This window comes from Rhizobium sp. 11_C7_N12_5 (genome assembly GCF_051811145.1).
GTDB classification, from domain to species: domain Bacteria; phylum Pseudomonadota; class Alphaproteobacteria; order Rhizobiales; family Rhizobiaceae; genus Rhizobium; species Rhizobium lusitanum.
Map to the genome: position 1 here is coordinate 171,942 of NZ_JBPWPY010000004.1, position 56,579 is coordinate 228,520.

Consider the following 56,579-nt stretch of genomic DNA (forward strand, 5'->3'; position numbering starts at 1 on the left):
CCTCCATGGTCCGGGCAAGCGCTTCGGGATAGCGCGGAAACAGCCGCTCCATCTCCTCCGGTGGTTTTAGATAGCGATCGGCATGGCGCTCGCGCTCGAAACCGACATCGTCGATGGTGGTGCCGGTGCGGATACAGGTGACGACATCCTGGAGCTGGCGGCGTGACGGTTCGTGGAAGAGGACATCATTGGTGACGACGGTCTTCACCTTGAACCGCGTGGCCATGTTGGAGAGCTCATGCAGACGCAGCTGATCGTTGGGGCGCCGGCGCAGGCAAAGGGCAAGGTAAGCCCGGTCGCCGAAGATGTCTCCCATCTTCCTGAGCTGCACGGCACAGGTCTCATCGGGAAGATCCGGCACCAGGATGCCGATCAGCCCCTCGGCATAGAGGGCGACATCGTCGAGAGAGAGGATGCACTTGGCCTTGCCGCCCCTGCCCTTGCCAAGGGTGAGCAACCGCGTCAGACGGGAATAAGCGGCCCGATCCGTTGGATAGACCAGCATCGACATGCCATCCTCAAGGTCGAGCCGGCAACCGACCACCAGACGCAGGCCGGTGGCGCGAGATGCCTCCAGCGCCCGGACAATGCCGGCAAGCGAGTTGCGATCGGTAATCCCGAGCGCCGCGATCCCGAGCTCTTTTGCGGTCGCAAACAGGTCTGCGGCCGAGGAGGCGCCGCGCAGGAAGGAAAAGTGGGTGGTGACCTGCAGCTCGGCATAGCTCATGAGAAGATCCCATGCAGGAACCAGCGGTGCGAGCCGGTGGCGGTATCGACACCATCGCCCGAGCGGAAGATCCAGAGGCGCTTGCCGGCCTCGTCCTCGATGACGAAATAGTCGCGCACCGCCTCATATTCCGAGCTTCTCGTCCACCACTCGCCAAAGATCCGCTCGGGTCCGTCGGCTCGCTTCACCCGCAGGCGCTTGCCGCGCCAGGTGATCGACACAGGCGGATGGTCGGGCAAAAGTGCGATGACCTCGATCGGTTCGGGTTGGGCCAGTAACCGCACCGGCCTTGGCCAGTGCAAGGTCCAGCATGCCGAAACCTCTCCTGACAATGCACCCATCAGCCGGACGCTGCGTTCGGGCACATCGCTGGCAACGGGGCCAAGACGATAGACACGCTGACCGCGATTGCCGATGACGTCGATCAAGGGTGCGATATCGACAGTTTCCTCCTCGATCAGCGAGGATGCTTTCTGTGCTTCCGCCAGCGGCTCGGTCATCACGGCGACGAGTGACAGCTTCTCGATACCGAAACCCGGTTCGATCTTCTCGATCCGGTCCCTGAAGAGCTTTGTCAGCCAGGCGACGTCGCGGGCGGCCCTTGCCGTGCCGGCGCGGATCGCCTGGAGCGTGTTGTCGACCTTGTGGACGATCAGATCGATGCGGCGCGCGCCCAGTCCGCGCTTCTGCAGCTCGAGACAGAGCTGCGCGACCAGCCGGGTCATGTATTTCTCGATGGTTTCGGGCGCGCCGATCGGCTCGGCAAAGGTGCGGCTGACTTCGATGAGCTCCGCCGGTCGGATCGGATCGATCGGTTCCGGCATGCGGCCATAGAGTTGATCGAGACGGCGACCGATCTCCGGGCCGAAGCGAAGCGCAAGCGGGGCGCGGGGCGTGGCTGCAAGCTCCCCGATCCTCTGGAAACCGAGGGTTCGCAGGCTCGTGACGATCTCGGGCACTAGCCGAAGAAACGAGAGCGGCAGCCGCTCGACGAACCGCGCGATCTCACCGTGCGGCACGATGACGGTATCATGGCTTCCTGCTCGCGCCACGGCATGCGCGGCACCCCAACTGTCGGCGACAACAACGCGCGCCGTCAGTCCCCTTGCATGAAACCGGTTGACGATGCCGGACAGCATCAGCGCCTCTCCACCCTGGAGATGATCGGCGCCTTCGGTATCCATGACGATGCCATCGGGCGCATCCATGGCAACGATTGGAGAATAATGCGTGAGGGCCCAGAGCGTGATGCGCTCAAGGGCTGCCGTATCGGCAGCAGGATCCGCATCGATCATCTGCAGGCCGCGCACGATCGCCTGCGCCTTGGCGGCCGGCATTCCCACGCGGATACCGGCTTCCCGGGCTTTTATGTCGGCCGCAGAGATCCAGCGCTTGGAGCCACTCCTGGCGACCACGACAAGCGGATGATCAAGCGACAGTTCTTTTGCGCCATCCGTCCGCCTGATCCGCTCGATCGTCAGTTCCGGCAGATAGATGGATACGACCCGTGGCATCGCACGCTCCTACGACAAACTCAGCGCACTCACCCGCCTTTACTCTGAGCAGCTCCAGCAGCCATCGCGACCGCCCGATGCCTGGAACCGGAAGTTCTTCCGATGGCAGCACGCTCACCCGCCACCGCGTCGTCGATGCCGTCGGTTGCCCGAAATCCGACGCCTCCGTCTGGCGTCGCCAGCGCCTGACCACCAGGCACATCGTCCCGGTTTTTTCGGCGGTAAGCTGCAGGCGTCTCGATGCTGTCATCGGAAGGCGGACCAGTTCGCCGACGACGGCGCCAAGGCCGCCATAGCCAAGCCCCTCCTCCATGCTGGCGAGCACGTCCTGCTCCTTGTCGGCCTCGACGAACACCACCCGATCGGGATGAAGGCCGGATTGGGCGAGTGCCGGAAAGAACAGGTCCGGGCGCGTCAGGCACCAGAGGATCTGGCCCTTGGTCCTTGCCGCGATCCCGGCCACGCAAAGGGCGGCTGCCGCGCCATCGACGGTCCCCGCCCCACCACCGGCAAACTCATGCAAGGCGCCATAGGCCAGACCCCCACCCGGCAACACGGCATCGATCTCCGGCACGCCGAAGGCAAGACAGCCACGACTTCTCGCAGCACCACCCTCAAGCGCAGCGATGCGGTCGCGCAGATCCAAAATCACCCTTTCGCGGGCAGCAGTCGTCATTCACGGGTCCCTATGAGGTCGTGTTGGGCATCGATGTGATCCGGCTCAATGCATATGTTCACTATCTGTTCTGTTTCGACCCATGAGTCAAGCGGCCAAAAATGGGAGAGATATCCCCCTATTTTAGTGGGGTTCGGGATTTGCATGGGGAATCATGGAGATGGCCGCTAAGTGCCACTCGCCCGCAAATGCGAAAAATTCGAGAGCAATGAGCCGGCTAGCTGCAGTTGGCATCTTCCGAACGCATCGGTTACGATATCAGCACCCTTCACGGAGACGGCCTGCCGATGTGCAATCTGTACCGCATGGAAGACAAGGACTGGGTGAACAAGTGGGCCCAGGACGCCGAGAGCATGATCAATCTCATGCCGGCCTATCAGATGAACCCTGACCAGATGGGGCCGATCATCCGAAACACTGCCGAGGGCAAGAAGCAGCTGGTGCATGCCCGCTGGGGCCTTCCCTCGCCGAGGTTCGTCCTTGAAAAGGCAGCCCAAGCCAAGGCCGAAAAACTGCGGGCGAAGGGCGCGGAGGTAGACTTCGATGCTCTGTTACGCGATCAGGCAGATCGCGGCCTCACCAATGTCCGCAATTTCAAGCTTCCGCACTGGAAACGCTGGTTCGGGGTCGAGAACCGGTGCCTGGTGCCGGTCACCAGCTTTGCCGAACCGGATCCGGCAAGCCAGCAGGATGGCGGCAATGTTCCGAATGCATGGTTTGCCCGCGACGACAGCAAGCCCCTGATGTTTTTTGCCGGCATCCATGTTCCGCAATGGACATCGGTGCGCAAGGTCAAGGATGGGCTGACGACTGACGATCTCTATGGCTTCCTGACCACCGATCCCAACAATCTCGTGAAGCCAATCCACGACAAGGCAATGCCGGTGCTGCTGCTGACGAAGGAAGAGACCGACATTTGGATGACCGCACCGTGGGATGAGGCGAAGGATCTTGCTCGTCCGTTACCCGATGATGCGCTGATCGTTGCATCGCGCGAGAAATATGGGTCGAACATTGTGACGAAGGAAGGCGAATTAGTCAGCCCATCAGACTTGCTGTAGCGTGCGGTCTGTCGACAGCTCAATGCAGCGAATCCGATCTCATCGATCGACTGTTGGAGGATACTGGTTCATGAACTTGGCTTTGATTGTCAATTGACTTGCGGAATAGGCGACCAACAGAGAACAGGCGCGCAGGACCGTTCAGACGAGCCCAATGGTATTTTCCTTCGTGAGTGATGCTCTCGGCTCCCTTGCAGGAAGGCGAAACGGTGGCTAATTTGCGAATCCATGGTGATGCGAGGGAGGGGCAACGGTGGCCTACGATTGGAGTGGCGTCAGAACGCGACGGGTCAAAGCGCTTAAAATTGTGTTTTCTGCGACAATTACGTTGGCAGCTCTGGCCATGCCATCAATGATCCTACTTAGCCACCTTCACTAGCGGCAGCGTCGATTTCCACGCAACGGCACATTCCGCACTCCGCGTGCAAACAAAGCGCGTGTCGACTTGCTGGAGGTCGAAAAATCTCCGGTCCCGCCGTATTGGAGTTGCTATATCGTGGCATCTGGGCGAGACGGATGATATGAGGCAAGCCTTCACCATGCTGACGATGGCGCCGGTTCCGGACATTGTATCCTCTCACGATCGGCCAATCGCCATCCTCGAACGGGACGCCTGCGCCGACTGATGCGCTTTCTCTTCCCTTATAGCCATGCTTTCCCCAATGGGCGCGTTACGGTCGATGACGACGGCGCAACCCAGCCGGTATGTCTCGTCGAGTTCTCCGATGGAACGACGGTGCTCTCGACGTGGCACCGGGAGAAAGAGAACATTGATCTCGACATCCCGGACTATCGCACCGCGAAAGGCACGCGCGTGAGCGCCAGGCGGTGGCGATTGGTGCGTGACTTGGATGGGATCTGGCTAACGAAGCGCAGGACATGACCGCCCCGCAAGCCGATCGGGAACAAAATATGCGTTGGACACTTCTCACTTGCGAGGTCGCGTGTCGTGTCAACCGGACGTGACAGGGATGACGAACGTGAGGATTTTTCCGGTTTCTCCTTGCGGCTAACGAAACGGCAGTCGAGCGTCCCACCTGTCCGGCCCGTGCCTCAGCCCCGTCGTCATTCGACGCGGGAGGCGGACGTGTATCGGGGACTGCCATGGCCAGCGACAAGCTCTCGACCTACAAGCAAAAGCGCGATTTCAAGAAGACGAAGGAGCCGAGCGGCCGGGAGACCTTGAAAGCGTCGAACCGCCGCCGCTTCGTCATCCAGAAACATGACGCGACGCGATTGCATTACGATCTTCGTCTGGAGCTTGATGGGGTGTTCAAATCCTGGGCGGTTACCAAGGGACCATCGCTTGATCCGCATGACAAGCGGCTCGCAGTCGAAGTAGAGGATCACCCGCTCGACTACGGCGATTTCGAAGGGACAATCCCGAAAGGCCAATATGGCGGTGGCACGGTCATGCTCTGGGACCGCGGCTACTGGGAGCCGGAGGGCAACAAAAGCCCCGAGCAGGCTCTCGCCAAGGGCGACTTCAAGTTCACACTGGAGGGCGAACGGCTGCACGGATCGTTCGTTCTCGTGCGCATGCGCAGTGATCGGGACGGTGGCAAACGCACCAACTGGCTGCTGATCAAGCATCACGATGACTTCTCGGTCGAGGAAAACGGCGCATCCATTTTGGAAAAGAACGTGACCTCTGTCGCCTCCGGCCGAACGATGGAAGCGATCGCGGCCGGCAAGGGCAAAAAGCCGAAACCGTTTATGATTGAGAGTGGCGAAGTCCAAGCGGACGCGGTCTGGGATAGCACCCAAGGTCTTGCAGCAGAAGAACGCAAAGCCGAAATTAAAACCAAGAAGAAGCCGGCGCCGACCAAGGCAGCAAAGTCCGCCATGCCCGACTTTATCGCGCCGCAGCTGTGCGAAACGCGCGAGCGTCCGCCCACGGCCGATGGCTGGATCCACGAGATCAAGTTCGATGGCTACCGCGTCCAGATGCGTATCGAAAACGGCGAGGTGACGCTGAAGACGCGCAAGGGCCTCGACTGGACCGACAAATATCCGGCCATTGATGCTTCGGCCGCAAATCTGCCCGATGCCATTATCGATGGCGAGATCTGCGCTCTTGATGAACACGGTGCACCGGACTTCGCCGCGCTCCAGGCAGCGCTGTCAGAAGGAAAAACCAACGCCCTGGTCTACTTCGCGTTCGACCTGCTGTTCGACGGCGATGAGGATCTCCGTCAACTTCCGCTCACCGAGCGGAAGGAACGGCTGCAGAAGTTGCTTGATGACGCCGGCGACGATCCACGCCTGCGGTTCGTCGAGCATTTCGAGACCGGTGGCGATGCGGTTCTCAGGTCTGCCTGCAAGCTTTCCCTTGAAGGCATCGTCTCGAAGCAGGCTGATGCTCCCTATCAATCCGGCCGCACCGAAACCTGGGCCAAGTCCAAATGCCGGGCCGGCCACGAAGTGGTGATCGGTGCCTACGCCAGGACGAATGGCAAATTCCGCTCGCTGTTGGTCGGCGTCAACCGCGGCGACCACTTCGCCTATGTCGGCCGGGTCGGAACAGGCTATGGTGCAAAGGTCGTCGACACGATTTTGCCGAGGCTCCAGGAACTGGAAACCAGCAAATCACCGTTCACAGGCATCGGCGCGCCGAAGAAGGATCCTGACATCGTCTGGCTGAAGCCGGAGCTGGTCGCGGAGATCCAGTTCGCGGGTTGGACAGCCGATGGCCTGGTTCGGCAAGCGGCCTTCAAAGGCTTGCGCGAAGATAAGCCTGCCAACGAGGTCGTCGCCGAAAAACCTGCCTCGCCTGTTGAAGCGGACGTGCCAGATCCGGAGGCTGACGCCAAAGCGCTGACGAAGTCGTTCCGAAAGGGCGGCAAGGCAAATGTGATGGGCGTATTGATCTCTAATCCGGAGAAGCCGCTTTGGCCGGATGCCGGCGACGACAAGCCGGTGACCAAGGTCCATCTCGCGCAATATTACGAAGCCGTTGGCCCTTGGCTGATCGATCATCTCAAGGGACGGCCGTGTTCGATCATCCGAACCCCCGATGGTATCGGCGGCGAGCAGTTCTTCCAGCGCCACGCGATGCCAGGCACCTCGAACCTGCTCGAATTGGTGACCGTGTTCGGAGACAAGAAGCCCTACCTGCAGATTGATCGCGTCGAAGGTCTCGCGGCGATCGCCCAGATCGGCGGCGTAGAGCTTCATCCCTGGAATTGCGAACCGAAGCTGCCCGAAGTTCCGGGTCGCTTGGTCTTCGATCTCGATCCGGGTCCGGACGTCCCCTTCTCCGCCGTCGTCGAAGCCGCCCGCGAGATGCGTGATCGGCTGGAAGAACTTGGGCTCGTCAGCTTCTGCAAGACCACGGGCGGCAAAGGGCTGCATGTGGTGACGCCGCTAGCGGTAACGAAGGGCAAGAAACTCGCATGGCCGGAGGCAAAAGGTTTTGCGCATGACGTGTGCCTGCAGATGGCGCGTGAAAACCCCGAGCTCTATCTGATCAAGATGGCCAAGAAGCAGCGCAACGGCCGCATCTTTCTGGACTACCTGCGCAACGATCGGATGGCGACGGCGGTCGCGCCGCTGTCGCCGCGCGCCCGATCGGGCGCCACGGTGTCGATGCCGCTGACCTGGAGCCAGGTGAAGGCGGATCTCGATCCGAAGCGCTTTACCATTCGCACTGTGCCAGCGCTACTGGCGAAGACAAGCGCCTGGCAGGATTATTGCGATGGGCAGCGATCGCTCGAACAGGCGATCAAGCGGCTTGCCAAGGCGCGGAAGCAGGCTGCCTGAGTGATCGGCGCCGCAATACGACTGAACCTGAATTGGCAATTCGGCGTTACAGCATAATGGAACAAAAATCGGACAGCGATGCTCCCCCAACGCCGCGCGACGGCGCGACGACGGAGCTGCCCCACGATCGCATAACGGTGCAGCGCTTTCGCAAAGCGTTTCCGCGCGCGCGATGGAGCGATCGCCTTAATGCCTGGTTTGTGCCGGGGCGAACGGCCGGGAGGCGTATTGGTCGTTGGCTTGCAGAGATGGAGGCCGAGGCCGAGGCATTCGCCGACGAGAAGGGCAGAGATGCCTTCGTATTCGATCCGATCGAGAGCAGCTATCTGGAAGCAGGCCCATCTTCCTTTCAGATCCGGACATCCTATTCGCGCACCGTCATCAACGAAATCCGAGAAATTCCCTTTGCGCGCTGGGATGCGGACCGACGCCTCTGGACGGTTCCTTACCGTTCGTTCGCCGAACTCCGCCGGCGGTGGCCGGCAATAGAGATTGCCGCCAAACGCAATGAACCGGAGGTGCGGAAGGCGCAGCGTGAAGCGATCAGGGGTACCAAGGAAGACAAGGCGTCGAAGGCACGGACGAAGGAGCGCCGACGGAAACGGTACCCCGTCCCAGCCAATGATGGCCCGCCGGTGGAGCGTGCCATCAGCACACATATCGGCGTCGTTTTCTTCACTGGTACGGACGGTGAGTTGGCAGATACCGCGACTGTCGACTCGTTTTACTTTCCGGCAGCGCGAGGTGACGAGTATGTCTGGGCGTCGTGGCGACCGGGAACGCTGGAAGAATTGGTGATCACACGGCCGGCACGAACATCTCCGGGACCTCAAGATCTGCAACGCGGCTGGTGGTTAGCGACCTTGGACGAACTGCGAACCGCGCGACGCGACGCCAAATACAGGAGGCGGACCATATCGCCATCGAATGCGCGCGCAACGGCCGGATGACAATGGTCGTCGCACCGCAGGGTGCAGTTCCTTGCTAATTCTACCGGCGGCCGGACTGCCGGCTCACCTACGATCCATCAGATACCATAACGGCGATCGAGTTCTCTGAGGGCAGCCTGCACTTCATCGATCGGGACCGGCTCTGGTGTTCCTGGCACCTGGCGGAGGGCAGGTTTTGAATTGACAGCGTAAAAGTCCGACGCCCAGGCGGCGAGGATCGCCCGCTTGTCGTCCACGGAAAGAGCTGGTGCTCTCACCACGTCGATTGGCCTCCGAAACTGCCTGCCCTGAAGCAGGACCGCTGGTCCCACTGCCATCGCATTGTTGGCGACCTGCTGAAGTATATCGTGCATCATCCGACCACCTCACAGAACGTGCGGATCCTTGTCTCGCCGCAAGCGCGCCGCAGCGATCACATTGGTTTCCGGCGCCAGCAGATCGTGCTTCTCAGCGAAGGCGGCAAACAGGCCGCGCGCGGTCTCGGCTTCGATCTCACCGCGTAGCGCGGCACTGCATGCCTTGAGCGCGACGGAATGCGCGCCATCCCTCTGTGAGGCCGGCCAATCGACGAGGTGCCGGTAGGCGTCCATGACACTGCGGACCTCTGCCGGAAAGCCGAGGCCGACAAGAATAGAAACAGGCTGTCTGAACATATCGGGTTTCATCGCTCTCTCCTTTCCAACCCGGAATGTCGATGGGCGCCGTCGCAACGGCGCCCTCTTTGAGCGGACAATGTCGATTAAGCCGCCTTCTGCGCTTCGATCTGCGCCGGAGCAGCAGAGGTCAAAGTCGGGCCGCTCTCGATGGTGATTTTCCGCGGCTTCATTTCCTCTGGGATCTCACGAACCAAGTCGATCGACAGCAGACCATTGCTCAGATCCGCTCCGTTCACCCTGACATGATCGGCCAGCTCGAACCGGTGTTCGAACGGCCGGCCGGCAATGCCGCGATGCAGGTAGCCTTCGTTTGCAGCTTCCTGCTTCTTGCCGGTGACGGTCAGCAGATTCGACTGGAAGGTGAGGTCGAGATCGCCCTGGGCGAAGCCAGCCACCGCGATGGAAATCCGGTAGCCGTCATCGCCGGTCTTGACGATGTCATAGGGCGGCCAGTCGCTGATCGACCGAGCGCGCTGGGCATTTTCCAGAAGATTGAAGACCCGGTCAAAGCCGACGCTCGAGCGGAAGAGAGGTGCGTAGTCGTAAGATGTTGCCATAGCCATATCCTCCTTGAAGCAACATGGGGTACGGAAGCGCCGAAAGACGGCGCCTCCAGCAAGGCCAGCCCTTCATCAGCGGCTGGCCGCAATCGATTTGGTTTTTGAGAATTTAGGATTCAAGAGCGCCGTCCGAAAAAATTTAAGGCCGCGCCGACGGGCTGAAACCCATTGCTCAGTCGAGTTCATAAACAGCGGCATTGTCCTGGATATCGCGCAGCCCTTTGTAAGATGCGCGCCGCAGATTGCCGTCGTCGGTCCAGCCACGGAATTCGATCTCGGCGATCAGCGTCGGCTGCGCGAAGACGTAGTTCTTACCCTTCAGCGGCACGACCGGCGTCCTCGTCTTCAGTTTGTCGAGCGTCTTCTTCAGATACGCCGCATCTTTTTCCTTGAAGCCCGTGCCGACGGCGCCGACATAGACCCAATCGTGGTCGCGGCGAGCTGCCAGTAGCAGGCTGCCGATCCCGCCGCGGGCAACCGCCGACTGCTCGTAGCCGACGATCATGAAACTCTCGCTTTGCACGCATTTGATCTTCAGCCAATCTCCTGTCCGGCCCGAGCGATAGGGACTGTCGCGATGTTTGGCGATGATGCCTTCCAGTCCAAGCGAACGGGCATTGTCGAGGAGCTCGGCGCCATCACCTTGCACCTCCTCGGAAAGCTGGATCGCGCCGACCGCACCATCGAGCAGGTCAGTGAGCAGATGCCGGCGCACCGAGAGTTCGGTTTTTGTTAGATCATGCCCGTCGAAATACAAAAGATCGAAGGCAAATAGGACGGATTCGCTCGATGCTCGTTTGCCGCCGCGCCCGCCGAGCGAGCGCTGCAGGGCGCCGAAGTCCGAGCGGCCCTGGGCATTGAGAACCACAACTTCGCCATCCAGGATTGCCGTCCCGACTCCGAGCTCTTTGGCAGCCGCCGCAATCGCGGGAAACCGATGTGTCCAGTCGTGACCGCCGCGGGTGAGAATCAGCACGCCATTGGGCTCGATATGGATAGCGAGGCGATAGCCGTCCCATTTGATTTCGTAGGCCCAGTCGGGGCCGGACGGTGGCATGGTCTTCAGCAACGCCAGGCAAGGCTCGATGCGGTCTGGCATCGGTTCGAAGGGAAGGTTCGGCTGCGCCGGGTTTCTTTTGCGTCGCGGTTGGGATTTTGCGGTAAGGCTGCCGTCCTGCAACAGGGGCTTGGCGTGTCTACTCATTTGCCCGCCCGAGTTTCGGCGGCGACCGACTTCTTCAGGGCATCCATGATGTTGATAACGTTGCTCGGAGGAGGCGCTGACGCCGGCGCTTTGGCTTTGGCCTTCGATGGCTTCTTCAGCGCCTTTTTCTTCTCGGCGATGATATCGAGCAGACGGTCCTGAACCGGGTCGCTCACCATTTTCGGGTTCCAGTGCTGGGTCTGCTTTTTGATCAGTTGCTGCACCAAGGGCATCATGTCCGAATCCGCCGATTTGTCGCCGATGCCCGCAAAATAGGTGTCCTCGTCACGGACTTCATCCCCGTAGCGCAATGTCCAAAGCACGATACCCTTGCCGCGCGGCTCAAGCATGACGGCGCGCTCCCGGCGGGCGATGACCAGCCGGGAAATGCCGACCATGTCCTGGGCTTCCATCGCGTCCCGGATGACCGAGAACGCTTCCTGGCCAACAGGATCGTTCGGCGAGAGATAATAGGGCGTATCGAGCCAGATCCATTCGATACCGTCACGCGGCGTGAAGATAGAGATATCGATGGTCTTCGTGCTGTCGAGTGCAACGTTTTCGAGTTCCTCGTCTTCCAGCATGACATAGTCATTCTCGCCGCGCTGGTAGCCCTTGACCTCGTCCTCTTCCTTGACCTCCTTGCCGGTGACGGAATCGACATAGCGGCTGACCACGCGGTTTTGGGTCTCGCGATTGAGGGTATGGAAGCGAACCTTGTCGTTTTCGGAGGTTGCCGGCATCATCTGCACCGGACAGGTGACCAGTGACAGCTTCAGATAGCCTTTCCAGTGGGGGCGAAGAGCCATGGTATCCTCCAATCAACTGGCACGGCGGGCAGTTGCAGCGGCCCGTTTCGCCTTGGTGGCGGCTGCGGGCTTTGTCGCCTTTTGCCGGCTGGCACTTTTATTGGCGTTGGCGGCAGTGGGCTTCGATCCCGTCTTGCCGCCGATACCGGCGCTCTCCCGAAGAGCCTGCAGCAGATCGCTCGGTTTCGATGCGACCGGCGCTTTCTTCTTGGGCAGCGATCGCCCTTCGATTTTCGCCTTCACCAGCTCGGCAACGGCCGCCTCGTAGCGATCGTCGAATGTGCTGGCGTCGAAGCTGCCCTTTTTGGTGCCGATGATGTGCTCGGCGAGCTCCAGCATTTCGCCCTGGATCTTCAAATCCGGTAGCTCCTCGAAGGCCTCGGTCGACGAGCGCACCTCGTAGTCGAAGTTGAGCGTCGTGGCGATCAGGCCCTTGCCGTGCGGCCGGATCAGCACCGTGCGCATGCGACGAAAGAGGACAGTGCGCGCAATGGCGGCGACTTTCGCTTTTTTCATGCCGTCCCGCAGCAGCACAAATGCATCGGTGCCCATCTTGTCGGGTGCAAGATAATACGGTTTGTCAAAATAGACGTCGTCGACTTCCTTGCAGGGGATGAACGCATCGATCTTCAGCGTCTTGTCGCTGTCGGGCACCGCGGCCGCGACCTCGTCCGGCTCAAGGATGATATACTGGCCATTTTCGATCTCGTAGCCTTTGACCTGGTCGTCACGTTCGACAGGATCGCCGGTCTCGGTATCCAGGAACTCGCGCTTCACCCGATTGCCGGTCTTGCGGTTAAGCGTGTTGAACGCAATCCGCTCCGACGTTGATGCCGCTGTGTAGAGCGCCACCGGACAAGCAACCTCTCCGAACTTGATGAAGCCTTTCCAATTCGCTCTCGGGGCAACCATGACGCCAACTCCTGACACAACCCATGCGATTCAAGCGAATCAGCAAGGAATTGTTCCATGTCGAAACGAATCATTTTTCAATGGCTTAGCCCCTCGGACGCTCGCCTCTTGCGAGCCGCATCTAGACGCCTGATTTGCATGCATCTTTTGGAAGCCACGCGCGTTTAGCCATGCAGCAACGAGAAGGACTCCTGCCATGACCAAGCGCAAACTGATCGACACCGGTACCGACAAACGCTACGTCCGCCGTGATAAGGGCGACCACAAACGCTGATCAAGCCGGTGAAGCTCGCCACCTACAATGTCAATGGCGTCAACGGCCGCCTCAACGTGCTGCTTCGGTGGCTGGACGAGGCGAAGCCGGATATTGTCTGCCTGCAGGAGCTGAAGGCGCCAGACGAGAAGTTTCCCCGGCGCGAGATCGAACGTGCCGGCTATGGCGCCATCTGGCACGGCCAGAAATCTTGGAACGGCGTGGCGATCCTCGCCCGCGATCAGGACCTGCGCGAAACCCGCCGCGGACTTCCCGGCGACCCCGACGACGGTCACAGCCGCTACATCGAGGCGGCGATCGATGGCATCATCGTGGGCTGTCTTTATCTTCCGAACGGTAATCCCGCGCCAGGCCTCAAGTTCGACTACAAGCTCCGTTGGTTTGAGCGCTTGCAGTCGTATGCTGCGGAGCTGTTCGAACTCGAGGTGCCGGTCGCCCTTGTCGGTGACTTCAACGTCATGCCGACCGATCTCGACGTCTATGCCCCGGAGCGCTGGCGGGATGATGCCCTGTTCCGGCCGGAAGTACGCGCCGCCTATGCCGAACTCGTCGCCATGGGCTGGACGGATGCTATCCGATCACTGCATCCAGACGAGCGGATTTATACGTTCTGGAAGTATTTCCGGAACGCCTTCGCCCGTGATGCCGGTCTGCGCATAGACCATTTTCTGCTGAGCCCTTCCCTGCGCGAACGGCTGATAGCGGCTGGCGTCGATAAGTTCGCGCGTGCCTGGGGGCACACGAGCGATCACGCGCCTGTCTGGATTGACCTCGATGATCGGTAGCTTACACCCCACGGTGATCCCGAGCTTAGGCGTGAGCTGAGTGGGAACCTGTATATGTTCAACCTCGGTCGCAAAGATTTCAAAAGGAGTGGCGCAATGCCTGCCGAACAGGACTTCGATGCCGGGTGGATTCCCACATTCCGCCCGACGCGTAGCGCCAGCCCGTTCACTGGTGACAGCTCTGCTTTAATGTGGAACGGCGCGCGTGGGAAATGATAGGCCAATCAAATGTACTCGCGTCGAGGAAGCGAGGAACTATTCGAAGCTGCGCCCGTTAAGTCTGCGCGAGTCATTAATCCCTTCCGGTCAACTCGCTCCCACAACTTCGGCCCGGCTTCAGCCCGGGCCCTTTTTTTCGGAGAATGACGTTGGAAAGAGGTGACGCTGAGGGTGAGAACTTCAAGCGCTGGACCGCAAACGAGGCACCTGTTCGGACAGAACAGGGTGTTCGTTGCTTGCCACACGTCCCTCCTGATCATGCAACGCCCTTTCCGCCGGTAACGCCATAGACCTCGCCATTGATGAAGCTCGCCTCTTGAGAGGCGAGAAGGACAAACACAGGCGCCAACTCCACGGGTTGGCCAGGCCGACCGAAATCGCTGTCCTTGCCGAAGTTCTCGACCTTTGCGTCGGGTTGGCCCCCACTTGGCTGAAGTACCGTCCAGACTGGTCCGGGTGCGACTACGTTGGCTCGAATACCGCGTTCGATCAACTGCTTGGCAAGCGCTTTCGTATAGGCGACGATGCCGGCCTTCGTGGTCGCATAGTCGAGCAAGATTGGCGATGGCTGGTATGCTTGGATAGAGGCGGTCGTAATAACCGACGCGCCCGAAGGCAAATGAGGCACTGCAGCCTGCGCAATCCAGTGCAGCGCATACAGATTGGTCTTCATCGTCTTGTCGAAGTCCTCTGTCGACAGCTCCTCGATCGTTTCGCGGTATTGCTGCCGGCCAGCGTTGACGACCAGGATATCGAGACCGCCCAAATCTGAAACCGCCTTCTCAACCAAATCGCGGCACCAGGCTTCTTGCTTGATGTCGCCTGGGAGCGCGACCGCCTTGCGGCCTTCTGCCTCGATCAGCTGGATCACCTCTCTTGCATCCGACTCCTCATCTGGGAGATAGGAGATAGCGACGTCGGCGCCTTCGCGGGCAAAAGCAATCGCTGCCGCGCGACCAATTCCGGAATCGCCACCAGTCACCAGGCCCTTTCGGCCAACGAGTTTGCTGGAACCCCGATAACTCTCTTCACCATGGTCGGGAACGGGCTCCATCTTGCGAGCAAGGCCGGGTGCTCCTTGTGGCTGGTACGAGAAGGGCGGCGCAGGATAGAGTTTGCGAGGGTCGTTTAAAGTCGTTTGGTCCTTCATGATCCACCGATTTCTGTTGCTGTTTCCTCAGGCTGACATGTTGGCGAACGCGCGCGATCACGGCTTGTTCCCTGCACGCCGCGGTTTGGGAACAAAGCTTCCCCACGGCCGTTCGTTCTCAAGATCAAACAGAGGAGGAAATGCCATGCCTCGTGGCGATAAATCCAAATACACGGACAAGCAGGAACGCAAGGCCGATCACATCGCTGAAAGCTATGAGGATCGGGGAGTATCGGAGAAAGAAGCAGAGCGGAGAGCCTGGGCAACCGTCAATAAAGACGATGGCGGCGGCAAGAAGGCCGGCGGAGCCGGACAAGGCAAACGCACCGGCCATCCCGCCGCGCACAAAGGCGGCGAAAAAGGTGGCAAGGCCTGCTGCGGCGCGCACCGCCGCCGAGCGTTCAACGTCGGCGAAGAAGGCGGCGGCGACCCGCAAGCGCAATGCCGCCCATCACGCGCACCACTAGGAAGTTTGCTCGGCGGACGGCAACTGCCGAGCGGAAACAGGTTGAGAGCAATCAGCATTCAATACGAAATCAAACGGAGGAATAACCCATGGATCACAGCAATCACATACGACTAACTGAAGATGAACTCACACAAGCCAATCTGGAAGGCACATCGATCTATGGAGCCGATGACCACAAGGTTGGTACGGTTGATCACGTGCATGGTGCCGGCATTGGCAGCAGCGTCGTGATCGACGTCGGCGGCTTCCTTGGCATCGGGGCAAAGCCGGTATCGGTTCGAGTGACCGATCTCGATTTCATGCGCGACGAAAGCGGCGAGATCCACGGCGTGACATCTTGGACCAAGGATCAACTAAAGGCGATGCCGGAGCACCGCGATTAGAAAGCCAGATGGGAACCGGGCGCAAACTCCGGGTTTCCGTTGGCCAGACACACCGTGGCCAATCGTTAGAAGTGCTGCGTCCGGTCGAGATCGGCGGCATTTTCCTCAGCGATAGGGCGTCTGCAAGCGGAGCCATCACACTATAAAGGTCAATCGTCATGCTCGACCATATTTTGCCGTGCGCACCGGCTCGGTTATTCTCCGGCGGTCCGGGCTGGGATGATAAGGGAACCACTCGCATGCGCTAAAGTTTACCTCAAGCAGCCCACGAAGGAGATGAGGGATCAAATGAAAAACGCATCGAAAAACCTTGCTGAAGAATATCTGCGTCTCGGCGGTCGTCGCCTCGCCGTAATCGACGACAACCTTGGCTCGTCGCGCGATTGGAAAGGAGATCCTCCAGAAGCCGCCAGGTTCTGGAAAGAGCAAATCGCCTGCCTATCCGACCGGGAAAAGCGCGACGTCCAGACTTTCCTGCCGTCGATCAATGACGAAAGAGACGAGCCAGCATCTAAATGACGAAGAAAATCTCAATCGGTGCAAGCTCATCACCCAGACTCATGGAGGAAAGTCCTGCATGAATATCGAGGAAATCATCTTTCCGCCGAGTGGCTGGGTACCGAACAACCAGCGGTTCCCTGTTTTAATTTACAGGGATGCTTTTCCGACCGGAGGATCGTCAGCAGATTTCGAGACCCTGTTCGCCATGAACGGATGGACTGGCATTTGGAGAGACGGCGTCTTTGATTATCAGCATTACCATTCCGGAGCCCACGAGGTTCTGGGTGTCGGATGTGGCAGCCCCACTTTGCTGATCGGCGGCCCGGAAGGACAGCCGATCGAGGTCTCAATGGGAGACTGCTTGATCCTTCCCGCTGGCACAGGCCACCAGAATCTTGGCTGCTCCTCAGACTTCGAGGTTATCGGCGCTTATCCGGAAGGTCAGCATGCCGACATTCAGACCGACGCTGCCACGACCGACATCCTGGCTATGATTTCGTCATTGCCAGCGCCGGTTACCGATCCCATTCAAGGTTCGTCAGCGGGGCTCGTCGAGCGCTGGCATTGAATGCCGGGGGCAGAATCCGGTCAAAGATGGGCTTTTAGTCGTTGATGCTTTGTCGGAGCGTAGTGTTTCGGTTGTGACAAGGGAGAACGACACTACAAAAGGCATTTAGATCGGGCGAGCGCAGCAAAATAGCGCGGAAGCTCGCTTCGGAATATAATCCCGCCCGGTTGGTGATTTGCCCACCGGTTGGAGGGATGCGGTCAATGAGCGGCGCAATCCCCAGGCAAAGGCCGGATGCGAACCGTTGAATGCCAACAGACGCCCAAAGCAATTGTTTATACCAAAATAAGCGCTACCCGCCGATGGCATCGAAGGGCGCCGACAGGCGGATGCAGAGCCCATCGGGTAGCCATTCGCGCGTGATGTTCAGATTCAGGCTCTGTCCCATTATCTGCTCAAGCCTGGCCCCGAAACCAGTCGCGCCACGCTCGGCTCCATCCTGTGGAGGCGAATTACTCTCTAGCCAGACGATGTTGACAGCCTCTCCTTCGATCGTAACCGTGATGGACAATCTTCCATCTTCAATTGATAGCGCGCCATATTTTGCCGCGTTCGTCGCGAATTCGTGGAATAGAAGCGCGAGGTTGGTGATTTTCTCGCGGCTGATCTCGACATCGCGTCCGTAGAGCTGCCACTGATCTGAGCCCTCCTGGCCATAGGGCGCGAGAATATTCGACAAAAGCTGAAACAGAGTAGCCTGCCTGTCGCCGACCCTATCCTGGTGGCCCAGTGCAGGCAGCGTCATCTCGTGCGCCCGCGACAGAGCCATCAACCTGTCCCTCATGCGCGTGGCCAAATCGGCGGGCGTTTGCGCCGACCTCGCTGCAAGACCAATGAGGCCGCTTGTTATGGCGAATAGGTTCTTCACGCGATGATGCATCTCGCGGAGGAGAAGTTCCTGGTGCTCGGCGGCCCGCTTTCTTTCGGATATGTTTCTGGCGATCTTCGAGGCGCCGATAACCTTTCCGTTGCCATCCCCTATTGGCGAGATGGTAAGCGATATATCGATCAAGCTGCCGTCCTTGTGCCTTCGTACCGTCTCGAAATGGTCAACACGTTCACCTGCACGGATTCGGGCCAGGATTGCGGGCTCCTCGTCGAGCCTGTCGTCGGGGATAACTATTGTGATCGGCTGGCCGATCGCCTCTTCTGCCGTGTAACCAAAAAGGCGTTCCGCGCCCTTGTTCCAGGTCGTGATGATTCCGGAGAGACTTTTGCTGACAATCGCGTCTTCCGAGGATTCCACGATCGCGGCGAGGAAAGCGGCCGCATCATGTTCAGGCTGGACCGGTTTCCCAACAGATTTTGGGTCGGCAAGCCGACCTTGGGCAAATCTTGATTGCCCCTCACCACTAGAAACTGACATTTTGACCCACCCCGCACGGTAGTTCAGAACTGGAAACAATGTATCAGCGGGCCACTATAGAACATAGCTTCTTTCGCTCGCAATAACGCCGGGGCCTCACTGCGCAGCTACAAAAGCTTGTCGGGCGCTGTAAGTAAACCCTCCTCCCGGATAGCCAGCACGTTTAACAGCGAATGCGGTCGTTCGATCCTTGGGCCGCTTATGTCTTATATATGCCACGGTGACCCCAAGGCGAACGCCGTCTCGAAGAAATGAGTTGGCCAGGGTTGAAGGTGACCGCCTTGAAGGGACTCGAACCAATGGCGTGCGCTCCGCTGAAGTCCTAAGAGGTTGTTTATGTTTATAATATTTGATCTCGCGAGCAGCGCGGTGGCTGAAGTGCAACGCACCGCAATCATCAGTTACGCTCAAGCTTCAAATGCTCTTTGCGCTAGCAATCGATAAGGGCAAACGACGATGCGCGCACAAGAGACCGAAACCATCTACGTCCTCGACACCAATGTCATTGTCCGTAACCCAGAAATTATGGCGAGAGTCGAGCCGTCACGACTCGTGTTTCCGTCCCCGGTCCTGCGAGAACTTTTTTTCCGCCGAGACCGAGGTGGCCGCGAGGAGTTGTTGGCTATCATCAATCGACTGATATCCAAAGGCGCACGCCAGATTGGTCTCGACCCTGAAACGCCTATGCCGTCTGAGCTTCTAGACAGTTCCTTCCGACTTGATACGGCTGATATCGAAATCGCAGCGATTGCAAAACACTTAGCCGATCGCAGTGCGGCTAAGGTCGAGGTTGTGACTGCCGACCAGCCTTTGCGTGCAGCGTTGACCAAGATCGGCATTCAATCCCAATCCCCAGTCGATGTGATTGCCTTGCTTCGGGAGATACCGCCGGACCCACAAACCGAAGAGACCGTCCGTAGAGTCGTCTCGGCGGATAACGCTTATGTCTGGCGGAGCGTTATTGCGGCAGTGGTTTGCGCCGCAGCGGGTGCTTACTACGCTTGGAATTTTGTAGCGTTTACCAAATACCTTCCAGCCGTCGCGACCGTGGTAGGGATACCAGTTCTTGGGGTCTTATTATTTTGGCTACGGGAACGCTTTAGGCTAACATATGGTATCGCCGAATTCTCGTTTGGTGTCTTTGGTGCAATCGCTGTTTTCCTTCCCAGTTTCGACTATTCCGCGCTCGACCAAAAGTCGGCTCTGCAGATTGCAGGTAGCTTGTACGTTATTGTTCGGGGGATGGATAACGTCGGCAAAGGCTTAGAAGGAACGAGATGGAACGGCTTCTGGAAATCAGTCTTCCGGAAGGGCTGACGATCAGGTTCAGCCAGCAATCTTCGTTTTGACGAATGGACAGAACCTTGGGTCCGAGCGTCTTACGGCGCGCTGCCCGATCGCTTCGCCCGCATGCCCCCGCTCGCGCTTCGCGCTACCGCGGGTCCCATGCGAGCGCCGCAAGTCGCCTGGCTTTGCTCCGCCAATTTGCTTGAATTTACTCCGGCGTTGACACCGTCTTGGTCTTGAAGCAGACGATATCGATTTCTGGAGGGAGTATCTTTAGGTCGGGGACGAAATTTTGAGTTGCTTCCGTCATAGGTCAATCGGCGGCATGCGGCACGATCACGTGTGTGGTTGCATAGCCAACTTCTGCAAGAATGAAGAAGCGGACCGAGCCAGGATCAGTCTTGCGTCTAAGTTACTGTCAGCGCGTCGGCGGCGCTCTATTTTAAGCGTCAGCGTATCTCGCCGCTACAATAAGTGGCTCCGGTAATTGTCGATTCGTCCAATAGTCGTCTCACTCTGATTGCTTCGAACTCGCAAGGTCTCTAATCATGATAGGCCAGACCGGGGCGACCAATCCGATTCGCATACAAACTTGGTTGAGTACTCCTTCCGGGGCAGGACGTAACGGAATCGTCAAGCCCGATTTGACCGGAGAAGAAATTGCCTGAACTCGGACGTTTTTGCTGCTTCAATTGCCCCAAGCCGGATCTAGAACTTAAAGCGCTGGAAGATCGCTGCCCGGATTGCGGCTACACTTATGGATTTCCCCTATTCGATGTTCCCAAGTCGATCGGCAAGTTCGAGGTCCAGCGATCGCTTGGACGCGGCTTCTACGGCGCAGCGTTTGTCGCAAAGCGACAGGGCGCGGTGCGCGCGCAAAGAGTCCTAAAAGTCTCGCCAAAGGCGATGTACAGCCACTTCAACAAATCGTTTGAAGACGAGGTGGCGCGTCACTCCGAGGTCGCGGAAGGCTCCGAGTTTATTGTCGGCGTGGAAGACCTGTTCGAAGCCGACATTACCTTCGGCGACCTTACGATACCGTGCCACGTCGCCGAATTGCAATATCTCGACGGTGAGCCTTTGCAAGCTTACCTGAACGGATCGGAGCCCCTGAGCGCTTCGGAGGCGGCGCAGATAGCTTGCGACCTGTTCCGAATGCGAGAGGAATTCGAGGTCCGGCTCAAAAACCATAACGACCTTCATGCCGCGAACATCGTGGTCCAACGCCTTCCGAAGGCGTCTTGGCGACGAGGCGACGCGGTCGAGCCCGCAATTCGCGCTATGGCGATCGACCTGGGATCGGTTGCCGAAGACCGACGTTCGGGAGGCGGTTATGTCGGTGACCTCCACTGGATAGTCGACCACATCACGAAAATGGCATTCCAACTTTTGGAAGGCGGCGACAACACCGCCGACCTCGAAAAACGGATAGCGTTGAAGCTGTTGTCGATCGCTCAGTCACTTACGGGAGCCATTGAAAACCAACGCCCGCCGTCGGCAGAGGATATGGTCAGGCTGATCACCGACGAGTATCATCTGGTTGCGCAGCCCTGGCGACCCTGGCGCAACAATTTGGTGCTTCGTCGCTTCGAGGAATCCTTCAACGCCCAGACGATGGATGCTTGGTACGTGCCGGAGCTGCTCGTCGATCCCGATGGCAATTGGATCAAGCGCGTAAGTGCGCCGGGGCCTCTTATCATGACCGGGATGCGCGGTTGCGGCAAGACGATGCTTCTCCAGTCCGTGCAGTTCCACGCCCGAGCCACATTGCGTGTGCAGGAGTCGGACGCGCAGGCGCTCAAGCGAATATCCAGTGACGGATATGTCGGGCTGTTTGTTTCCGCGCAGCGCCTCATCCCTGTCGGAAGCAGTGCAAAGGAGCCTTCAGCTGCGATGCTCAATGCCCGGCTTTTGGTTGCTTATGCGGCCGCGGCCGCACGAGCGATCGCGCATCTTTCCGATCTAAACGGCGCGTCGATCGCACCCGATGCGCCCTCGATAGTTGCAAAGGCCGTCGCCGACGTGATCTCTCCGGCGATACCGGTTGCGGAGCCGGCGACGATCGAGCAGCTCGAGAGGTACCTTATCGATCTGCTTGTCCGTATGAGCCGAAACGACAGCTTGTTCGAACTCGCCACCACGCCCGCGACCGCGTTTCCGCATCTCGCCGAAGCCGTCCGGAAGTCATCGCCCATTTGGCAAGGCTCCCAGGTTCTCTTCCTGCTTGACGACGTCTCGACGCGTTATCTCGACAGCAACAAGATCGAAGAACTCCTTTCGGCCCTCATCTTCCAGCATCCGATCTGTGCATTCAAACTTACTTCGGAAGCCCAGACGATTTTCCTCACCCTCAAATCGCCGGGTCAGCTCCACCCCGCGTCCGCGGGCCGAGATTTCCAGACCTTCGATCTCGGCGCTGAGGTTTATGAGACCCTGAAACGGCCCGGCGGCGGCAAGGCTTTCATCAATAACGTGCTTCGGGCCCGAGCAAAGTTCTACTCCGGGCATCCCAGCGCGGAACCGAGGGATGTGCTCGGCGATATCGATCTGGAGTCGATCGCGAGGACTATCGTGTCGTCACAGCCGACCTCGACAGATCGCAAGAGGCTGTATTGGGGCCTAAGCGCTCTTGCGGGTGTCTGTGTCGGAGACATCGGGAGCGTGATTCAAATCTATCAGCAGATCTTGGCACGACGCGGTAAGGCACTGCCCGTCCCGCCGCAGATCCAGAATGATGCCTTTCAGGACTTCTGCGCGCGTTACCTGTATCATCTGGATCGCCGCGGCAGTGACCTCAAGGCCGTTGCCATGAGCTTCGCCGAGGCCTCGTATCAGCTGCTCATACAGTCGGGCAAAGATCCTGCCTCGAAAAGGCTTAGGCAGTACAACTCGATCTACATCCGGATCACATCCGGCGATGTGGAAGAGCAGATGAAGAGGCTACGCGATCTGGTAGACGCTGGGGTGTTCGTTTTCACCGGGGCCGCGCCGCGGACGAAAACCCGTGACTCCAACCCCACGCAACAGTTTCAGCTAACGTATCGAAAGATATACGGCCTCGTAAACTTCATCGGTTTGTCCGAACGAGACCGCTTCGAGTTATCCGGCGACGGCTTGCAGGAATGGTTGGCGCGTCCGGCTCAAGGTAGAGAGCTACTCGTCAAAAATCTGGCGAAACAAGAATTCGACGAAGAGCACGGCGCCGCGGTCGAGGAAACGGCGGAGGCCAAACCGCGGAAATTTGAACGGTCGCAACCTGTACAGCTGATGCTGCTCGAGCACGGCGCGCCGGCCACGACGAGCTCCCGCGCACCGAGCTTCGGAAAATCGCCGATTGCGATTCCCACAGTATCGAGATTGACGGGCAGTAGTCTGCCAGCGCATGTCGATACACTGGTGGTTGGTCTCGGCTTTGAGGAGCGCACAGCCGTTTCGTTCGAGCGACTGCTGGAACGAACGAGACCTTCGAAGATCCTAGCCATGCGATATGAGAACCAAGGCTACGCCGACCGTATGCTCGAGCATGCGCGATCGATGGGCATCGCGGTGGAGCAGACTTCGTACGCGGCCGTCAAAAAAGGAGATTTGCCAGGTATTGTTGGGGAGTTGGCGATCGACATCACCGGCCTGGCGAAGCCAGCGCTCTTCAACGTCGTACGTCAAGCTGTGCGGAACGGTTCAAGATCGACCTTGGCATACACGGCTGCTGGCGTGTACTCGCCTCGGGAAAGCGATCTTACAGCGGTACTCGAGGCACACGCTTCCTATAACCGACACGATACCCTTGCGGCCTTGAAGCATGTCCTCACGGGAGAACAAGGTCCGTATAAGTCGCACTCGCTTTTGACGACGGAGACAGACGGGACTCGGAGTCGAGGCCTTTGCGCATTCGCCTCGGCAAAGCACGAACGCATACTTCGGCTTATCGAACAGCGCGAATACGACTTCGTGGAAATTATGGTCGATCAAGCGGATACTGCGCGCGCGAAAGTGGCCGAGATGGCCGCGACCGTGGCTCTGGAAGAGTGCCGTGCAGGCGAGATCGTGGCGGCCGATGCGGTGGATCTGGAGGCCGTCCTCAGGATTCTTTGGAGCCGACACCAGCAATGGTATGTAAAGGGTGGCCTGAACTTCGAACTCGGACTCACCGGAAACAAGATTCAGGCGACCGCCGCGGCGATCGTGAGCGCTCTCCTGCCGGTCAACGAAGTCTGGTATCTCGAACCGGCAAAGTTCGACGTAAACGGGTTCACGCAAGGGACCGGAGATTCTTATTACTACAATCTGCCGGGTTCAGCCAACGCGCTCAGGTGCGGCTGACTGGCGCGCAATACGGGCTCAGGGATCGATCGCGGTAGCTTCCCGATGTAGCGCCACGCTCGCTGCCCCCCGATCCGCTAACCAAGCATCGGCAGTTCCAGTGCTGAAGCGCTTCGGCGCCAGCATATGCAGTCTATCTTGCTCGTGCGTCTTGTAGAAGAGAAAGGTGGCATCGCCATACGCCCCTGACTGGCAAGTGAGCTCCACCGGCTCCCTACGAATGAGATCGGTTCCATTTGCGGCCGCTTTTGTACGGAGCAATGTCTCGAGATCCAGGGGAACCTCGATCATCGCCAATTCCGCCAGCGGCAAGCCTTGGTCGATGAAAAAATAGATGCCGTCCGGCAAGTTTGCATCCATCGGTGCGCCTCCTCTAGTTACAAATAGCGAGATATACAGCAGCAGAACTCTGCGTCACAGGAAACCGTGTAGCTGTTCAGCGATACTATCATCGCTGCGTGCTTCGCACTCCCAAATAACAAGGACAGACCAGCCGTCCTTCTGAAGATTCTCGATGGCGCGAGCGTCGCGCTCGGCGTTACGTCGAAGTTTTGCTTCCCAGAACTCGGTGTTCGACTGAGGTATTTGCGCGCGCTTGCAGTTATGCAAATGCCACAGGCATCCGTGAACGAAGATGACCTTCCGCTTTCCCGGAAAAACGATGTCGGGATTTCCGGGGAGATCCTTGCGGTGAAGCCGAAAGCGATAACCAAGCCGATGGGCGCATCTGCGAACCGCCATTTCCGGCTTGGTATCTTTCGACCGAACACGTCCCATCAACCGAGAGCGATCGGATTGGCTGAGCTTGTCGACCATGTCCTCTCCTCCTCATCAATGGGGATCAGACGCGCTTCGAATGCGCCGATTTCATGTCTCTATGCGCCGCCTCTTCGATTGGCCGCCGGAGATGCTCACACAGAGAGCGCGCAAGCTGAACCGGGACAGCGTTGCCGATCTGCATTCCTGCAGCCATCAAACCGCCCTCGAACACGAAATCGTCCGGGAAGGTCTGGAGGCGCGCGGCTTGCCGCGCCGTGATCCCATGGTGCTCCGTCGGATGCACAAAGCGACCTTTTGACGGATTGATGCACGCGGTCGTCATGGTGGGGGCCGGTTTTGATGGATCTATCCGGCCGTAGACGTCGCGATGACCGTCATGCTCCGCATGGCAGGCCAGAACACGGTTGGATTGGTGTCGGGACCCGCCGTTTGGAGGCGTGCTTCTGAACGTTTCGATCAACCCGACAGAATGAGACATATGAACGTTGTTCGGGTCCCCTGCCAGAGCGCCCACAAAGGCGTCCGCGGCCGTTCGCCAGGCAAGTCGTTCGTCGGATGGGGAGAGCTTTGCCGGATCGCCATGTGTGGCACGAGGCGGCCAATCCAAGTCGAACTCCAACCGCTTGGGATCATATCCGAGGATGAACACGCGTTTTCTACTTTGCGGGACACCATAGTTCTGGGCGTTGACCACGATGGGATCGAAAACCTCGTATCCTTGCGCGCGTGCGGAGTTGAGGAACGTCTGCAGGTAATCCGCATGCTTGGGTTGAAGCATACCCGGCACGTTTTCGAGCAGGAACATTTCTGGCCGAATGGCGCGGACGAAAGCGAAATAGCGCAGCACGAGAGCATTCCGCGGGTCGTCGACTCCCGTGTCTCCCAAGCGATGCGATGAGAACCCCTGACACGGCGGACCACCAAGCAGCAGGTCGCATTGTCCCTCGATCAACCCTGCCTCGTTCATGACGTCAAACGGATCGAGTTCGAGAATATTCTCCTCGAAGACCGCCACTTTCCTGCCGCTGCCATTGCGGATCTGCTTGCGGTAGGTGGCGGCTGCGTGCTTGGAATGCTCGATCGCCGCGCGCACCTCGAAACCCGCCTTGATAGCTCCGAGCGAGAAGCCGCCAGCGCCGGCGAAAAGGTCGACACAAAGAGGGATCGCGGTCGGCGGGGCGATTGCGGTACTCTTCACCTTACCATGACGCGCAGTTGCGTGCTTGGCGGCGGCCTGAGGCGGGAAGTCCAAGACTTAGTCCTCCACCTGCGAATTGGCATCGCGATCGTCTACGAAATCTAGTCCGATCCTCGACTGTGAAGTGATGAACCTTGATTGGATTTCCAATGCATACTCATACCGCAGCATCCCGCAGACGGTTGCATCCGCATGCTTCATCTCAAGTTGCGAGGATTTTTGGTCGTTCGGCGCCGACACGTAGCTGACTGTGCAGCGAGGAGCGTTTTCGTGAGGCAGGTACCCATCGTTTTGGACATACATCATCATCCAAGCGGGCGATGATCCAGGATTTTCGGCGGCCGAGAACGCCACTCTTTTCGACGTGCCGTCATCGTCGAGGATATTCGCGAAAATCTGTCCGCCCTTTGTTGCGGCAACAATCGCGTCCTTATCGTTTTGCTTTTTCAAAAGCTTAAGAGCAGTGAACCGTTTGATGCCGTCCATTCGGTCCCATGGCCGACCTCGATTGACCTTCGGCACCATGTCGCATGCGGGGGTCAAGCAGAGCCAGTAATCCTGATTTATTCTTAGAACATGCCCGAGTTCAAGATGAGGACTTTTTGCCGGCTTGCTTCCTACAAACGCATTATGCCCCATGCGCGCTTTGGTAAGCACCTCAGCATTCTTGAGATCGACCTTGAAGTGCGACTTCACGACATCGAACGGATCGGCACCCTGGTCTATAAGCGCTTGATCGACAAGTCGAATTTCTTTGGCGAATGTGCTGACGTTTGGAAGCAACTTGTCCAAAAGTTGTTCGGCGTGGTTTCGGACCGTGCTGTTGACGATCGAGTCGAGGTTTTGCTCATCCGCTTTAAGCACTCGGTGATACCAGATTGCGCCCACGTCAGGTTCGCCCAACGCATCGTCCTGAACTTCGATGCCGCGTTCGTTCATTTCGGCCCGGAGTTTTGTCAACATCAGCCGCGGAGGACGGGGATTCCAAGCGCTCAACGCCTTCTGCACCGTCGGTAACAGCTCGCCGCCCTCCTTTTTATCTTTAAAGGCAATGAACCCACGGGCACCTCTGATAAACATGACAGGTTCCTGGCCCCAAAATGATACGCCCAGGTCTTCCGTGGAAAACATCTTCGCGTTTTCTTGCTCAAAGACTTGCAAGGCGTATTTCACTGCGCAGGGCCATTCGGCGCGGCGCAGGCCGGATTTCTCCAATACGGCCTTTACGTCACCCCATGGCGAGTTGCCTGCCTGCACAGCTCGTCTCAGTTTATCGTCTGGGCGGTTCTCGAGCAGCGTGGTCCAGATGTACTGACTATCCTGAACCGCCTTCAGAAGATCATCCTCATGATGATCGAGAAACTTCTGGAGGTTTTCGGGAAGCGAATCTGGCAGCGCCCCGTGGCGCGCAACCGAAAGACCGATAACAAATTCCTTGAATACCCGATCAAGAGGCTCCTGAGTGTGAACGAGGATTAGGTTGAAGTGTTTGTTGGCTAGCGCCTCGCGAGCGATCCGGACCGCCTTGGAGCCGTCGCCCTCTCTGGATTTATCGAGCTGATAATCCAATATCAGAAGATCGGTTTGATGCAGTGTGTGAACTTGCCGCTCGTCAGTCTCCTCACTCGGTGAGGTGCCGTCGTGGATATCGAGCAAGTATGGGGCCTTAGGCCGCCTGAACTCTTCGATCACCGACCGTATCCTCGCACGGTTCTCTTTCCAATTCTTATGGCCGTGCTTTTCTTCGCGAACGGCGTCGTCGAGCAGTATCTCGTGCAGGGTCGGGTAATCGTCGTCCACAATCAGGACAGACCGTATAGGCTCTATGAACGCCTCGGTAATGAGGTCGCTGTAGCTCTTTTCCATTATTCCCCCTGCGGCCCCAGATCCGCATCCCGAAACTCAATATAAAACGCCGCGCCCGAAAGCGTTGGCGGGTCTTCCGCCGTCTTGTACCGGATCGAATGCCCGCCAGCAGCTAGGTTTGCCCTCGCCAGATAAAGCCCAACTCCTCGACCCGATCGCTCTTTACGTGTGAAGAACAGCCGGAATATCTGGGAGGTATCCTCCTCGGAAACACCGGGTCCGCTATCCGCGATCACGACCTCGTTGCCGACGACGTCGAATAGGATTTCACGCGTGGGCCTTGCCACCGTCGCCACCCAGTAGACGCTGTTGTTCACCAGATTCATAAAGACCGGGAATATGCGAGCGGGCCTCTCGTAAAGCCTCACCGACAGAAATTCGTCCGTCGCCCTGAACCGTATTCCCGACTCGGCTAGCTTCGGCGCGAAGAATTGCCGGATGAACTCGGCGATCTCCACACCCGTAATCCATCTCTGCAGGCGATCGCCCGACAGGCGAAGCGGCGAGAGAAAACGCAGCTGATCCGTTAGGCCTTCGATGCCTAGTCGGATGTCCCTGACTTGCGGCGCTTTTCGTATGTCTTCGGGCAGCGAATTGAGGCCCGCAGTCGCCATTTCGTCGAATTCCTGAAGATCATGCGCGGCGATCTCGACAGCAATACCCAGTTGAGCTAGTGCAGTTAGGCGATCAAGCTCCGCAGAGGCTTCTCGAAGGTCTTGATTTTGAACGCTTGCAAGCGTCTCTAGGTCGATCTCCGCCTTCACATTCTCCAGCGCGGACACGTAAATGCCGAAGATTTGCCGGTTCTCCGAAATCCAGTTATCTCGCAACTGAGCCAGAAGACTGATAGCCGAGCCGACGTCAACCAGCTTCGCCGAAACCTTTGCGACGACCGCGTCGGCATCCTTCCCGAAGTCCGCGATCCTCGACTGTGCCAAGGTGCGGACGAGGTCGTATTGCTCTCGCTGCAGCCCGACAATGTTCGATTGGAATTGCTCGACCTGCTGCCGCACCGCGTCGGCCGATTGCCTGATCTGCTTGTCGAGGAGCCGCGCGGGCTCCGCCGCTTGAAATTCTTCGAGTGCCTTACGGAATTTCGTCTCATACGTCGAAATCAGCTCGGAGACCGTGTCGGCATTGTTCCGTGCAGCCTGATATCTGCTGGTGAAGCGGGCGGAACCCGACGGTTGCGGTCGGACACTGGTGTCGGCAAGCGAGCTCCTCCAGTCTGATATGCGACCGGCAGCCGCAACGACTTGATCATCCTCCGTGAGGACAAATCCCTGGAGTTCGCGATTTATTTCGGTGAGAAGCGGCGGCAAATTCTGTTCGGCACGCTCGAGCTCGGCCTGGAACATTTTGCGCTCGCGTTCGCGCAGCTTCTTCGCCTCCTCCTCGGCGCGTTCCGCACGATTGCTAGCCTTGTTCGCGGTTATTCGTGGCTTGCGGATATCGGACGCGGAGCCGAAATACCTCCTTGCAGATTGATCGAGGATGTTGCCGACCAAAACACGGAAGGTCTTCGCAGCGGTGTTGTCGATAAAGCCTTCACGACCTGCCTTGTCCTTGAGGTTCGGATTGTGCTGTCTCGTAAGCGCTATACGGCCGAACATCTGACGGTGGTTCCAAAAGTACCGTCCGGCGTTCTTGCTGCGCTTGTACTCTATCGAGAAAAAGTCGTTGTCCTCGCGCCCATACGGCAACACCCGTAGACCATCGCGGTAGATCATCAGCCCGGCGTAATCCTCCGCCAGCGCCCGATAACGGATGTGCTCGGCTCGTTCATGACTGGAATTTTCCTGCTCGAATTCCATCGACGCGATATAGATGTCGAATGCCCCTACACGGGTTGCGGACCGCTCTGGCATGTAAAGGCCTTTCGGCAGCTCGAACTCGACGGCTCCCTCGATCCAGAAGCCGAATGCCTTCAAGCGTCCTCGAAACACTCCGTCGTCGCCGACCGTACCCTCGAGCTGATGCTCCATATCCTGGACTTGAGAACGATCGATCGCCCTCTCGGCCCCAACCAGTATCTTGGCGCGCGTGCCGTCCGACCCCGGAGTCCGCACATCGACTGAATAGTCGAACTCCGGCCTACTACGGCCCGTGGAATATGGATCGACGAAGTTCGACAGTGTGCGCTCAAAACGGTCGATGACCTCGGCTCTGACTAAATCGGTATCACCCGTCGAGGGAAGCGCTTTGAGAGTGTCGTCGAGCTCGAAAACCAACATAGCAGTTCCCGGTCCGTCCCATTTCTCCAGGTGTTCGGGCCGAAACGGAATTCGCTTCATGCTCTGGATGATCCGCTGGGACGGCGGGAGACCAGCGCGCAGCGGCTCCTCGCTGCGCCACTCGTCATCGAAGCGCTTCCATGCGGCTTGCACCGGTCGTTCCGTAGTCCGCCAGCCGTCAGCCATGGCAAGAACTGAACCCATTAGATTGTCCACCAATGCGGGCAAGGCGTTGAGGATATCAATCTTGGTGTCGAAGGAGCCGCTCGCAACCGCGACCTCGGAGAGATTCAGATAAGGATTCTCGAACATCCGCCAGTCTAGGAGGGCGGCGACGTATTTGTCGGATCGGTGCTTGCTGATAAGAAGGAGGACAGACCCGAGTTTGGCGCTCGACAACCTGCCGATACCTTTTTGGCCCTGGCGAGCCCTGATCGGTAGCCCGCCCCGATCCGCAGAGGCAACCGGATGTGTGTCCGATATCTTGCTCTCGGTGCCGATAACCAGCCACCGCCCGAACAGGTCGGCTTCCCGCATGCCGTGGCCGTCGTCCGTAAGAACCGCGACGGAAGGCTCCTCGTTGAACAAGTGGAGATTCACAGTCCGCGCGTAGGCGTCCCAAGAGTTCTTCCAAAGCTCGGAGACTGCTGTTGGGGCGTCAGCGATCTGCTCTCGACCGAGGTGATCGATCGTTCGCGCCCGAGTCGCGAAGGTCTTGGTCACAACGCTGGCTTTATCCAATTCAGTCAACTCTCGGGTTACGACGGCAATTTCGCGACAATGTTTCCTCTGCCACATTATGCATTGAACGGTTAACGGAGCATAGTGAAAAGCAGTGCGTTTTCATACTCAAAGGCGAGCTGCCCCGGAAAGTGCAATCAAATTTTCTGTTTGTTACGCTCCCTCAATGGTTGAAATCGACATACGATCGTTACCCAATTTTCAACACAAGTTACAGCACACCCCAGGCCCGAAACCTCCCCCTCCCCGTCATCTCCCTGAGCCCCAGCCCCAAAACAATCCGCCGTGCCGCCTGCGGCGTGACGTCCAGCGTCTTCGCCACCATCCCGGCCGACACCAGCGGTTTCGCCACCACCAGCTCGATCAGCTCCGGCAGTTTTGAAGACGTTCGCCGTCCTTCCAACTTTCGGTCCATCATCGTTTTCGCCAGCGCCAGACGATCGTGCTCCTTCAGCCCGATCTCGGCGGCCGCGACCAGGCCGTGGGCGATAGCGAGTGTGGCTTTTACTTTGTGACTTCAATCCGGGAAATGTCATACCTCCGTTAGGTTTAGCCGATAAATACAAGGCGATTTTCCGCTAACGATTTCAGCGAGAGCCGCCGTTTGCCAAAGCGATTGCGCGATCGAACACCCAAGGCGGCCGCCGCGATCTCGGACGAGCAATGGTCGGCCGCGCGCCGCGCGGCTCGCGAACTGGACAAGGTTCTCGATGATGGTGGTTCGAAGCAGGAAGCCGTCGCCCAAGCCGCGGCCGAATTGCGCCTGACCACCCGCCAAGTCTACAATCTGCTCGCACGCTATCGCACTGCGCGAACGGTAACGGCGTTGCTGCCACGCATCCCCGAATCCCGGCGCTCGCGGCTTTCGGCCGAAGTGGAGGCGATCATCAGCACAACCTTACGCGAGCAATGGCTGGTATTGGAGGCGCCGCCTCTTGCGCCCGTCGTTGCCGAAATCCGTGCTCGCTGCGAAGAAGCCGGCTTAGCCGTGCCGTCCTACGTTTCTGTCTCCCGGCGTATTCCGGCATTGTTCGGACCCGAAGAAATCGCCAGGAAGCGATCGGCCAATCCAAAACACCTGCTACGGCTGAAACCTCGACCGGGTTACATCCACGCAACGAACCCGCTGGATGCCTGTCAAATCGACCATACACCGGCCGATATCAATTTCGTGGAGGTCGTCGACACAAGCGGGGTGTTTGTCGGTCGACCATATCTGACGATCGTCACTGACGTTGCGACGCGATCGATCCTCGGCTTCTGCCTAACACTGGAAAAGCCGTCGGTCCTGTCTGTCGCACTTTGCCTCGCCCATGCCATCTGCCCGAAGGATGCCTGGCTTGCCGCACGGAACCTTGATCACCCATGGCCGATGTTCGGTCGGCCGCGACTGCTCGTCACGGACTCGGCAAAAGAATTCAAGGGGCACGCGTTCCAACGCGGCTGCGATGACTATGGCATCCGGATCCGCTACCGTGATCGCGGTCGGGTACATCAGGGTGGCGTGGTCGAACGCCTCCTGGGCAAGCTCAACGCGGTTCTCACCACCTATCCGGGGTCGTCCGGCCGATCGGTGGCCGATCGTGACGGATATCCTGCCGGGCAGCATGCCCGACTGAGTTTTGGGGATCTGGAGCGTTGCGTCGCTCTGGCCGTAATCGATCACAACCTTCAGGAAAATTCCAAGACGCTGAAGGTGCCGTTCACCGAATGGCGGCAGAACAGCAAGGACTTGCCGCGCTTCGAGGACAACCCGCAACATGTGTTGTTGTCGTTTCTGCCGGGAACGGAGAGACAATTGTCCCCACAAGGCATCAGCATGTTCGCCTTGCACTATTATGCACCATGGCTTGGCGTCCTCGTTCCGCAACGCGACCGGCTTGGAAAACTGGAGATCCGATACGATCCCCGCGACATCAGCCATGTCTACGTCCGAGACCCGGAAAGCCGGCAGTATCGGGCTGTCGAGCGGCGCGATGGTCGACTGACGTCGCTGACGCTGTGGGAGTTCGAGGCGGAGCGCGCCCGTCGGCGCACGGCAAACCAGCGCTCAAGCGTCGAACAAGTGGCGTTTCGCCGTGAGATCGCCGGCATTGTGACGGCCGCAAAGCCTTCGAAGAGCCAATTGCGCGATGCCGTTCGCAGCGCACATGCCGCCGCGGCGGTAAAGCCTCATTCAGCCATGCAGCCGCAAGAGCCGGCGACGGCCGGCCATCCTGTCCGTCAGAAACGTACGCTGCCGGTCGAAGATTGGTGACCAGGCATGGCGAACCATCTCCTCGAGCATGCACGCTCCTATCTGGATCGTGACCTGGAAGAACGCGTCGCATATGTCCGTGCTTCGCGATGGATCGGTCATCAGGTGGCACAACACGCTCATCGGCGGCTGGAGGACTTGCTGTCGCGACCACCATCGTTGCGCACGCAGGGTCTGATGCTGGTAGGACCATACGCCAATGGCAAGACGATGATTGCCGAGCGTTTCGCTGTCGAACATTTGAGGCGCTCGCCCGAACAAAGAATATGGATGATCCAAACGCGCGAGGGCGCCGGGCTCGGACACTTTTACGGCAGCATTCTCCAAGGGTTGCGAGCCCCTGGCAGCGACTTTCACAACGTGGGGCGCAGGGCCGAGCAACTCGATCACCTGCTGGCCACCCTCAAACCGAGGATGCTGATTTTCGATGAGTTCCACAATGCGCTACGCGGCCGCACGCGCGACGTCGAGGCTATCTTTGCCTTCCTCCGGCGGATCGGGCGCCAGTATGATATTTCCCCGGTTCTGATCGGGGAGGTGGCCGTCTATGACTTCATCAACGCTACCAGCGAAATGGCAAGCCGGTTTGACTCTTTTGCCGTTCCGCGGTGGCAATATGGCGAAGAATATCTCATGCTCCTCGACAGCCTGGAAGCGGCCTTGCCTCTCGCCAAAGTTTCGGATCTATCCGGCGAACGCTTGGCGCGACGCATATTCGACCTGTCGGAGGGATTGATCGGAGAGACCGTCGCCATCGTCACGAAGGCGGTCATCGCCGCGATACGCTCGGGAGCGGAACGTGTCACCAAGGCCAGCGTCGACGAACTCCGCTATATACCGATCTCGCAGCAGCGCAATGCCGCCCTGCGCGAGTGCCTGCTATGACAACCTTCGAATGCGGGCCGACGACCATCGCCATCCGCGCGCGATACGACGAAGTCGTTTCGGACAGATGGCCTGTCTTCGTCCGACCCCAGCCTGGCGAGTTGCTCTCAAGCTGGGCGCATCGGCTTGCATTCGCGAACGGCATTGCGCCCCGGTCTTTCGGCCGCGTGCTCGGCTTCAGCGGCGGAATGTGGTCTCCATCCCTCGACATGAATTTTCAGACCGACGCCGTCAATATCCTCAGCGCGCGCACCGGTGTTTCCCTGCCGCAACTTTTCACGATGTCCCTGAAGGGATCGCCGCTGAAGCGCCTGCTTCTCCCCCTTCGCGATGATGGACGCCGCCGCGGTTCGGCTTGGCTGCAATTCTGCCCGCAATGTCTGGCGGAGGACGCCCAACCGCATTTTCGCCGACAGTGGCGCTTGTCGACGAGGATCTCGTGCGCGCATCACCGATGTGGATTGCGTGATCGATGCCCGTCTTGTCGCAGTCGCATTGCGGCTTTCAACCAGGTTGAGCTCGTTCCACAGCATTTTTGTGTCACCTGTGGGTTCGATCTGCGACAGGCCCCTAAGGTTTCTGTCAGTCCATCCGTACGGTCGCTGGACCAATGCATTCACGATATCTGCACGCTGGAAGCAATCACCGATGCGATGCTCAGTAATTCCCTTATCCGACGCCTGCTCGCCATTCCGGACATTTGCCGCCAATATCCGGCGGCATCTCTCGTCGGCCTGTCCACATCAGCGCGCATTCGATGTTTCGTGCGCCTCGCGATGCGACCGAATGACTGGCTGATAGAGGATGACGATGCTGTGGTCGCGCTTTGGCGACGGTCCATCCTGTCAGCGGGTGGACATGCTTCCTTGATCGGGTTGCTTGCGGATACCCTTGAGCGCAAGAGGCTGCGGTTCCGTCCTGAAAAACGCCGGCAACCGATGACCGAGCTTTCCACCTTGCTGACAGCCTACTTACGCATGATGGAAAATCCTCGACGTCGGTCTGTTTGAACAGAACTGGCGAGCTGAGGATTTCCTTGGCCCCTTAGCCGCAGCAGCCGCTCTTTCCGGTCGAGGGACCACAGCATGATGATGTCTGTTGCTCTGCAAGCCAACGGTCGCGTGGCTTGCAACTGGCCGGGCGCGGCGAAAGTTCGACATGGACTGCGCCGGCACGCAGCACCGGCACACCCGCGCAATAGAGCTGCATCGGCTGCACGCCATCGCTGACTTCGAAGGTCAACTTGGCAGAGCCGTCCAGTTGTACATGCTCCGTCACCTTGCGGATGATGGCGTAGAACTTGCCAGCCGGCATATGGGTGCGGTCGTCCTCATCGATGTCCCAGAGCTGAATAAAAATCTCCGTCCAGGCCTCGGGATTGGCGCCGCAGTCCAGCGCGGAAAATTGCCCCGCCTTGACTTGCGTCACATGGTAGCCGGGATTCACCGGCCGGCCGTCGTAGTAGAAAATCAGCGGGGAATCCTTGGCGCCGGCGAGGGTGTTGAGCAGCAGGCCGAGGTTGATGTCGTCTTCCTGAATTTTGCTGTTGTCGATGGCGTTCATTTGCGCTAATCCTCATTTCAATCATTCAAGGATTGTTGAAATATGGATCAACGTCAAGCCCTCATCGCATTCGGTGCCCTTTCCCAAGAAACCCGCCTTCAGGTGATCCGCATGCTTGTTGTCGCTGGCCCGGATGGGTTGGCGGCAGGCGCGATCGCGGAAAAGGCGGAGGTGTCGCCGTCCAATGTCTCCTTCCACCTGAAGGAGCTGGAACGGTCCGGGCTGATTGCCCAGCAGCGTGAATCCCGGTCGATCATCTACACAGCCAACTACGAGGCGCTTGGCGGCCTTGTCCGCTTCCTGATGGAAGACTGCTGTTCCGGTCATCCGGAAATATGCGCCCCGGCCGCCGAGGTTGCGGCCTGCTGCAACCCTACAATGGAGGAGAAACCGCGATGACCACAGACCGCGTTTACAACGTGCTCTTTCTCTGCACGGGGAATTCTGCCCGTTCGATCTTGGCCGAATCCATCCTGAATACGGAAGGCAAAGGCCGCTTCAAGGCCTATTCAGCCGGTAGTCAGCCGAAGGGCGAGGTCAATCCGCATGCCCTCAAAGAGCTTGCAGCCCTCGGCTATCAGTCGACGGGCTTCCGCTCGAAAAGCTGGGATGAGTTCGCAGAAGCCGGCGCTCCGGAAATGGATTTCATTTTCACGGTCTGCGACAGCGCCGCCGGCGAGGCCTGCCCGGTCTGGATCGGCCACCCGATGACCGCTCATTGGGGCATCGAAGACCCCGCTGCAGTCGAAGGCAGTGAGATCGAGAAGAGCCGCGCCTTCGTGCAGGCCGCCCGCTTCCTGAAGAATCGCATCATGTCCTTCATCAGCCTGCCGATCGCCTCGATCGACAAGCTCGCCCTGGAAACGCACCTGCGCCAGATCGGCACGATGGAAGGCGCCAGCATCAAGCAGTCCAAGGCGAGCTGATGAGCGTCGATTTGAACCAACAGCCCTTGGAAGGCGATGACGAAAGCCTGCGTGCCGCACTTTCTGGCGCCGGGCTTCCGATCGATGACCTGACAGACGCCGGCCGCAGCTTCTTCCGATTTTCGCGTGACGGCGAGACGGTCGGCTTCGGCGGGCTGGAACTTTACGGCGAGGCCGCACTCCTGCGGTCTATCGTCGTGCTCTCCGATCGGCAGGGTTTCGGTTTCGGCCATGCGATCACCCTTGGCTTGCTCAACCAGGCCCATCGGACGGGTGCGGGCGCTGCCTATCTGCTGACGGAATCGACAGCCCCCTTCTTCCAATCGCTCGGCTTTCGCCCGATTGCCCGCGATGAAGCGCCGTCTGAAATCCTGACGACGCGGCAGGCCGCAAGCCTCTGCCCGGCATCCGCCGTCCTGATGGTGCGGAGCCTGCCGGCATGAGCGCGGTATTTCCGCTATCGCGCCGGCTGGTCGCCGAAGCGCTCGGCACGCTGCTGCTTGTTGCGACCGTCGTTGGTTCCGGCATCATGGCCGACAAGCTGACGGACGATACGGCACTTGCGCTGCTCGGCAACACGCTGGCAACCGGGGCAATGCTCGTCGTGCTGATTACCATCCTCGGGCCGATTTCCGGGGCGCATTTCAACCCGGTCGTATCGATGGTCTTCGCGCTCAGGCGGGAACTGTCCGGCTCTTCCCTTCCGGCCTACATCGCAGCGCAGATCGTCGGCGGCATTGCCGGTACCGTGCTTGCCCATGGCATGTTCGCGCTGCCGCTGCTGCAGGCTTCGGAAACCGTGCGCACCGGCGGCGCGCAATGGCTCTCCGAAGTGACGGCAACCTTCGGCCTCGTCTTCGTCATCCTTTCGGGCATCCGCTTTCGCGCTGATGCCGTGGCGTGGCTGGTCGGCCTCTATATCACAGCTGCCTATTGGTTCACCGCTTCCACCTCCTTTGCCAATCCGGCCGTCGCGATCGCCCGATCGCTGACGCACACGTTTTCCGGCATCCGCCCGATCGATTTACCGGGCTTTGTCGTCGCTGAAGTCCTCGGCGCGTTGCTGGCCCTGATGCTCGCCGGATGGCTGCTGATGGACGCCCGCAATCCTCAGACCCTCACTGAAACGGAATCTGCCCCATGATCATGGACGTTACGATCTATCACAACCCGGAATGCGGCACCTCGCGCAACACGCTGGCGATGATCCAGAACGCCGGCATTGAGCCCAACGTTATCGAATATCTGAAAACCCCGCCGTCGCGCGAAGAACTGGTGAAGATGATTGCGGATGCCGGTTTAAGCGTTCGCGAGGCGATCCGCGAGAAAGGCACGCCCTATGCCGAGCTCGGCCTCGACAACCCCGTTCTGACAGACGAGCAATTGCTCGATGCGATGCTGAAAGACCCGATCCTGATCAATCGGCCGTTCGTCATCACCCCGCTCGGCACACGACTGGCGCGGCCGTCCGAGGTCGTGCTGGAAATCCTGCCGGAAACGCATCAGGGCGCCTTCACCAAGGAAGATGGTGAGAAGGTATTGGACGCCGAGGGCAAGCGCATTGTCTGATCTGCCCGCAGTCTCCCCAGCGCACTTGCACCAACTCGACGTGGCGGCACTGCGACCGCCGTTCTCGACCCACAAGCCGCGTATCCTGATCCTTTATGGTTCGCTACGCGCGGTCTCTTACAGTCGCTTGCTCGCGCACGAGGCCGGCCGGTTGCTTGAACACTTCGGCTGCGAAGTGCGGATCTTCAATCCCGACGGCCTTCCGCTTCCCGACGCCGCGCCGGTGACGCATTCCAAGGTGCAGGAGCTGCGCGAGCTATCGGCATGGTCCGAAGGCCAGGTCTGGGTCAGTCCGGAGCGCCATGGTGCGATGACCGGGATCATGAAGGCGCAGATCGACTGGATCCCGCTTTCGGTGGGATCGGTCCGGCCGACCCAGGGCAAGACGCTGGCGGTGATGCAGGTCTCTGGCGGCTCGCAGTCGTTCAATGCCATCAATCAGCTGCGGGTTCTCGGCCGCTGGATGCGGATGATCACCATTCCGAACCAGTCGTCGGTGGCGAAGGCTTTCCAGGAGTTCGACGCCGACGGCCGCATGAAACCCTCCTCCTATTACGATCGCGTCGTCGACGTTTGCGAGGAACTGGTGAAGTTCACCTGGCTGACGCGCGATGCATCCGACTACCTCACTGACCGCTACAGCGAGCGGAAAGAGGAGGCCGAAAAGCTCGAACAACGCGTGAGTCTCAAATCCATATGAGCACGACCCTCGCTGAGAAGCCGCCTGTCGCCGCAATCCTTGCGCTCGGTCTGACGCAGATCATCGGCTACGGATCGCTCTATTATAGCTTCAGCATTCTCGCGCCTGCCATGGCGCGGGATTTGAACTGGTCGTCGGAATGGATTTTTGGCGCGCTATCAGCGGCTCTCCTGATCGGTGGTCTCGCCGCGCCGACCATGGGCAAGTGGATCGACCGTTTTGGCGCTGGCCGTGTGATGACGGGCGGCTCGGCGATCGCCGCGGCTGCCCTTGTGGCTTGCGCCTTCTCTTCCGGTAAGGTCGCCTTCGTCGCGGCGCTGATCGCCATCGAGACGGCATCCAATCTGGTGCAATATGGAGGCGCTTTCGCACTGCTCGTGCAGATCAAGCCGAAGGTCGCGCAACGCAGCATCACCTATCTCACGCTGATCGCGGGGTTTGCTTCGACGATCTTCTGGCCGATTACGAGCGCACTTCACGCGCATATGTCATGGCAGGCGGTCTATCTGATCTTTGCGGCTCTCAATCTTCTGGTTTGCCTTCCCATCCATGCGTGGTTGTCGCGCAGCGTCAGCGAAACCCGCAAACGGGATAAAGGCGAAACGGTGAAGCACGTCGAACCGAGCCTTCCGCCATCGGTGCGTACACCAGCATTCATCCTGATGGTCATGGGCTTTGCCCTGGAAAGCTTCGTCAACGCGGCACTGCTCGTGCACATGGTTCCCGTTCTCTCCGGGCTCGGGCTTGGAGCCATGGCAGTGATGGTCGGAACGCTGTTTGGTCCGTCGCAGGTGCTGAGCCGCTTCACCAATATGGTCTTCGGCGGCGGTCTGTCGCAGTTGACGCTGGCGTTGATCTCCGCCGTGTTGCTGCCGGCGGCACTCGCCATCCTAATCGTCACCGCCCCCTCGGTTCCAGGCGCAGTGGCGTTCGCGGTCGTCTTCGGTCTCGGCTCCGGGCTGAGCAGCATCGTCCAGGGCACTCTGCCGCTGGCGCTGTTCGGTAGCGAGGGTTACGGCCAACGACAGGGACAAGTGTTGGCGATCCGATTGGTGATCTCGTCGGCCGCGCCATTCGTCCTGGCGTTCCTGATGGAGAACATCGGGGTGCCGTGGTCGCTCACGGTTGCGGCCGTGATTGGTGCCATTGCCGTGGTCGCGTTCATCGCGATTGGCCGGTTAGCGCACCTGCTCGACCGATCGCGTCACACTCTCGGCCGCGCTGAGACCTGATCTTTTCCAGCTCCTTTGGGACGGGCCGGATGTTTGCCAGGCGCCTAGTGCCGCCAGACTTTTACTGCCGAGATCAGCAGGATGATCGCCAGGGCGGGTAGCAATATCGCGTTGGGGACGATGCCAAGCAGCAGGCCGCCGATAAACGTGCCGACGATCGATCCGGCAGCCATGATGAGCAGGAAAGCCTTGTTGCGGCCGATGACGGAAAAGCTCTGGTCGCGACTGTAGCGGGTGAAGCCGACCAGCATCGTGGGCAGGCTCACCGCGAGCGAGAGGCTACCGGCGAGCTTGATGTCCGCGCCGAACAGGAGGACGAGCGTCGGGATCAGCAGCTCGCCGCCTGCGACACCCAGGAGTGCGGCGACAATGCCGATGATGAAACCAGCGATAACGCCGGCAATCATCTGGGCTACGCCCGTCAGCAGCGGTTGGCCCGCTGTCGCATCGTGGCCCAACATCAGGATGATGGCGATCGCCACGAGCATAATGGCGATGACCTTGTAGAGTGTCTCCGATCGGAGTCTTGTTGCCCAGCCTGCGCCCAACCAGGCGCCGATCAGGCTTCCCGCGAGGAGGTTGAGAACGATCGGCCAGTTATCGGCTATCGTGGCGAAGGGAACGGTACCCGCCCGGAAGGGAAGCGCGGTCGCGACAACCACGAGGCTCATGGCCTTGTTGAGGATCACCGCCTCCAGGGCTGCAAAATTAAAGAACCCGATCAGGATCGGAAGGCGAAACTCCGCACCTCCGAGACCTATGAGGCCTCCGAGAGCACCAATAATGGCGCCTCCGCCGAAAGCAGCTGCGGGATGACGGGGAATTGATGTGTTGGCGGCGTCGGTCATGGGCGATATGTATGCACAGATATCACGAGGTTGGACAGCCGGTATGGCAGAAGCAAACATGGAAAATTGTCGATGGTGTCTTTCGAATGGATTGGCTGGAGCTGATCCAGCGGCGAGCAATCAAACGCAATACATGATGCTCAAGCTTACCTTGCCGAACCCATCCGCAATGGTCATTCCCTTCCGGCTCTCTGGGCGGTATCCCGAGACGTTTCGCCAGGTTCGATATGTCCTTTGGGGATATCCGCAGCCGAAGGTTCGTTGCTGGTTCCAGAGTGATTTGCTGCGCGATTATTGATGGGCCAAGAGAACACGCCCGTCCCACCCGGCATTCGTTTGCTCGACAGCCCGTGACACGAGGCTGCCGCCTTCAAAAGACTGCGCCAGCGCCTGCCTCGGCGCGTTGAAGTCGGGTTGCGTCGAAACCAGAGTGATCAGCGAGAGGGGGCGATAGATACGCTCTTCCGTGACCGAACCCACCCAAAGTGGAGTCGGCTGTCCGTCCATGAGTTCCAAGTCGGCGGTCCACAGGCGAAGAACGAGACGCGAATTTGAGTTGGTGGGCGTGCCCCAGGATCGGACGAAGGTTAGATCTGGAAGACGTCCGCTCGCAAATAGAGGGACGACCGGGACAGCAGCGGCGTCGGTGGATGCAGTGAGCCATGCGAGGGCGGTTACCGGCGTCCAACCGGTCGAGGGCCTCCAACCATGTTGCTGCAGCACATCCTGCAAATCTGGTAGACCACCCGCCCATTGGAACGTCAGCGGTTCCTTCACTTCACCGGTGAGATCAATCCGCCGCTCGGGTAGCCTCTGCCAACCTGTCGCCCACCAGTTGGCAACAGCCGTGATCTGTGTCGCGCTCTTGGCTGCATACCGCTCCACATCGATCGCATGGCTTCGATAGATGTTGCTTCCTCCAGCAAGGAGAAGTGCTACGGACGTCGTGACAAGCAAGGCTGGCGATCCTATTCGTTCGACCGGCCGACGCAGATAGAAGAGGCCGAGCAGTATCAGCCACGCGGATCCGAATGCCGCCCCGCCAACCACGTCGGAAAACCAATGCGCGCCGAGGTACAGGCGCGAGAACGTGATTAGGAAGATCAGAGCCGCGGCGCCCAGGGCGACGGACAGCTGCAGCGCCGGACGAAGCTCGCGGGCAATGAGAAACGCAAGAAAACCGTAAAGCACCATGTTCGTCGTGCTATGGCCGCTCGGGAAGGAAAATGCACTCCAGCCGGAATAGAGGAGCTCATCTGGTCTCGCTCTGTGGAGTGTGACCTTGATGATGGTGTTGAGGGCCGACGCCCCGGCGATAGCAACCAGCCAGAAAACAGCCGTGCGCCATGCATGTTTCCACAGGAGCCATAGGAACACGATAGCCGTGACCGCCACTACCACTTTCGTGTCGCCAAGCTCCGTGATGCCGATCATAATCGCATCACCAGCTGGCGTGCGAACCTCCTGCAGTGCATTGTAGATAGCGCTATCGGCGAGAACCAGCGGGTCACCGTTGATCACGTCCTCAAGGACGCCGAAGAACAGCCAGGCCGCGCCGCCGAGGAGGACAAGCATTAAGGCGAGGACCCGCGCTTCGGAACGCTCCGGGTCGAGCAGGCTGGCGACACTGCGGCTGAGCCATGTGTCGCGGGTCTCAGCCCAACTCCGCATCTCTGCGATGCCAACGTTCAGAAGCGGAACAGCGCGCCTCATTGTCGAGCGTACAAGACACCAGGTGACCCGGCCCGCTGCGATCAGAATGACCAAAAGGATCGCCAGTGGTTTTGATGCTGCGCCGAGGACACCGAATGTGGCGCCGACGAGAACGCCGGGCAAAATGTGTGACGGCGCCCAGACAAGGGCCGACGCGATGTTGACGGCATAGAATCGCCTCACCGACATTCCGAGCATGCCAGCGAGAAGCGGGACGAAGGCGCGAACCCCCGGCGCAAATCGGGCGATAAAGACACTCTTGTCGCCGTGCCGCTTGAAAAAGGCTTCGCTACGCGCGATCAGTTCGGGGTGTCTGTTCAGTGGCCAGCGCCCAAGAATCTCGCGGTGGTATCGATGGCCAAGCCAGAAAGAAACACCATCCCCGACGATCGCACCTGATGTCGCTGCGGCGAGCAAGGGCCACAGCACCAGGACGCCACTCGGAACGAGAGCGCTCAAGGCAAGTATGACCGCCGTGCCCGGAACGATGACGCCGATCATTGGGATCGACTCAGAGAGCGCCAGCAGAAATACTGCGAGATAGGCAATGTGCGAATGCGCGCTCAGCCAGTCGATTGCCGATGAGACCAAGGACGCCATTTCCGTCGTCCTAAAGGATGTTGGTGATCAGTCGGTCGGCTCTGGTGCCTTCCCGATACACCGCACGGACAATCAATGCTGCGATGATTCCGGTCAGAGCACCGCCGAGAACGTCACTGGCATAATGGGTGCCGATATAAATACGGGAGAAGGTGACCAGGCAAGCCGCGGCAAGGAAAGCAAGGCCGGCTCGTCGCGAGCCATGAATGAGAAAGGCCGCCGCAATCGCAAAGGTCGCCGTTGCGTGGTCGGACGGAAACGAAAAGTCGGCGCTTCGTTCGATCAGCAGGTTGGTTATTCCGCCGTCATAAGGGCGGGCCCTGTGAATGAAGAGAAGAATGATCTGGTTGATGCCGAGCCCCAGTAGAAACGAGAACCCTGCCGCGACGAGGATATGTCGCATGTGCGGTCTGTCTGGCCTCCGCCACCATTGAACGGCGACCGCCAGAATCATAAGCGGAACGCCGATACTGGAGATCCAGATCATCAGAAGATCGAGAGCAGCGCTATGTCCTGCCAGTCCGTTGATCGCATGCGTTAGGGCGGCGTCGAGTTCATACATCGGCAGTCTCCAGTTTGCTTCAAGCAGCCTCAGACGCGCTGCCTCGGTAGTTGATTGGACGCGATCACATGGCCGGGCGGCCGATGCTTACACATGGGTCTGATCTCCCAGCCGGACCCGGACGATGAACAAGCCGACGAGAGTCATTATGGTGAAAGCGGCTCCCGCCAGGAATGTGCCCTGCGGCCCCGTCACGTCCCATAGGGCACCGGCGACGACACTGGCTGCAAGCAGTGCGATGCCTGTCACCAGGTTGAACACGCCGAAGGCGGTTCCACGCAGTTCGGCGGGAGCGCTTTCTGCAATCAAGGTTGCCAGCAGGCCTTGGGTGAAACCCATATGAAGACCCCAGAGCACCACACCAACCCCAACCCAGGCAATATCGCCGGCGAATGCAAGCGCGAGGTTGGCTCCGAGCAGAAGAACGAGCCCAATTGCGAGAAGGGTCGTGCGATTGACGCGATCCGACAGCACACCAACTGGATAGGCCGAAAGGGAGTAGGCAACGCTCATGACGACCAGGACAACGGGGATCACCGTTACCGAGAAGCCGATGGATTGTGCCCGCAAGATCAAAAATGCTTCGCTGAAGCGGGCGAGCGTGAAGACGGCCGCGACCCCGACCACCCACCAATAGGTTGCTCCCAATCGGCGCAGTTCATCGCGATGCAGCGGCATCCGGACACGACGTTGCTCCTTCGGCCGATCCGGCTCCTTGACTGCAACGACGATCAGACCAACGGACAGGAACGCCGGGATAACGGCGATCCAAAACACCGCTTGGAAATGGTCGGCCGTCAGCCACATCAAGCCAATGGCGAATAGCGGTCCGAGAAAGGCGCCGACCGTGTCGAGTGATTGCCGCAGGCCAAAGCTGGCGCCACGCAGATCGGGTGGGGCAATGTCGGCGACGAGGGCGTCACGTGGCGCGCCTCTGATGCCTTTGCCGACACGGTCGATGAATCGCGCCGCGATCAGCCATTCGATGGACGCAGCCAGCGGGAAGATAGGCTTGGTGAAGGCGGCTAGGCCATAGCCGATCGCCACCAGAAGCTTGCGCTTGCCGAGCCAGTCGCTGAGTGCGCCGGAAAAGACCTTCGTGATTGAAGCTGTCGCCTCGGCGATACCTTCAATGATGCCGACGCTCAATGCCGACGTCCCGAGCACTGTGACCATGTAGATGGGTAACAGAGCGTGGATCATCTCGGAGGATATATCCATGAGCATCGAGACGAACCCAAGGATCCAGATGCCCGTCGGAATACCGGACCTGCGGATAAGCGAGCTGCCGGTGCTCGCCGTGGCTCGGTCAGGCCTGTCCAGTTGACCGCTCATTTATCGGTTCTCGTCATGAGCATCGAAGACCCTTTGCGCGTAGCTGTCGAGCAATGCCTCGCACCCCCGCAAGCGCTCGCTCGCCTCTGCCGAGAGCGTGGCTCCGTAAAAATCGAGCTTCTTGATCTTCTCCAGCCAGCCCTGGAGCTTCTTCAGGTCGGTGTCTTCTTCTTCGAGTTCGGCATAAGTGAACTTGTTGATCGCGATCTCCTTTGCGATCTCGGCCTCGAAATCGGCACACCGTCCCAGAAACTCCCGATACTGATCGTCGCGATCGGCTTTGAAGCGGGATACGACCTTGTCCTCTTGCGCGCGGTCGAGGGCGACTGTCTCCAGGATGACGGATTCACCGCCCATCTTGGAAACATCGTTCTCGAGCATCTTCAGCCGTCGGACATGATCGTCGGTCTTCGGCAGCAAACAAACGCCGTTCTGCAGATAGACGGCGCCCATTCCCTTCAGCCGCCGCCAAAGCGCGATGCGTTTGGTCGCGGGGTCTGGGGGCACTTTATAAGTGAGCAAGAGCCAAGCCAATTTGGTCATGTAACAATCATATTGCAACGACCGTTACAAATCAACCATGGTTGCTGGCGCATTGAAAGAGTGCCGTTGGCGGCAGGAACTCCGGAAAGCGCGTCTTTGGTCTAAGCTAAGCTTCCGCTGGAATATCCATGTCAGAGCCTCCAAGCCGACACAGGCCTATAAGGAAGCCCTTAGCCATCAATCGGGTATGCGCGATGCTCACAAAGGTCGAGAAGTACGGATCCGCCCCGATGACAACGATACGCTGGGCCTCTTTAGAGTTCTTCTTCGGTAACAGTAAACGTCTCGCTTCGGCTGGCCTTTGCCCATTCCCCATCCTCTTCGACGCCAATCAGTTCCTCGCCTTCATGTCCCATGCTCATGAAGACTACGATCGTGACGATCGCGGCGAGAAAGATTGCGCTTGTTATGATCGTGCCAAGACCGAGGCCGCCATATTGCGCAGGTTGAGACATCAGATCGCCGAACGAAGCACCCAGAGGCCTGGTCAGGATGTATACCAGCCAGAAGCCGAGTATCGGGTCGAGACCGAGGAAGAAGTAGCCGATACTGAGCGAGATGATCATCATCCCGAACAGAACGCCGGTCGCCAGATAACCCAGCGCGAACTGCTCGGCCACCAGATCGCCCGCCGCCGTGCCGAGCGCGAAGGTGAACAGGATAGCGAGCCAATAGAAGGCCTCGCGCCGGCCGGTGAATATCGAGTGGATCGAAAGCGTCCGCTCCTTCTGAAACCACAGCAGGAAAGTCAGCGCCAGGGCGACCGAGAAAGCAATCGTCGTAGCCATCAGTGGCACATGGAAGTTGTCGACCAGATTGTCGGTAATCAATGTGCCAACAATGCTGATCAACACCACGGAAAGCCAATAGGCGGCGGGAACATATTTCCTCTGCGCAAACTGCCAGACCAATGCGACCGCCAGAATAACGGACATAACCAGCGACGTCACCGTTAGCCCTAACCCCATCTGCACATTGAGATAGTCGGCTGCCGTTTCACCCATGGTGACGGCCATCAGTTTGATGAGCCAGAAGTCTGCCGTAACGCGAGGAACGCGATTGTAAACAACAGCTTTAGCGGTCGGTGCAGGCATAACGAGTATCCTCGGATGGGCGTCGAACGTCTCGGAGGGCCGTTCCGGCGCGAGGGTGACGCTTTTCGCCGCCCGCCTATTGAGCAGGCTGAGCCGGATTGTTGAGAACCGCCATAAGAGCGGCGAGCGTTTTGTTGACTTTGTCAGCCGACGGGGTGGATTGGCGTAGCGCCCTCAGCGCCGCATCGGAGGCGGCGTCTATGTTGGTCCAGTCGTTCTGGTTTAGCGGACGGATCGCGGTCTCGGCCTGGTCCCAGGCCGTTTCGTAGTCGGTGATGCGCTTTGCGGCAGCAGACAGGTCCCCCTTGGAAGCGAGGGTCTGAACGTCGGCAACGATGGTCTTGAACGATGATAGATCGCCGAGGTCCGCCGTTTTGGCGGGCGCATTGTTGGCGTAGAGCTCAAAACCCGTGAAGGCCGCCACCGGGGCAACAATAAGCGCGATGGCAAGAAAAATCTGTCTCATCAGCGGACTTCCCTAAATTTTAGTAGTGCAAGCAGGCATCACTTCAGTGTCGCCCCTCGCCGGTTGAATGGCGCGCCTGCGGTGGTAGCGCAATACGCTCGCTGCTTTGCCAGCGGCGTTCGGCTGGCCTGCTATGACTACGGGGGTTCAATTAGCTGAGAATTAGAGCGGATGTCGGCGTGGCACCGCACACAATCAACAGCCTGCCAACCGTGCCCGAAAGCAGCGGCCGGTAATGGCACCGGCCGCCGCAATCTTCACTTCTGCGGAACCAGATGCGAGACGACCGCCTTACCGCCCTTGTCCGCATAGGTTAGCTGGACCTTCTCGCCGACGCGGAGTTTGGTGTCTTCGATCCCTTCGGGCAGGACGTAAGTCTTGCCGTCCGACAGCGTGATCGTATCGGCATTCTTGCTGATTGCGGTGATCGTGCCGGATGTCTGGGCAGCGAATGCGGCACTTATCGGCGCCAGCACCAGCATTGTGGCCACCATCATTTGCGTTTTCATTCTCGTTCTCCTTTCACGGTTTCAGCCCCATCTCTGCAAACTTTCACAACGGCAGCATGGTCTTGCTAAGTAACGCTCGTCCTCATTCACCTCTGAGCTTCTCGGTGATGTGCGTCCGGCTGCGCATTGCCTCGCCAGTCGCGGCCAGCAAAGCAGCGCCGGCCGCCGTGACGATGAGAGCGGCGAGATAGAACCAAGGCACGGAAAGTACCTCGGGCGGCGGGTCGAACACGCCGGTCAGCAGCTTGACGAGCACATAGGCGATCAGGGTTCCGGCCAGGAGACCGAGGAACATGCCACTGCCGGTGACCAATGCGGCTTCGCTCCAGACGAAAGCGCCGAGTTGTCGTGGTTTGGCCCCGAGCGCGACGAGGATTGCAAAGGAGCGCTCGCGGTCGGCAAAGCCGAGGCCAAGCACCAGTCCGCCCGAGGCGGCCAGCATGACCAAGGCGAAGATCAGCTCAAGCCGCGTCAAACCGGCGAGGTCAACTGCGGTGAGGCTCGACCCGATCAGGGCGACCACATCACCGATCTGACTGACCTTGAGCCCAGGAAGACCCGCAGCCACGCTTTGAGCGGCCCGTGCGACGCGGGCCGGATCGCCATTCGATCGAATGAGAACGATCTCGCTTGCCGCGGAACCTGTCTGCTGCGCAATGTACGTGGCGTTGGCGACCAGAAATGAATCCTTGGGTGCAGTCGGGAATTCGCGCACCACGCCGACAATGTGAAACGGCACGACGTGATATTGATGATCGGCCGCGTTTTGCAGGCGGAGATTGATGCTGTCGCCGCGGCTGAGTTGATAGTCGTTCACGGTTTCCTGCGAGACCAGCACGCCATCGGGCGTCTGCGCGAGGTCGGTAAGTGTCGCCTTGGCGTCGCCATTGGCGAAATAAGCGTCGGACATCGCCGTGACTGCCCCGATGCGCGTCGGATCGATGCCGTAGAGATCCTGAAGGTCGGTCCCAACGTAGGCATATCGGTGTTGCATCGGCTGGACGGCCAGCACGCCCGGCAGGCTTGAAATACGGTTCAGCACCTCGGATGCGGGCGCGGCGGATGTGCCGGTGACGGTGACGTCGGCCCCGTTGGTGAGTTCAGCGTCGATCCGCGCCTGGGTCTCATAGGTTGCGTTGAAGATCGCGGTCGATGCCGCGAAGGCAAAGGCGAGCGCAGCCAAACCAATGCCAGCGGTCAGCCGCCGGCCTTGCCGTCCGAATGTCGCTGCCACCACATCCGCCAGACGACCGGCGACGGGCCGCAAGCCCCTGGCAATGACCGGCCGGCCGTGCCGCAACCCGGCCCCGACTAGCCGCATGGCCAATAGCGCGAGGCCGGTCCAGAGCAATACCGGGGCAAGGAACGCCGTGTAGTCGACAGCCGTCGCCGCCACGCCTTCCGGTGCGAGAACCACCTGGTATCCGCTCGCTGCCGAACGCCAGTAGAACGCCGTGGCAAGCGCCAGCAGCAAAAGGTCGACATAGAAGCGGGTCCAAAGCGGTGTCCGGTCATTGCCGATTGGCCGCCGCGCGACCGCAACGGTCGAGCCACGGGCATCGCGCCAAGCGGGGACCAAAATCGCTGCGAGCGAAAGCGCGACCCCGGCCCCGGCAACAGTGCCAAGCAACGGAAGTGCTGTGCCGTCCAAGAGCGTCGCACCAAGGACGAAATGCGCGGCGAGCGCACCGAGTAGAATCCCGAGGACCGCACCGCCCACGCCCGCGACGAGCGCTTCAGCCGCAGCCAGGCGAAGAACTGTATCGACCGTTGCTCCCCGCAAGCGCAACAATGCCTGGTCGCGGCGGCGCTTGTCCCGTCCAGCCCCTGCTACGGCAAGCGTCAGCAGGATGGCGAGGACGGCGCCAGGGGTGCCGAGGAATAGGAAAATCAGCCGAGCATAGAAGGCATCCTCACGGACTGCCTCCAAACGGACCGCCAGGTTGTTTGCGAGCAGCGCGGTTCCAGCCACGCGAGCCTCGAAATTGTGACCGCGCTCGGTCGCCCAGGTGTTCGCAGCGACCGGGTCGAAGGGCAAATCATGATGGTCGAGCCTGACGTGGAACTCGGTCCGAATGGTATCGGGCCGACTGGCGCCTTGCTGGTCGAACACCTGCTGCCACTGAGACATCGGCAACAGCAGAACGTTGTCGGGCGGGGCTTGCGGTGCGGCGCCAGCCGGGACACCGATCGCCTGAAACATCGCATCGGCGTTCGGCAAATCGACGATACCGGCGATCGTCACGCTGGTATCCGGCGCTTGGTGGTGGTGGATGACGACCTGATCCCCGACCCCGACATGCAGGTTGGCGGCAGTCTGCTGCGCTATCACGACGCCGTCGACCGATCCTACGAGCCGTCGAACCTGTGCCGGGAATTGGTCGAAATAGCCCGGTCCGATGCCAAGCACCGTGCCGCCACCCGAGGTCTGCACGGTGCCTCCCGTGTTCGCCTCAAAGCCTGGTACGTCGGCATAGTTGATCAACTGCAAGCCGGTAACCCGCGCGGCTGACCGGATCGCTGCCTCAACCGCACTCTGATCCGCCCCCGATAGCGTCTGGACCTGCCAGTCGACGGGAACCTGGGCGACCGACCGAGCCGTCATCTCAGCTGCGCTGTATTGCAAAAAGGCACCCAGGCACGCGATAAAGGCGACCGTCAGCGCTACACCGCCGATGGTGCCGACAAGCCGACCGGAGCGGGTTCGGATAAGTCCGATCAACCAATGCCCGTACATACGGACCTCTCAACCTTGCTTTCGAATTTGCCGTGGCGCATCCGCCAGATGCGGTTCATCTTTGCAGCCACACGCTCATCATGCGTGGCGATGATGATGGCGCTTCCGGTCTGCTGCCCCCAGGCGAGGAGCCGGTCGACCAGTATCGCAGCGCCAACCTGATCGAGTTGGCCTGTCGGCTCGTCAGCGACAATTAATTCCGGATTGGTCACAATGGCACGGGCTACGGCGATCCGCTCAGCCTGGCCGCCGGAGAGCTGCTCTGGCAACTTTCCCGCGAGCGCTTCGACGCTGAAAGTCGCAAGCGCTGCCAGGGCGCGCGCCTCGGCTTCGGAGCCGCTACCGAGAAGGATCGGTAGCTCGACGTTCTCGACGGCGGTGAGCGCGGGCATCAAGTTCGCAGATTGGAAGACGACGCCGATCCGCTCGGGGCGCAACGTGTCGGACGAACCAAGCCTAGGCCATTCCACTCGTCCCGAGCTTGGGACGTCCAGTCCCGCGATCAGGTTCAAGAGCGTCGTCTTTCCGCAGCCCGACGGTCCCATGATGGCGATGGTTTCGCCGGCACTAATACTGAAAGAGCAGCCTTGAACGGCTGCCACGGTACCCCGTTCGCGCTGAAAGCTGCGCCAAAGATCGACGGCCACAGCCAAGGTCTTAGCCATGCACGATGCCTCCATCCCGGATGTCGATGACGCGGTCGGCCCGTGCGGCTAGCGGACGGCTGTGCGTCACGACCAGGACGGCAGCGCCGCTCCGGCAGTTTTCGATGAGGCGATCGATGACAAGCTGCTCGGTTCCCGCATCAACCTCGGCGGTCGGCTCATCGCACAGCAGGATTGACGGCTTTGCTGCGAGCGCTACGGCCAGGCCGGCGCGCGCCGCCTCGCCGCCTGAAAGGTGAGCTGGTAAGACACCCGCGAGGCTGTCAAGGCCCAGACCCTCGAGAAGGCCATCGATTTCGCCCGGTCGGCCGTGGCCGCAAATCTCCATCTGGAGACGGATGTTGGCCCGCACCGTCAGATGCTCGAACAGATTGCCGGACTGCATGAGCATGCCGAAATGACGAGCCCTAAGCCGAGCCCGCTCCGGTTCGGGGCGTCGGCTCATGCGTTCGCCCATGACCGACACCACGCCGCCGTCCGGCTCATCGAGCCCGGCAAGACAGGCAAGAAGCGTCGATTTCCCGCTGCCAGAGGGTCCCCGCAAGGCGGTAAATTCCCCCGCATTGAGGGTGAGGATAACCCCACGTAGAGCCACAACTTCTTCGTCGCCGGCATGAAAGAAGCGGTAAAGTTCGGTCGCCTCAAGTGCGAACATGAACTCACCTCCACTGCAAGGAGTTGGAGATCAGCTGCCACTGGTCGGCGTTATCCGCGCCGGCCGGAGCGGCAAGGTCGAGGGTGACCGTCTTGCCATTCTTGAACAGAATGAAGCGCTCGTGTTCGAGCCTGATCTGCTTGTTCGTGACCGGGTTTGGCGCGGAATTCGACAGATAGCTAATGCGAACGGCCGGCCCGGCTGCGAGCTTCACGTCGTTGACCGCGGTGACTTTGACGGCGTGTGCGGCTGCCTTGAGGTCCGTGATCTCGTGGGCCTTGGCTGAAGAAGCCGTTGGAGCAGCGCTCGCGGTACCGAGGGTGGCGTCTATCTGATCGTATTTATCGAAGAACCGAACGCCATGGTCGATCACGGTCCGTGACCAGCCCTCGGGCACCTTCAGATCAAATCCGTCAGGAGAGGTGTAGGTAACGAAGGTCTGATTGTCCGGAATGTCACCTGGTGGGTTCGTCTCGGGCGCAACGAGTTTCTCCTGCGCCACAGCGGGAGCAAACGCGCCGAATGACAGCATGAGCAGCACGGCTAGTGCGATGGATATCCGATTGCGGACGATCATGATTAACGCTCCTCTGCGGACTAGAGAAGGCATGGAACGCCAGGAGAATTAGGAGGGTCTTAGAGGATCTGCCGTAGTGCAAACGGCCCACACCAAATCTGTGCAGGTGGACGCGTTTAGGCTACTTTGAAGCATGCGTGTTCTTGTGATTGAAGATGACGTCATGCTCGGTCGGGCCCTTGTGCAAGCGCTCGATGATGTCGGCATGTCGGTAGACTGGGTGCGTGACGGGCAACTCGGGGACGAAGCCATCGCTGTTGGCGGGCATGGCCTTGTGTTGCTCGACCTCGGCTTACCCGGCCGTTCGGGCCTGGAAATCCTGCGCTCGCTGCGGGCCGCCGGCGACAAGAGGCCGATCCTGGTGATTACCGCCCGTGACGAACTCGACGATCGCGTCACGGGGCTCGACCTCGGGGCCGACGACTACCTGGTGAAGCCGTTCGAGGTCAAAGAACTGCTCGCGCGCATGCGTGCGGTCTTGCGCCGACATGGAGGTCAGGCGGTTTCCATCCTCTACACGAGCGAGATCGAGCTCGATCTATCTAGCCATGAGGTAAAATATCGCGGGTGCAGCGAAGTGTTGCCAGCGCGCGAATTTGCCTTGATGCAGGCATTGCTGGATCGTCCCGGAACCATTCTCTCGCGCAGCCAGCTTGAGGAAAGGCTCTATGGTTGGGGTGAGGAGGTAGAAAGCAACGCCGTCGACGTGCTCATCCACTACGTGCGACGCAAGTTCGACAAGGATATCATACGCAACGTCCGAGGGGCCGGCTGGATGGTCCCCAAATGATAGGCACGATTTCGATCCGACGGACGGCTTTCATATGGCTCGCCGGGTTAATGGCGACTATCGGCGTTTTCGCGGCGATAACATCGTACTTCCTTGTCAGGAACGAGGCATCCGATTTCCTCGACAATCAGCTCCGGCAGATCGCCCTCTATGTCGGGGACGCGCCTCCCGTGCCAGCGGACGGCCCGGTCGGAGATGTGCCGCACGATCCCGAGGACGACTTCGTCATCCAGGTCTGGGATGTAGCCGGCAGGCCGTCGCGACTCTCGCACCCCGCCGTTGATATTCCGCAGCAATCGTACACCGGGTTCGCCGACATTTCGACTGCCCAAGAAAATTGGCGGGTCTACACCCTCGCCACGTCGAATCGAACCGTTCAGGTGTCCCAGGATATGAGCGTCCGGCAGGAACTGGCGGCCAGTGCAGCGCTCCAGGCTGCGCTCCCGATCATCGTTCTGATTCCATTGTCATTGCTAACATTGAGCTGGATCATCGATCGGATCATGGCCCGGCTCAATCGTCTGGCCGTCGCGGTCGCCTCCCGAGACACGACGGTGGACAGCCCTGTTCCGACCGACGACGTGCCCGCCGAAGTCATTCCCTTCGTAAGTTCGATCAATCTGTTGCTCGCCCGGCTCCGCGCATTGCTGGAGAGACAGCGGCGGTTTATTTCTGACGCCGCCCATGAATTGCGCACACCGCTCTCCGCGCTGCAAATTCAAATCGACAACCTTCGGCACGACGACCGGGATGGCCGATTTTCCAACCGTTTGACCGAACTCGAAGCTGGAATCGGCAGGGCCACCAGCCTCGTGACCAAGCTCTTGCGCCTCGCGCGCTATGACGCCCACGAGACCGCGCCCGCGCCGCAGCCGATCGACCTCGTTCAGCTTGCGCTCGACACCGTTGCGCGCCTGACCCCGCTCGCGGAGAGCCGCCAGATTGACCTAGGCATCACGCGCCGAGACGGCGCTATCACGATTGGCGCGCTGGCCGACTTCGAAATCATCCTGGACAATCTGGTCGAGAACGCCGTGCGGTACACGCCGCCGAGCGGAACAGTCGATGTCGCGGTGATCGTCGCCGGGCAAGAAGCCCGAATCGAAATCCACGACACCGGCCCCGGCATCCCGGAAGAAGAGATGCCACGCGTCTTTGAACGGTTCTTCAGGGCAAGGCCTCAGGACAGCGAGGGAAGCGGTTTGGGGCTGGCGATCGCGAAAGCGGCAGCCGAAAGACAAGGAGCGCGGCTCACGCTTACCATGCGCGAGGACGGGCTTGGCCTTGTCGCGAGCCTCGTTGTGCGAACGACCTTGCTGAGTCTTCCCGCCTAACAACGTCAAGGGGCGAAGCCCGGTCGAAAAGTGTAGTTGGCCTGCCCGAGCGAGGGCTGGTTATTCCTCAAATGACTCCAGATCCTCATGCGGTGGGTCGGACGCCATTTTGCGCCGACTGAGCAGGCCGGCATCCTCAAGCGCTTCGACATTCGGCAGGTCCCGAAGCGTTTCCAAACCGAATGCCGACAGGAAGTGTCTCGTCGTCACGTAGGTGTAGGGCGCACCTGGCGTCGGGCTTCTTGGTCCCGACGAAATAAACTCGGCGCCGCGCAAAGCGGCTATCGTGTCCCGGCTGACTTCTTTGCCAAAAATCGTCGACAGTTCTCCGCGGGTCACTGGTTGGAAATATCCCACCGCCATCAGCACCATCGCCTCGAATTCCGACAGCGCCGCCGCCCCTCCCTTCGTAGGTGCGGACGAAGCCCGGATTGTTTCCGCGAACCGCGGTCGGGTGCGGTGCTGCCAGCCACCGGCGACCGTGACCAGTTCATAGGGCCGGTCACGTAGTTCCTCGATGAGATCGTCGATCAGAAGGTCGACGCTGCAATCGCGACCTACCACCCGGGCCAGCGTCTCGCGGCTCACCGGCTCGGCGGATGCAAAGATCACCGCTTCGACCCGCAGCATCCATTCCCGCCAACGCAGTTCCGGTGGCACGTCTTCCAACTCCCGATCGTAGAGGCGGTCGCCTCCCACACCTTTTTCGGGTCGCCGTTTGCTGCGAGTTGCGCCGGATCCTCCCATGGTCACAATCCAAATATCCGGAAGGATGACCGGCCGGACAGTTCGCGCACGGCCTCAAAACTTTCGAGGCGCTCGAACAGCCGCGTCGCGGCCCAGCGCGACAAGTTGCTGCCTGGTGCCGAGGCTGGCACAGCGTCCTGGTTCAGTAGGGCTCTAAGAACTGGCTCGGCGCCCCTCGTCCTGAGCCTCGGCGCGACAGCCAGCAGTCGGACAGCGCGGCGATCAATCTGGGCGGCCGATCGGAGCGCCGCCTCGACGCCGTCAACCAGCGCCAGGCAGATCGCTTTCGGAAACGCTAGCTCGCCGGGCCGAACCCGGCCTCTGCCACCGATTGTCCGGAAGGCCGGTCCATAGCGTTCAGGCAGCAAGAGGGGAACCGATCGCGGCCATTTCAGCATTTGCGCCAGCACGACGTCGGCCAAGCCCAGGGCTAAAACCTCGGCGTTCGGGTGACGGGTCGAAATCGCCGTCATCAGGTCCGCCAACGCGAAGGGCACTGCTCGCCCAGACTGGATGGTAGAATCGACCACATCCGGTATCACGGCAGGGCCGTCATCCAAGCGAATCCCAAAAGACTCAGCAAGCGCCTTGATAAACGGCGAGCCGATTGCGCCGGATCGACGCGCAAGCATTTGTGTGGCCAAAAACAGCTTGCCGGCAGGCCCTGGATCATCGCCAGTGGCGGTCAGCAAGACCGCGTCGCGGAGAGCGTTTTCCTCTTCATCGCGGCCAAGCATTTTCGCGGCGACGGCAGCCGACCGGAGGGCAAGTCGATCGCGCCAGCAGCCGAGCCAGGGCGGGTCCGCACGGATCAGATCGTCCAGCGATTTCAGCGCGATACCGGCGGCGAAGGCAGCGTCGGATTCGGTGACGTCGCGGCCGCGCGACAGCGCCCAGCCAGGCAGTCGGGTTGACCAGCTCAAGGGCGGTTCCGTGGTGGGTGCGCGCGAATCCATGAGGAGAAGCATAAATCAGGCGCGCGCTTTATGCCAGTAATACCGCCGCGAACCGCACGCCATGTCGAAGCATAATAACGACCGATAAACTTCCATTATCGTTCATTTCTGTCATTATAGAGAAATGACGCAAATCATCGAGCAAAACAGCGAAAACCACGTCGAGGCGACCTCAGCTCCGTCTCTCAGCACGGCGGCCGACGGCAACATTTCCGCGCCGCAGATGTCGGCCGAGGCCCTTGGCGAGCAAGGCGGCCTCCCCTCCCCTCTTGCGGAAGCAAATACCGCATTGCCCGCCCACCTGGAGCAACTCGCCGAGCGCGCGCGCGATTATGTCGAGGCGG

Annotated in this window: 55 protein-coding genes and 2 pseudogenes (2 of these 57 cut by a window edge); 25 read left to right on the forward strand and 32 right to left on the reverse strand. The window is 59.6% G+C overall.

All coding sequences use genetic code 11. From position 1 onward, the window contains the following. The 3 genes in view from AB8B29_RS35820 to AB8B29_RS35830 are tightly spaced (each overlapping or abutting the next) and all read right to left on the reverse strand, a layout consistent with a single transcriptional unit that may run on beyond the window. Positions 1-727: the start of an error-prone DNA polymerase gene (locus tag AB8B29_RS35820; protein ID WP_439007258.1), read on the reverse strand. Its footprint begins 2,534 nt before the window's first position; only the first 727 of its 3,261 coding nucleotides appear in the window; the start codon lies at positions 725-727; its stop codon lies beyond the left edge, outside the window. After that, positions 724-2,241 (reverse strand): Y-family DNA polymerase, encoded by a 1,518-nt coding sequence (locus AB8B29_RS35825; RefSeq protein ID WP_439007259.1) that lies wholly within the window; start codon positions 2,239-2,241, stop codon positions 724-726. Before AB8B29_RS35825 ends, AB8B29_RS35820 begins: the two co-directional genes overlap by 4 nt. Then, on the reverse strand, positions 2,156-2,917 hold the full coding sequence (locus AB8B29_RS35830; protein WP_439007260.1) for an ImuA family protein: 762 nt from the start codon (positions 2,915-2,917) through the stop codon (positions 2,156-2,158). Before AB8B29_RS35830 ends, AB8B29_RS35825 begins: the two co-directional genes overlap by 86 nt. Positions 2,918-3,204: 287 nt before the next feature. On the opposite strand from AB8B29_RS35830, the gene AB8B29_RS35835 reads away from it, so the two are divergent. From AB8B29_RS35835 to AB8B29_RS35850, 4 genes are all read left to right on the forward strand, one after another. After that, on the forward strand, positions 3,205-3,978 hold the full coding sequence (locus AB8B29_RS35835; protein WP_439007322.1) for an SOS response-associated peptidase: 774 nt from the start codon (positions 3,205-3,207) through the stop codon (positions 3,976-3,978). A gap of 625 nt (positions 3,979-4,603) precedes the next feature. Then, positions 4,604-4,861: a hypothetical protein gene (locus AB8B29_RS35840; RefSeq protein WP_439007261.1), complete on the forward strand. Its 258-nt coding sequence runs from the start codon at positions 4,604-4,606 to the stop codon at positions 4,859-4,861. 221 nt (positions 4,862-5,082) lie between these two features. Beyond that, entirely contained in the window at positions 5,083-7,740 is a 2,658-nt protein-coding gene (ligD, locus tag AB8B29_RS35845; protein ID WP_439007262.1) for a DNA ligase D, read from the forward strand. Positions 7,741-7,796: 56 nt separating this feature from the next. Beyond that, positions 7,797-8,690 (forward strand): hypothetical protein, encoded by an 894-nt coding sequence (locus AB8B29_RS35850; protein WP_439007263.1) that lies wholly within the window; start codon positions 7,797-7,799, stop codon positions 8,688-8,690. Between the two features lie 77 nt (positions 8,691-8,767). Here AB8B29_RS35850 and AB8B29_RS35855 read toward each other — a convergent pair whose 3' ends face one another. The 6 genes from AB8B29_RS35855 to AB8B29_RS35880 form a co-directional block, all read right to left on the reverse strand. Beyond that, a complete protein-coding gene (locus tag AB8B29_RS35855) occupies positions 8,768-9,046 on the reverse strand; it encodes a hypothetical protein (RefSeq protein ID WP_439007264.1) in 279 nt (92 codons plus the stop codon). A gap of 9 nt (positions 9,047-9,055) precedes the next feature. After that, entirely contained in the window at positions 9,056-9,355 is a 300-nt protein-coding gene (locus tag AB8B29_RS35860) for a DUF982 domain-containing protein (protein ID WP_439007265.1), read from the reverse strand. Between the two features lie 74 nt (positions 9,356-9,429). Continuing rightward, a complete protein-coding gene (locus AB8B29_RS35865) occupies positions 9,430-9,903 on the reverse strand; it encodes an Hsp20 family protein (RefSeq protein WP_439007267.1) in 474 nt (157 codons plus the stop codon). A 175-nt stretch (positions 9,904-10,078) separates the two neighbouring features. Beyond that, positions 10,079-11,110, reverse strand: coding sequence for a non-homologous end-joining DNA ligase (ligD, locus tag AB8B29_RS35870; RefSeq protein ID WP_439007268.1), 1,032 nt, complete (start codon positions 11,108-11,110; stop codon positions 10,079-10,081). Further along, positions 11,107-11,919, reverse strand: coding sequence for a Ku protein (locus AB8B29_RS35875; protein WP_439007269.1), 813 nt, complete (start codon positions 11,917-11,919; stop codon positions 11,107-11,109). Before AB8B29_RS35875 ends, ligD (AB8B29_RS35870) begins: the two co-directional genes overlap by 4 nt. Positions 11,920-11,931: 12 nt before the next feature. Continuing rightward, on the reverse strand, positions 11,932-12,831 hold the full coding sequence (locus AB8B29_RS35880) for a Ku protein (RefSeq protein ID WP_439007270.1): 900 nt from the start codon (positions 12,829-12,831) through the stop codon (positions 11,932-11,934). 282 nt (positions 12,832-13,113) lie between these two features. Between AB8B29_RS35880 and xth the strand changes: the two genes are divergently transcribed. Beyond that, positions 13,114-13,890 (forward strand): exodeoxyribonuclease III, encoded by a 777-nt coding sequence (gene xth, locus AB8B29_RS35885; protein WP_439007271.1) that lies wholly within the window; start codon positions 13,114-13,116, stop codon positions 13,888-13,890. A gap of 475 nt (positions 13,891-14,365) precedes the next feature. On the opposite strand, the gene AB8B29_RS35890 is transcribed toward xth, so the two are convergent. Then, a complete protein-coding gene (locus AB8B29_RS35890; RefSeq protein ID WP_439007272.1) occupies positions 14,366-15,259 on the reverse strand; it encodes an SDR family oxidoreductase in 894 nt (297 codons plus the stop codon). Between the two features lie 145 nt (positions 15,260-15,404). Here AB8B29_RS35890 and AB8B29_RS35895 point away from each other — a divergent pair. The 4 genes and pseudogenes from AB8B29_RS35895 (at position 15,405) to AB8B29_RS35910 (ending at position 17,180) form a co-directional block, all read left to right on the forward strand. Further along, positions 15,405-15,726 (forward strand): annotated as a pseudogene (locus tag AB8B29_RS35895) (plasmid stabilization protein). 88 nt (positions 15,727-15,814) lie between these two features. Beyond that, positions 15,815-16,111, forward strand: a complete 297-nt coding sequence (locus AB8B29_RS35900; protein WP_092574822.1) for a PRC-barrel domain-containing protein — start codon at positions 15,815-15,817, stop codon at positions 16,109-16,111. Positions 16,112-16,399: 288 nt separating this feature from the next. Next, positions 16,400-16,630: a hypothetical protein gene (locus AB8B29_RS35905; RefSeq protein WP_092574823.1), complete on the forward strand. Its 231-nt coding sequence runs from the start codon at positions 16,400-16,402 to the stop codon at positions 16,628-16,630. A 58-nt stretch (positions 16,631-16,688) separates the two neighbouring features. Beyond that, positions 16,689-17,180, forward strand: coding sequence for a cupin (locus tag AB8B29_RS35910; RefSeq protein ID WP_439007273.1), 492 nt, complete (start codon positions 16,689-16,691; stop codon positions 17,178-17,180). Between the two features lie 292 nt (positions 17,181-17,472). Here AB8B29_RS35910 and AB8B29_RS35915 read toward each other — a convergent pair whose 3' ends face one another. Beyond that, positions 17,473-18,546: a PAS domain S-box protein gene (locus AB8B29_RS35915; RefSeq protein WP_092574827.1), complete on the reverse strand. Its 1,074-nt coding sequence runs from the start codon at positions 18,544-18,546 to the stop codon at positions 17,473-17,475. A 456-nt stretch (positions 18,547-19,002) separates the two neighbouring features. Here AB8B29_RS35915 and AB8B29_RS35920 point away from each other — a divergent pair, with 456 nt between their 5' ends. Both AB8B29_RS35920 and AB8B29_RS35925 read left to right on the forward strand, forming a co-directional pair. After that, on the forward strand, positions 19,003-19,863 hold the full coding sequence (locus tag AB8B29_RS35920; RefSeq protein WP_092574829.1) for a PIN domain-containing protein: 861 nt from the start codon (positions 19,003-19,005) through the stop codon (positions 19,861-19,863). A 630-nt stretch (positions 19,864-20,493) separates the two neighbouring features. Next, positions 20,494-24,153, forward strand: coding sequence for an ORC-CDC6 family AAA ATPase (locus tag AB8B29_RS35925; protein ID WP_439007274.1), 3,660 nt, complete (start codon positions 20,494-20,496; stop codon positions 24,151-24,153). An 18-nt stretch (positions 24,154-24,171) separates the two neighbouring features. Here AB8B29_RS35925 and AB8B29_RS35930 read toward each other — a convergent pair whose 3' ends face one another. From AB8B29_RS35930 to AB8B29_RS35955, 6 genes and pseudogenes are all read right to left on the reverse strand, one after another. Continuing rightward, the gene (locus AB8B29_RS35930; RefSeq protein WP_439007275.1) at positions 24,172-24,513 is read right to left on the reverse strand and encodes a hypothetical protein; all 342 of its coding nucleotides are present in this window, start codon (positions 24,511-24,513) and stop codon (positions 24,172-24,174) included. A 54-nt stretch (positions 24,514-24,567) separates the two neighbouring features. Further along, positions 24,568-24,969: a very short patch repair endonuclease gene (locus AB8B29_RS35935; protein ID WP_439007276.1), complete on the reverse strand. Its 402-nt coding sequence runs from the start codon at positions 24,967-24,969 to the stop codon at positions 24,568-24,570. A gap of 25 nt (positions 24,970-24,994) precedes the next feature. Beyond that, positions 24,995-26,185 carry a DNA cytosine methyltransferase gene (locus tag AB8B29_RS35940; RefSeq protein ID WP_439007277.1) on the reverse strand — a complete coding sequence of 397 codons (1,191 nt, stop codon included), beginning with the start codon at positions 26,183-26,185 and terminating at the stop codon, positions 24,995-24,997. 3 nt (positions 26,186-26,188) lie between these two features. Then, positions 26,189-27,997, reverse strand: coding sequence for a response regulator receiver domain (locus AB8B29_RS35945; protein WP_439007278.1), 1,809 nt, complete (start codon positions 27,995-27,997; stop codon positions 26,189-26,191). Next, positions 27,997-30,954: an ATP-binding protein gene (locus tag AB8B29_RS35950; RefSeq protein ID WP_439007279.1), complete on the reverse strand. Its 2,958-nt coding sequence runs from the start codon at positions 30,952-30,954 to the stop codon at positions 27,997-27,999. Before AB8B29_RS35950 ends, AB8B29_RS35945 begins: the two co-directional genes overlap by 1 nt. Before the next feature lie 229 nt (positions 30,955-31,183). Further along, positions 31,184-31,468, reverse strand: a pseudogene (locus AB8B29_RS35955) (helix-turn-helix domain-containing protein); the annotation flags it as partial. A 108-nt stretch (positions 31,469-31,576) separates the two neighbouring features. Between AB8B29_RS35955 and AB8B29_RS35960 the strand changes: the two are divergent. From AB8B29_RS35960 to AB8B29_RS35970, 3 genes are read left to right on the forward strand one after another with little or no spacing between them, the layout of a single operon-like run. Continuing rightward, entirely contained in the window at positions 31,577-33,229 is a 1,653-nt protein-coding gene (locus AB8B29_RS35960) for a transposase (protein ID WP_439007280.1), read from the forward strand. Between the two features lie 6 nt (positions 33,230-33,235). Continuing rightward, the gene (locus AB8B29_RS35965) at positions 33,236-34,114 is read left to right on the forward strand and encodes a TniB family NTP-binding protein (protein ID WP_439007281.1); all 879 of its coding nucleotides are present in this window, start codon (positions 33,236-33,238) and stop codon (positions 34,112-34,114) included. Further along, complete coding sequence (locus AB8B29_RS35970) at positions 34,111-35,124, forward strand: TniQ family protein (RefSeq protein ID WP_439007282.1); 1,014 nt, start codon at positions 34,111-34,113, stop codon at positions 35,122-35,124. The genes AB8B29_RS35965 and AB8B29_RS35970 overlap by 4 nt, the downstream gene beginning before the upstream one ends. A gap of 34 nt (positions 35,125-35,158) precedes the next feature. Here the strand turns inward: AB8B29_RS35970 and AB8B29_RS35975 are convergent, their stop codons facing one another. Beyond that, the gene (locus AB8B29_RS35975; protein ID WP_439007283.1) at positions 35,159-35,677 is read right to left on the reverse strand and encodes a DUF6428 family protein; all 519 of its coding nucleotides are present in this window, start codon (positions 35,675-35,677) and stop codon (positions 35,159-35,161) included. Positions 35,678-35,719: 42 nt separating this feature from the next. Between AB8B29_RS35975 and AB8B29_RS35980 the strand changes: the two genes are divergently transcribed. The 7 genes from AB8B29_RS35980 to arsK are packed head-to-tail and all read left to right on the forward strand — an operon-like array spanning position 35,720 to position 40,104. Continuing rightward, a complete protein-coding gene (locus AB8B29_RS35980) occupies positions 35,720-36,076 on the forward strand; it encodes an ArsR/SmtB family transcription factor (protein ID WP_439007284.1) in 357 nt (118 codons plus the stop codon). Next, entirely contained in the window at positions 36,073-36,603 is a 531-nt protein-coding gene (locus tag AB8B29_RS35985) for an arsenate reductase ArsC (protein ID WP_439007285.1), read from the forward strand. Before AB8B29_RS35980 ends, AB8B29_RS35985 begins: the two co-directional genes overlap by 4 nt. After that, positions 36,603-37,046: an arsenic resistance N-acetyltransferase ArsN2 gene (gene arsN2, locus AB8B29_RS35990; protein ID WP_439007286.1), complete on the forward strand. Its 444-nt coding sequence runs from the start codon at positions 36,603-36,605 to the stop codon at positions 37,044-37,046. Before AB8B29_RS35985 ends, arsN2 begins: the two co-directional genes overlap by 1 nt. Beyond that, the gene (locus tag AB8B29_RS35995; protein WP_439007287.1) at positions 37,043-37,747 is read left to right on the forward strand and encodes an aquaporin; all 705 of its coding nucleotides are present in this window, start codon (positions 37,043-37,045) and stop codon (positions 37,745-37,747) included. Before arsN2 ends, AB8B29_RS35995 begins: the two co-directional genes overlap by 4 nt. Next, on the forward strand, positions 37,744-38,172 hold the full coding sequence (arsC, locus tag AB8B29_RS36000; protein ID WP_439007288.1) for an arsenate reductase (glutaredoxin): 429 nt from the start codon (positions 37,744-37,746) through the stop codon (positions 38,170-38,172). The genes AB8B29_RS35995 and arsC overlap by 4 nt, the downstream gene beginning before the upstream one ends. Continuing rightward, positions 38,129-38,872 (forward strand): arsenical resistance protein ArsH, encoded by a 744-nt coding sequence (gene arsH, locus AB8B29_RS36005; RefSeq protein WP_439007289.1) that lies wholly within the window; start codon positions 38,129-38,131, stop codon positions 38,870-38,872. The genes arsC and arsH overlap by 44 nt, the downstream gene beginning before the upstream one ends. Then, complete coding sequence (gene arsK, locus AB8B29_RS36010; RefSeq protein WP_439007290.1) at positions 38,869-40,104, forward strand: arsenite efflux MFS transporter ArsK; 1,236 nt, start codon at positions 38,869-38,871, stop codon at positions 40,102-40,104. Before arsH ends, arsK begins: the two co-directional genes overlap by 4 nt. 44 nt (positions 40,105-40,148) lie before the next feature. On the opposite strand, the gene AB8B29_RS36015 is transcribed toward arsK, so the two are convergent. Beyond that, the gene (locus tag AB8B29_RS36015; protein ID WP_037199834.1) at positions 40,149-40,952 is read right to left on the reverse strand and encodes a TSUP family transporter; all 804 of its coding nucleotides are present in this window, start codon (positions 40,950-40,952) and stop codon (positions 40,149-40,151) included. A 43-nt stretch (positions 40,953-40,995) separates the two neighbouring features. On the opposite strand from AB8B29_RS36015, the gene AB8B29_RS36020 reads away from it, so the two are divergent. Next, a complete protein-coding gene (locus AB8B29_RS36020; RefSeq protein WP_439007291.1) occupies positions 40,996-41,250 on the forward strand; it encodes a hypothetical protein in 255 nt (84 codons plus the stop codon). Here AB8B29_RS36020 and AB8B29_RS36025 read toward each other — a convergent pair. The 11 genes from AB8B29_RS36025 to AB8B29_RS36075 all read right to left on the reverse strand — a co-directional run bounded on the left by AB8B29_RS36025 (position 41,244) and on the right by AB8B29_RS36075 (position 52,408). Continuing rightward, entirely contained in the window at positions 41,244-43,265 is a 2,022-nt protein-coding gene (locus AB8B29_RS36025) for a VTT domain-containing protein (RefSeq protein WP_439007292.1), read from the reverse strand. The genes AB8B29_RS36020 and AB8B29_RS36025 overlap by 7 nt on opposite strands. A gap of 10 nt (positions 43,266-43,275) precedes the next feature. After that, on the reverse strand, positions 43,276-43,827 hold the full coding sequence (locus AB8B29_RS36030; RefSeq protein WP_439007293.1) for a phosphatase PAP2 family protein: 552 nt from the start codon (positions 43,825-43,827) through the stop codon (positions 43,276-43,278). A gap of 87 nt (positions 43,828-43,914) precedes the next feature. Next, positions 43,915-45,162 carry an MFS transporter gene (locus tag AB8B29_RS36035; RefSeq protein ID WP_439007294.1) on the reverse strand — a complete coding sequence of 416 codons (1,248 nt, stop codon included), beginning with the start codon at positions 45,160-45,162 and terminating at the stop codon, positions 43,915-43,917. Further along, the gene (locus AB8B29_RS36040) at positions 45,163-45,705 is read right to left on the reverse strand and encodes a Chromate resistance protein ChrB (RefSeq protein ID WP_439007295.1); all 543 of its coding nucleotides are present in this window, start codon (positions 45,703-45,705) and stop codon (positions 45,163-45,165) included. It lies immediately after the preceding gene. A gap of 254 nt (positions 45,706-45,959) precedes the next feature. Next, the gene (locus AB8B29_RS36045) at positions 45,960-46,799 is read right to left on the reverse strand and encodes a COG4705 family protein (RefSeq protein ID WP_439007296.1); all 840 of its coding nucleotides are present in this window, start codon (positions 46,797-46,799) and stop codon (positions 45,960-45,962) included. A gap of 76 nt (positions 46,800-46,875) precedes the next feature. Next, positions 46,876-47,265, reverse strand: coding sequence for a hypothetical protein (locus AB8B29_RS36050; RefSeq protein WP_439007297.1), 390 nt, complete (start codon positions 47,263-47,265; stop codon positions 46,876-46,878). Positions 47,266-47,522: 257 nt separating this feature from the next. Next, complete coding sequence (locus AB8B29_RS36055) at positions 47,523-47,774, reverse strand: DUF1344 domain-containing protein (RefSeq protein ID WP_164022105.1); 252 nt, start codon at positions 47,772-47,774, stop codon at positions 47,523-47,525. An 82-nt stretch (positions 47,775-47,856) separates the two neighbouring features. Next, complete coding sequence (locus AB8B29_RS36060) at positions 47,857-50,496, reverse strand: ABC transporter permease (protein WP_439007298.1); 2,640 nt, start codon at positions 50,494-50,496, stop codon at positions 47,857-47,859. Next, entirely contained in the window at positions 50,493-51,176 is a 684-nt protein-coding gene (locus AB8B29_RS36065) for an ABC transporter ATP-binding protein (protein ID WP_439007299.1), read from the reverse strand. Before AB8B29_RS36065 ends, AB8B29_RS36060 begins: the two co-directional genes overlap by 4 nt. After that, entirely contained in the window at positions 51,169-51,831 is a 663-nt protein-coding gene (locus AB8B29_RS36070; RefSeq protein ID WP_439007300.1) for an ABC transporter ATP-binding protein, read from the reverse strand. Before AB8B29_RS36070 ends, AB8B29_RS36065 begins: the two co-directional genes overlap by 8 nt. A gap of 4 nt (positions 51,832-51,835) precedes the next feature. Beyond that, on the reverse strand, positions 51,836-52,408 hold the full coding sequence (locus AB8B29_RS36075; RefSeq protein WP_439007301.1) for a hypothetical protein: 573 nt from the start codon (positions 52,406-52,408) through the stop codon (positions 51,836-51,838). A 133-nt stretch (positions 52,409-52,541) separates the two neighbouring features. Between AB8B29_RS36075 and AB8B29_RS36080 the strand changes: the two genes are divergently transcribed. Together AB8B29_RS36080 and AB8B29_RS36085 are read left to right on the forward strand one after the other, a co-directional pair. Then, complete coding sequence (locus AB8B29_RS36080; protein WP_130679615.1) at positions 52,542-53,198, forward strand: response regulator; 657 nt, start codon at positions 52,542-52,544, stop codon at positions 53,196-53,198. Then, positions 53,195-54,532: an ATP-binding protein gene (locus tag AB8B29_RS36085; RefSeq protein WP_439007302.1), complete on the forward strand. Its 1,338-nt coding sequence runs from the start codon at positions 53,195-53,197 to the stop codon at positions 54,530-54,532. The genes AB8B29_RS36080 and AB8B29_RS36085 overlap by 4 nt, the downstream gene beginning before the upstream one ends. Before the next feature lie 60 nt (positions 54,533-54,592). Here the strand turns inward: AB8B29_RS36085 and scpB are convergent, their stop codons facing one another. Continuing rightward, positions 54,593-55,279 (reverse strand): SMC-Scp complex subunit ScpB, encoded by a 687-nt coding sequence (gene scpB, locus AB8B29_RS36090; protein ID WP_439007303.1) that lies wholly within the window; start codon positions 55,277-55,279, stop codon positions 54,593-54,595. A gap of 2 nt (positions 55,280-55,281) precedes the next feature. Then, the gene (locus tag AB8B29_RS36095) at positions 55,282-56,235 is read right to left on the reverse strand and encodes a DUF1403 family protein (protein ID WP_439007304.1); all 954 of its coding nucleotides are present in this window, start codon (positions 56,233-56,235) and stop codon (positions 55,282-55,284) included. A 124-nt stretch (positions 56,236-56,359) separates the two neighbouring features. Here AB8B29_RS36095 and AB8B29_RS36100 point away from each other — a divergent pair, with 124 nt between their 5' ends. After that, positions 56,360-56,579, forward strand: the 5' end (the start) of a protein-coding gene (locus tag AB8B29_RS36100) for a site-specific integrase (protein ID WP_439007305.1). It continues 959 nt past the right edge of the window; the window shows 220 of its 1,179 coding nt (coding positions 1-220); its start codon is at positions 56,360-56,362; its stop codon lies off the right edge, out of view.

Bases quoted from the DNA above. Each gene is read 5' to 3' on its own strand.
- AB8B29_RS35825 (WP_439007259.1), bottom strand. From the start codon at position 2,241: ATGCCACGGGTCGTATCCATCTATCTGCCGGAACTGACGATCGAGCGG.
- AB8B29_RS35830 (WP_439007260.1), bottom strand. From the start codon at position 2,917: ATGACGACTGCTGCCCGCGAAAGGGTGATTTTGGATCTGCGCGACCGC.
- AB8B29_RS35835 (WP_439007322.1), top strand. From the start codon at position 3,205: ATGTGCAATCTGTACCGCATGGAAGACAAGGACTGGGTGAACAAGTGG.
- AB8B29_RS35840 (WP_439007261.1), top strand. From the start codon at position 4,604: ATGCGCTTTCTCTTCCCTTATAGCCATGCTTTCCCCAATGGGCGCGTT.
- ligD (WP_439007262.1), top strand. From the start codon at position 5,083: ATGGCCAGCGACAAGCTCTCGACCTACAAGCAAAAGCGCGATTTCAAG.
- AB8B29_RS35850 (WP_439007263.1), top strand. From the start codon at position 7,797: ATGGAACAAAAATCGGACAGCGATGCTCCCCCAACGCCGCGCGACGGC.
- AB8B29_RS35855 (WP_439007264.1), bottom strand. From the start codon at position 9,046: ATGATGCACGATATACTTCAGCAGGTCGCCAACAATGCGATGGCAGTG.
- AB8B29_RS35860 (WP_439007265.1), bottom strand. From the start codon at position 9,355: ATGAAACCCGATATGTTCAGACAGCCTGTTTCTATTCTTGTCGGCCTC.
- AB8B29_RS35865 (WP_439007267.1), bottom strand. From the start codon at position 9,903: ATGGCAACATCTTACGACTACGCACCTCTCTTCCGCTCGAGCGTCGGC.
- ligD (WP_439007268.1), bottom strand. From the start codon at position 11,110: ATGAGTAGACACGCCAAGCCCCTGTTGCAGGACGGCAGCCTTACCGCA.
- AB8B29_RS35875 (WP_439007269.1), bottom strand. From the start codon at position 11,919: ATGGCTCTTCGCCCCCACTGGAAAGGCTATCTGAAGCTGTCACTGGTC.
- AB8B29_RS35880 (WP_439007270.1), bottom strand. From the start codon at position 12,831: ATGGTTGCCCCGAGAGCGAATTGGAAAGGCTTCATCAAGTTCGGAGAG.
- AB8B29_RS35890 (WP_439007272.1), bottom strand. From the start codon at position 15,259: ATGAAGGACCAAACGACTTTAAACGACCCTCGCAAACTCTATCCTGCG.
- AB8B29_RS35900 (WP_092574822.1), top strand. From the start codon at position 15,815: ATGGATCACAGCAATCACATACGACTAACTGAAGATGAACTCACACAA.
- AB8B29_RS35905 (WP_092574823.1), top strand. From the start codon at position 16,400: ATGAAAAACGCATCGAAAAACCTTGCTGAAGAATATCTGCGTCTCGGC.
- AB8B29_RS35910 (WP_439007273.1), top strand. From the start codon at position 16,689: ATGAATATCGAGGAAATCATCTTTCCGCCGAGTGGCTGGGTACCGAAC.
- AB8B29_RS35915 (WP_092574827.1), bottom strand. From the start codon at position 18,546: ATGTCAGTTTCTAGTGGTGAGGGGCAATCAAGATTTGCCCAAGGTCGG.
- AB8B29_RS35920 (WP_092574829.1), top strand. From the start codon at position 19,003: ATGCGCGCACAAGAGACCGAAACCATCTACGTCCTCGACACCAATGTC.
- AB8B29_RS35930 (WP_439007275.1), bottom strand. From the start codon at position 24,513: ATGGATGCAAACTTGCCGGACGGCATCTATTTTTTCATCGACCAAGGC.
- AB8B29_RS35935 (WP_439007276.1), bottom strand. From the start codon at position 24,969: ATGGTCGACAAGCTCAGCCAATCCGATCGCTCTCGGTTGATGGGACGT.
- AB8B29_RS35945 (WP_439007278.1), bottom strand. From the start codon at position 27,997: ATGGAAAAGAGCTACAGCGACCTCATTACCGAGGCGTTCATAGAGCCT.
- AB8B29_RS35965 (WP_439007281.1), top strand. From the start codon at position 33,236: ATGGCGAACCATCTCCTCGAGCATGCACGCTCCTATCTGGATCGTGAC.
- AB8B29_RS35970 (WP_439007282.1), top strand. From the start codon at position 34,111: ATGACAACCTTCGAATGCGGGCCGACGACCATCGCCATCCGCGCGCGA.
- AB8B29_RS35975 (WP_439007283.1), bottom strand. From the start codon at position 35,677: ATGAACGCCATCGACAACAGCAAAATTCAGGAAGACGACATCAACCTC.
- AB8B29_RS35980 (WP_439007284.1), top strand. From the start codon at position 35,720: ATGGATCAACGTCAAGCCCTCATCGCATTCGGTGCCCTTTCCCAAGAA.
- AB8B29_RS35985 (WP_439007285.1), top strand. From the start codon at position 36,073: ATGACCACAGACCGCGTTTACAACGTGCTCTTTCTCTGCACGGGGAAT.
- arsN2 (WP_439007286.1), top strand. From the start codon at position 36,603: ATGAGCGTCGATTTGAACCAACAGCCCTTGGAAGGCGATGACGAAAGC.
- AB8B29_RS35995 (WP_439007287.1), top strand. From the start codon at position 37,043: ATGAGCGCGGTATTTCCGCTATCGCGCCGGCTGGTCGCCGAAGCGCTC.
- arsC (WP_439007288.1), top strand. From the start codon at position 37,744: ATGATCATGGACGTTACGATCTATCACAACCCGGAATGCGGCACCTCG.
- arsH (WP_439007289.1), top strand. From the start codon at position 38,129: ATGGTGAGAAGGTATTGGACGCCGAGGGCAAGCGCATTGTCTGATCTG.
- arsK (WP_439007290.1), top strand. From the start codon at position 38,869: ATGAGCACGACCCTCGCTGAGAAGCCGCCTGTCGCCGCAATCCTTGCG.
- AB8B29_RS36015 (WP_037199834.1), bottom strand. From the start codon at position 40,952: ATGACCGACGCCGCCAACACATCAATTCCCCGTCATCCCGCAGCTGCT.
- AB8B29_RS36020 (WP_439007291.1), top strand. From the start codon at position 40,996: ATGGCAGAAGCAAACATGGAAAATTGTCGATGGTGTCTTTCGAATGGA.
- AB8B29_RS36025 (WP_439007292.1), bottom strand. From the start codon at position 43,265: ATGGCGTCCTTGGTCTCATCGGCAATCGACTGGCTGAGCGCGCATTCG.
- AB8B29_RS36030 (WP_439007293.1), bottom strand. From the start codon at position 43,827: ATGTATGAACTCGACGCCGCCCTAACGCATGCGATCAACGGACTGGCA.
- AB8B29_RS36035 (WP_439007294.1), bottom strand. From the start codon at position 45,162: ATGAGCGGTCAACTGGACAGGCCTGACCGAGCCACGGCGAGCACCGGC.
- AB8B29_RS36040 (WP_439007295.1), bottom strand. From the start codon at position 45,705: ATGACCAAATTGGCTTGGCTCTTGCTCACTTATAAAGTGCCCCCAGAC.
- AB8B29_RS36045 (WP_439007296.1), bottom strand. From the start codon at position 46,799: ATGCCTGCACCGACCGCTAAAGCTGTTGTTTACAATCGCGTTCCTCGC.
- AB8B29_RS36050 (WP_439007297.1), bottom strand. From the start codon at position 47,265: ATGAGACAGATTTTTCTTGCCATCGCGCTTATTGTTGCCCCGGTGGCG.
- AB8B29_RS36055 (WP_164022105.1), bottom strand. From the start codon at position 47,774: ATGAAAACGCAAATGATGGTGGCCACAATGCTGGTGCTGGCGCCGATA.
- AB8B29_RS36065 (WP_439007299.1), bottom strand. From the start codon at position 51,176: ATGGCTAAGACCTTGGCTGTGGCCGTCGATCTTTGGCGCAGCTTTCAG.
- AB8B29_RS36070 (WP_439007300.1), bottom strand. From the start codon at position 51,831: ATGTTCGCACTTGAGGCGACCGAACTTTACCGCTTCTTTCATGCCGGC.
- AB8B29_RS36075 (WP_439007301.1), bottom strand. From the start codon at position 52,408: ATGATCGTCCGCAATCGGATATCCATCGCACTAGCCGTGCTGCTCATG.
- AB8B29_RS36080 (WP_130679615.1), top strand. From the start codon at position 52,542: ATGCGTGTTCTTGTGATTGAAGATGACGTCATGCTCGGTCGGGCCCTT.
- AB8B29_RS36085 (WP_439007302.1), top strand. From the start codon at position 53,195: ATGATAGGCACGATTTCGATCCGACGGACGGCTTTCATATGGCTCGCC.
- scpB (WP_439007303.1), bottom strand. From the start codon at position 55,279: ATGGGAGGATCCGGCGCAACTCGCAGCAAACGGCGACCCGAAAAAGGT.
- AB8B29_RS36095 (WP_439007304.1), bottom strand. From the start codon at position 56,235: ATGGATTCGCGCGCACCCACCACGGAACCGCCCTTGAGCTGGTCAACC.